This window comes from Ensifer sp. KUDG1 (assembly GCF_050434285.1).
In the GTDB taxonomy this organism is placed as follows: domain Bacteria; phylum Pseudomonadota; class Alphaproteobacteria; order Rhizobiales; family Rhizobiaceae; genus Ensifer.
The window spans coordinates 170,546-223,345 of record NZ_JBNDIG010000012.1; the positions used below are offsets into that span (position 1 = coordinate 170,546).

The following is a 52,800-nucleotide window of genomic DNA, read 5'->3' on the forward strand; positions in this document are numbered from 1 at the left end:
AGCTGACCGAAGCAACCATGCAGCACCGCGCCGCGAAACTCACGCTGAAGCTAGTCTCGGAGCCTGGCGGCGAAGCGATCGCCAACACCGCCTGGACGATCCTTACCTCTGCCGGCGACACGGTGAGCGAAGCCAATGGCGCCTTCCCGACGCAGGTTCTGCTCGAAGGCAGCTATTCCGCCGTCGCCCGCTACAAGGACAAGATCTACGAGCGCGACTTCACGGTGAAGGCCGGCGTCAACATGGACGTGGAAGTGCTGCTCAGCAGCGGCGGCAACAATGCGAATACCAATACGAGCGTCGTGTCGGAAGCCCAGGACTAAGCCTCAACGTTACGGAAAGCAATTGACCTAACGTCAGCTTGCCCGCCGCATGAACCGCCGACGTGGCGGCGCCATGGAAAAGACCGCCTCATAGATGCGCGCCAAAAGGTCCTTGCGATCGCCACAGGCACCGAGATCCTCGGGCGTGAGCACGCCGCCGATGCGCGCCGCGATCGTCGTTCCCGACAGACGCCGGAACTCGCGGATTAACAGCGACAGCCTCAGCGTCAGCGAAATCTTGCTCGCCAGATGGAAGAACGGGCCGTTCTGACCTTCGAAGTAGATCGGGATGACGCTCGCCCGCGCGGCCTGGATCAGTTTTGCAGGAAAAATCTTCCACGGCAGGTCCTCGGCACGGCCAAAACCCTTCGGCGCAGTCGCCACGCCGCCGGCCGGGAAGATGACGATGGTCACGCCTTCCTTGAGCAGTCGCAGCGCTTCGTGGCGTGTCGCCATGTTGACCGCCAGTGCCTCCTTCGTCTCTTCGAACGATACCGGCAGCGAGTAAGGCGCCATTTCCGGCACCTTCAGCAGTTCGTTGTTGATGAGGACGCGGAAGGGACGGCCGAGCTGTTCGGCAAGCGCCAGCACGGCGATACCGTCGCCGATGCCGAAAGGATGGTTGGCGATGATGACGATCGGCGTATCGGGCAGGCTTCGCGGCGGCCACTCGCCCTTCGTCTGCAGCGTCACGTCGATCAGCTGCAGCATCTCTCCGAAGACGCGCTCGCTCTTGCCCACGATGTCGGACCGCCAGCGCGTATAAAGCTTGGCATAGCGGTTGCGGCCCGACAGGCCTTCCATGGAGCGAATGAACCAGCGCTTCAAGCGCCGGTCGTTTTCATTGGCGTAGGACAGCTCTTTGAACTGCACGGAAATCTCCGATGGATACGATCTTATCCGGATATTCCGCTAATATGACAGTTTGCTGACAAAGCAAGTGCTCGGGGTATCAACCCCGAGCTTTCTTTTCTGCCTTGCGCTTGAGATCCGGCGCCATGGCTTCGAGCGAAAGCGATGCGATCGCTTCGTCGAGCGACATCGCGGTCTGGGCCTGCGAGCCCAGACGGCGGATGTTGACCGAGCGCTCCTCGGCTTCGCGCTTGCCGCAGACCACGATGACCGGAACCTTCGTGACCGAGTGTTCGCGGACCTTGTAGTTGATCTTCTCGTTGCGGAAGTCGGTCTCGACAGTGAGGCCAGCATCGCGTAGCAGTTCGGCAACCTCACGACCGTAGTCGTCGGCTTCAGACGTGATCGTCGCGACGACGACTTGCAGCGGCGAAACCCACAGCGGCATGTGGCCGGCGAAGTTCTCGATCAGGATGCCGAGGAAGCGTTCCATCGAGCCGCAGATGGCGCGGTGGATCATCACCGGCTGGCGCTTCTCCGATTCCTTGTCGATATAGAACGCGCCGAAACGTTCCGGCAGGTTGAAGTCGACCTGGGTCGTGCCGCACTGCCATTCGCGACCGATCGCGTCCTTCAGCGTGTATTCGAACTTCGGACCATAGAAAGCGCCCTCGCCCGGCAGGATGCCGGTCTTGATGCGACCTTCCGACTGCGCCTCAATGGTCTTCAACACGTCCATCATCACGCTTTCGGCGCGATCCCAGAGTTCGTCGGAGCCGACACGCTTGTCCGGACGGGTGGAGAGCTTGACCACGACTTCCTTGAAGCCGAAGTCCTCGTACACCGACAGGATCAGGTCGTTGATGCGCAGGCATTCTTCGGCCATCTGCTCGTCGGTGCAGAAGACGTGCGCGTCGTCCTGGGTGAAGCCGCGCACGCGCATCAGTCCGTGCAGGGCGCCCGAAGGCTCGTAGCGATGAACGTTGCCGAATTCGGCGAGACGAACCGGCAGTTCGCGATAGGACTTCAGGCCATGTTTGAAGATCTGGATATGGCCCGGGCAGTTCATCGGCTTCAGCGCAAAGATGCGCTCGTCGTCGGTCTCGTCACCGGCAACCGTCACCTTGAACATGTTGTCGCGGTACCAGCCCCAGTGACCCGAGGTTTCCCAGAGCGACTTGTCGAGCACCTGCGGCGCGTTGACTTCCTGGTAGGTGTTGGCGAGCCGCCGGCGCATATAGGCAACCAGCGTCTGGAACATGCGCCAGCCCTTGCCGTGCCAGAAGACGACGCCCGGACCTTCTTCCTGGAAATGGAACAGGTCCATTTCGCGGCCGAGGCGACGGTGGTCGCGCTTTTCGGCTTCGGCAAGCACGTGCAGGTACTGGTCGAGCTCTTCCTGGGTGTGCCAGGCCGTGCCGTAAATGCGGGTCAGCATCGCGTTGTTGCTGTCGCCGCGCCAATAGGCGCCGGCCACCTTCATCAGCTTGAAGGCCGTACCGATCTGGCCGGTCGAGGCCAGGTGCGGGCCGCGGCAAAGGTCGAACCAATCGCCCTGATAGTAGATCTTGAGGTCCTGCCCCTCGGGGATCGCGTCGACGAGCTCGACCTTGTAGGCCTCGCCCTTCTCGGCAAAGACCTGGCGGGCCTTTTCGCGGGACCAGACTTCCTTGGTGAAGGGCTTGTTGCGCGCGATGATCTCCTTCATCCGCTTTTCGATCAGCGGCAGGTCGTCGGGCGTGAAAGGCTCGTTCTTGGCGAAGTCGTAGTAGAAGCCGTTGTCGATGACCGGACCGATGGTCACCTGCGTTCCCGGCCACAGCTCCTGCACGGCCTCAGCCATCACGTGCGCTGCATCGTGGCGGATGAGCTCGAGCGAGCGCTTGTCGTCGCGCACGACGATCTCGATACGGCCTGACGTTACCGGATCGGAAAGATCGCGCAGCTCGCCATCGAGCGCAATCGCGACAGCCTTCTTGGCAAGCGACTTCGAAATCGCCTCGGCCACGTCGCGGCCAGTCGATCCCGCGGGATATTCGCGGACCGAGCCATCAGGAAATGTAAGGGAAACAGGATTCGACATAATGATCTCCTATCCAGTCCCGCCAACGAATGCGGGTGGTATAGTTGGCCGGCGGCGCCGGTGAATTGACGATACAGCGTCGCATCCGTCAGACGCGCAGGGATCGCTGTAGTGCTTTGGATTGCTGCGTGTTTTTCCCCAGATCGCAGAACGATCCGCGGAAACACGCCGTAGCCTGATAAAGGGTTTTCGAAAGTGAGTAAAGGCGAGGCTGCGGCGGACGCTAGCTGCGCAGCATCTCGGAAAGCCCCTTCACCGTGTTCCAGTTGCGGAACGTCCCGATGCCCAGTCGCTTGGTGGTCATGGCGCCGAGCAGCTTCGATTCGCTCGCCTTGCCGGGGAAATGCACCCAGAGATCGCCGTCGACGATCGCCAGTCGCTCGCCGGCGGTGCAGTAGCGCCGAAGTCCTTCGAGCGCCGTTTCCGTAAGGGGATCGCGCATCACCCGAACATGGACCTGCGTCGCGTCCGCCTCACCCTCCTGACGGAAGGGATTGGACGCGGCAAGCGTCTGCCAATCGGCGCCGGAGCGGACAAGAATGTCGACATGCCGGCCAAACGTCTCGGCAAAGGCCGTCTCAAGCGGCATTTCGAGGTCCCGAGTGGACGTTTGTCCGGTCTGAAACACAAGATTGCCCGTTGCGACCAGGGTCCGCGGCGCTTGATAGCCGAGCGTTTCCGCCATCTTCTTGAGATCAGCCATGACGACCCGACGGCCGGGCCCGAGAACAATACTGTAAAGCAAGGCGACGTAGCTGTTCATCATTCCCCTGTCAGGCGCGCCAGAAATCCGCAGCGCCCGCCGGCAGACGGGCGAGCACCCGGTCGAGTTTCGCCTCGTCGATGTTGCGACGCAAGGCGCCAGCGACATCGGCAATGGCGCTGTCCGGGGAAACATTGTGATCCGGGCGCAGCGCCTGCACCTCCCGGGTCATGGCGATGCGGCCGGAAAACGGGAGCCTCGGCTCTTCAAGGTCCCACTCGGCAACGAAGATCGCGCGGATGACCGGCGGCAGGATGTCGGCAAACAGAATGGCGTCCTCGATGTCGAGCCGCCGCCGAAACGCCTGCAGCACCGCCTCCACCATCGTATAGGCCTGGTTCGTCGTCTGCAGTCCGGCCGAGTCGCGGGCATCGAGAATGAAGCGCTCGAAGTCCGCGGAGGCCTGACGGTACTCCATCGGCATGGTCATGGCGGTCATCCAACCTTCGGCCGCGGCCGCCAGAAGCGCCACGGCGCGTACCAAACGAGGCGCGGCTCAAGCCGCTCGGGCACCGGATCGAAACCATGCGTTCCGCCCGGCCCGCAGCGCGCCACGCGAAACAGCGTCATCCAGCCTCCAGCCCAGAAGCCATGGCGGGCAATCGCCTCGTAACCGTATTCCGAACAGGTCGGCAGGTGCCGGCAGGAATTGCCGATGAAGCTCGAAAGGGTCAACTGATAGACGCGGATCAGCGCCATGCCCAAGAGCCGCCCGGGGGTCTTGCGAAAAGGCCCCGACCAGTTTCGGCCACGGGCCGCTGGCACTGCCTTCTCCTGTGCAGCGTGCCGGCAATTCGGTTCGCCGCACATCTCAGACGGCCGCGAGCAGTCGCCTGGCCTCGATCTGCTCGATGGCATCGACGACGGCATCGAAGGTCAGCATGGTCGACGCGTGGCGCGCCTTGTAGTCCTTCACCGGACGCAGGAAGCGCATATCCTCGAAGCGGCCCGAAGGCCCCTCGCCGTCTGCCTTCAACATGGCCAGCATGTCTTCGCGCGCCTGGCGGATCTCCTCCGCGCCGGCGCCGACGACATGGCGCGCCATGATCGAAGAGGACGCCTGGCCGAGCGCACAGGCTTTCACGTCATGGGCAAAATCGGTGACGACGTCACCATCCATCTTCAGCCAGATATGCACCTTGGAACCGCACAGCTTGGAATGCGCCGTCGCGTCCGCATCGGCATCGCCGAGTGTCCCGATCCGGGGAATATTGCCGGCAAATTCGAGAATTCGGCTGTTGTAGATGTCATCCATCATTTGACGCGATCCGACTGATTTTTCGCGGCTTTGAGTGATCGACGCATGATTTTCTCCGGTAGACGGGAAAAAAGCACGACGCGACACGCTCCGCCTCTTTCATCTCTGTGGCACCATACTATATGCTATGTCGTGTTGGGGCGACAGTTCCGCAAGAGGAACAATGTCGCCTGTTGTTTGGGAAACCGTGCCGGAAGGTCCAGTGCACTGCTAAGCCAGGACCGGAAAGCCCCGGAGCCCGCCAACGGAACCCAAGCCTGCAGGGTTAGGCGAATGGCCAGTGGCGAGTTGTCCGAAAGATAAAACGTCAAGCAATCCCGTATTGCTCAAAGAGGCCATTATGGATGCCATAGTGAAGAATTTTCCTGTGCTCGACGATGCGAGCGGCCGTCCGACCCAGAAGGAAGCGGAGGACGCCGTACGCGTTCTCTTGCGCTGGGCCGGCGAAGACCCGCAGCGCGAAGGACTTTTGGATACGCCTGCGCGCGTCGCCAAGTCCTACCGCGAGCTTTTCAGCGGTTATGAACTTGCTGCCGAAGACGTGCTCGGCCGCACCTTCGAGGAAGTTGCCGGCTACGACGACATGGTGCTCGTCAAGGACATCCCGTTCTATTCGCATTGCGAACACCACATGGTGCCGATCATCGGCAAGGCGCATGTCGCCTACCTGCCGAACGGGCGCGTGCTCGGCCTGTCGAAGATCGCCCGCGTGGTCGATATCTACGGCCGCCGCCTGCAGACGCAGGAATCGATGACCGCGCAGATCGCCAAGGCGATCGACGAGTCGCTCGCCCCGCGCGGCGTTGCCGTGATGATCGAAGCCGAGCATATGTGCATGGCGATGCGCGGCGTGCAGAAGCAAGGCTCGACAACGCTGACGACCACATTTACGGGTACGTTCCAGACGGAGCCGGCCGAGCAGGTGCGGTTCATGACGATGATCAGGGGCTTCAAGTAAGGCTCCGACAGACGGAGCCTTTCCATGACGCTCACCTTCGACGCTCCCTCCTCCAACAAGGCCGAACTGGAAACCGGTCCGGCCTTCACCCCGCGTTTTGATGAAAAGGGGCTGATCACCGCTGTCGTCACCGACGCCAGGGATGGAGAGCTGCTCATGGTCGCCCACATGAATGCCGAGGCTCTCGCGCTGACGATCGAGACCGGGGTGGCGCACTACTACAGTCGCTCGCGCAAAAGCCTCTGGAAGAAGGGCGAAAGCTCCGGAAACCTGCAGACGGTCAAGGAAATCCGCACCGATTGCGACCAGGATGCGATCTGGCTGAAGGTTTCCGTCGCCGGCCACGACGCGACCTGCCACACCGGGCGCCGTTCCTGCTTCTACCGAACCGTCGGCATCGAAGACGGAAAGGCCACGGTCAAAATCACCGACGACCACAGGCATTTCGACCCCGCCGAGATCTACGATAAAAATTAAGCATCGCGCATCTATTTGGCGCGGCTACATGCTATATTTATCTTTTGGAAACCAACCGGGCGCCTAATCCTTAAGCATGGATGCGGCGCAATCGGAACGATCTCGTTCCAGACTGTATTGCAAACTGTATCCAATGTTTATCGATCGCGCCGCAATCGTCGGTGGGATCGATGATATACCTTAAGAATGGTGCCAGTCTTTCAGCGATGAAGCAGGACAAGGCCGGCACCGGCGCCGGCTTGGCGGAGCCTCCCCAGGACGCGCGCACGAAATTGCGTCTCTCCAGGATCAATCCCGACCCCTGGGAAGTTTAGTCAGTGATGAATTGCCACAGCGACCTTCGCGCATTCTCATCGACGTGTCGCGCTGCGGAGTATTCGGCGGTGTTGGAGGTGCCGGATGTTGAATTGGACGTTTACGCGTAGCAACCAGATTACGGATCTGTCCGGACCGGACGGAACATCGATTTCGACAACGCCGCCTGAACCGGCGCCACCTCCGCAAAAACCGAAGATCGCAATCGCGCTTGGCGGCGGTGCCGCGCGCGGCTGGGCCCATATCGGCGTGCTGCGCGCCCTCGACGAAGAAGGCATCGAAGTCGGCATGATCGCCGGCACCTCGATCGGCGCGCTCGTCGGCGGTTGCTACCTTGCCGGCAAGCTCGACGAACTCGAAACCTTCGCCCGTTCCCTCACCGTGCGCCGGATCGCCGGGCTGCTCGATTTCGCCATCGGCGGCGGCGGTCTATTCGGCGGCCTGCGGCTGACCAAGCGCATGCAGGAACATCTCGAGGGTCTCAGCATCGAGAGCCTCGACAGGCCATTCATTGCGGTTGCGACAGAGGTGCACAGCGGCCACGAGGTGTGGCTCGAAAAAGGATCGCTGATCACCGCCATCCGGGCTTCCTACGCCCTGCCCGGCATCTTCGAGCCGATCAAGGCGAACGGACGCACGCTGATTGATGGCGCGCTCGTCAATCCGGTTCCGGTTTCGGTGTGCCGCGCCCATGAGCAGCAACTCGTCGTCGCGGTGAACCTCAACTACGATCTCTATGGTCGCTCGGCCGTCGTCAAACACAGCGCCGGCGCCGAATCCCTGGATGCGCCCGCCAAGGAAGCGCCGCACCAGTCGCGCCTGGGCATGACCAGCGTCATGGTCCAGGCCTTCAACATCATTCAGGACCGGATTTCCCGCGCCCGGCTTGCCGGCGACCCGCCAGATCTGGCGCTGCACCCGAAACTCAACGACATCGGTCTTTCGGAGTTCCATCGCGCGGGCGAAGCCATCGATCGCGGCTACCACGAGGCAAAGGCCAGGCTGGTTGAAATTCGCCGCATGCAGGAAGTGCTCGTTCGCTGACGGCTCGTTTGCGGCGTGAAAGGCCTAAGACGGGCGGCGGACCTTGCCGGTCGCCCATAGGTCATGATGAACACAAGGGTGCCTCGCGGCCCCCAGGGGATTAAGAGGGCGGCGGAATGCCGCCCTTTCCCGTCAGCCAGCGATATAGGCCTTGATCTGTTCGGTCTCGTGCTCGATGGCGCGGATGTGATGCTTGATCACGTCACCGATCGAGACGATGCCGGCGAGTTGGCCGTTTCTTTCGACCGGCAGGTGGCGGGCCCTGAGCTTGCTCATCATTTCCATCAGGGTCTGCACGGACATATCCTCGGTGCAGCAGTAGACATTCTGCCACATGACCGCTGCTACCGGTCTTTCGAGACAGGTCGAGCCCTGCTTGGCAATCGCCGCGACGATGTCGCGCTCGGTGAGGATGCCTGCGATCTGATCGTCCGCGTCGAGGATGACGACCGCACCGATATGATTGTCACGCAAAAGGATGGCAGCCTGTTGGACTGTCATCTGAGGGCCGACCGTTACGACATTCCGGCCCTTTTCATCGAGTATGGCTTTTACTGACATGCGCACATCTCCCGTTGCGACAACACCGGGTCGGCAGGGGAAAGGTCCAGCCATCTCACGTGCGGTACGGTCGGGCGATGGAACCTGTACCCTGGCCGCTTGCGAAAGCCGTCGCGCGTGCTCCTCAGACGCGGATGGCATTCGATACCCGGCCTACACGGGCCGCCCTGTCTTTCGATCACGGGCGACCGTAACAAATGGTGCGCCAGCGCCTTGGGGAAATCAAGCGCTCACAAGCGCCGTCCGCCGATCTTTCGCTCCGTCAGTCGCGCGGATCGAAAAGGCTGAACAGCAGAAAGCCGAAGAGGAAGCCGCCGATATGCGCTTCCCAGGCGACGCTGCCCGCCGCGCCCGGGGTAAACATGCCAAGGCCGATCAGGAAGTTGGTCAGAAACCAGATGCCGGCGAAGACCACGACCGAGCGGTTGGCCAGCGCCTCACCGACGTCGAGCCGGCGATTGAGATGGGCAAACTGCCGGCTGATGCGTCCGCTCGGCGAGAAGACGAAGCGTGCGGCAGCGCCCATGAATCCGGACACCACGCCAGAAGCGCCGACGACGACAATCATTTCCCCCCAGTGAAAGACCGTATGCAGCGCGACGGCGGCCGCCGCCGAAAGGCACCAGAACACGGCGAGGCGCCCCATGCCGATCCGCCGCACCACCGGCGCACCGAAGGCAACCATCCAGAAGATGTTGAAGATCAGATGTTCCCAGCTTCCGTGCAGGAAGGAGTAGGTGACGGGGCTCCACAGCCACGCAAGCCCCTGCTCCGCCAGAGGGTGATCGTAACGCGCCGGGAGAAACGCGAAATTGAAGATGATCTCCTGATCGATCGCCGGCGGCAGCACGTAGGTTCGCAGAACATGGATTGCGATCAGAATCAGCAGGATGAAAGTCAGCCCCGCCGGCAGATTAAAGGCCGGCTCGCGCGCCGGGCTCGCGGCGCTCTCGCGCTCTGCTTCCGGTGGCGTCGCCGTCTGATCTCGTTCCATGGTTGCTGCTCTCTCCTCTCAATGCGGTCCACACATTCCTGCTCGATCGCGGCGATGGCATGGCATCGCCGGAATTAGGACTGGAATTGGGGCGACCAGCCATAAGCAAACAAAAAAAGACCGTCCAGCAAAAACTGAACGGTCGCCAAGCTCAGATCCGAGCTCCAGTTCAAGTGCCGAAGACAACGCTTCGTAAAGTGATGTCCTCCCCTGCCAGTTGCGGCGGCCCACTGCAACGGAAACCGTTTGTTAACCTTAATTTCCGGCTGGCACGGTTTTCGCTCCTTAATCCTCAGAACCGCAATGCACGGCCGAAGATGTCCCGAACCGGGACACACCGGGCCGCAGGAATGGAATGAACGAAGCGATGCGCAGCAATACGACGACGGAGCTTTTCCGATACTGGAACACCATTCGCGGGAAGCGCGAGCTTCCGCGCCGCGACGAGCTTGAACCCTCGGATATCAGAATGCTGCTGCCGAACCTGTTCATTCTCGAGCGCGACCGCAATGCCGGCATCTCGTTTCGCCTGGCGGGAACCCAGGTGTGCGCCCTCTTCGGCCAGGAGCTGCGCGGGCGGCAATTCGGTATGCTGTGGCTCGGAAGCCAGGCGGCGAAAACGCACCGCATCACCGGCCAGGTCATGACGCACCGTGTGCCGCTGGTGCTTTCGGCCAAGGGCCGCACCGCCGACGCGCGGGAGGTCGACATCGAAACCCTGCTCTTGCCGCTGGCCTCTAGCGAAGGAGAAAGCGACCGGGTCCTTGGCGCCCTCTCACCGCTTTCTCGCCCGTATTGGTTGCATGCAACCGCGATCGAGTGTCTCGACGCGACGGGCATGAAGGTTCTCGACCCCGACCGCACCGCCGTCTTTCGCGAAGAGGAAGCCCAGCAACCGAGCGGTACCGTTGCAAAATCGCCGGTCGCGAGCGCATTTTCGAGCGAATTCCGCCAGTTCGGGCATCTCCGCATTCTCGAAGGCGGCCGCCGAGACTGATCCGGAGCGCTGTGCCGAGATGACGCCCTGGACCAACCGGAGGACGAACCTTCTATTAACTTGAAAAGGCTAATCTCCGCCAGCCAAGCTATGTCGCCACAGAGTCATCATGTTCTCGTTTCAGCACGCACAGAATACCGCTCCGAAACCGCACCACGAAGGTGCGTTCCAGCGCGTTTCCGTGAATCTGGCGGGGCGGCTGATGCTTGCCAATCATGACGAGTTCGAGTGCACGGCCATCGACATGTCGCCCGGCGACGTCCTGCTTTCCTCGCCGGCCCAGCCGCGCGCCGGCGAACGCATCATCGCCTATGTCGATCACGTCGGGCGCCTCGAAGGGACCGTGTCGCGCATCGCCGACGGCGCTTTCGTCATCCAGCTCAACGCGACCGAGCGCAAGCGCGAGAAGCTCGCGGCCCAGCTCACCTGGATCGCCAACAAGCACGAGCTCGGCCTGCCGGAAGACCGCCGCCACGATCGCCTTGCGCCGCGCAAGACGGTGACCGAGTTGACGCTCGACACCGGCGAGAAGTTCCCGTGCCGCATCATCGACCTTTCGCTGTCCGGTGCCGCCGTCGACATCGAGAACCGTCCGCCGATCGGCACCGCCATTCTCCTCGGCAACATGAAGGGTCGGATCGTCCGTCACTTCCAGGAAGGCTGCGCCATCGAGTTCTCGGGTATCCAGTCCCGTGAAGCGCTGACCGAATTCCTCTAACCGCGCGCCTGCGCCGTTCGTCGCCCGATCGCCTTGCATGGGGCAAGGCGCATAGCCCGACCGTCCCGCCATCCATGCACCCGGCCTGAAGCCGTGTTCGTGCTTCTCTTGTGCAGCAACGCCCCCGCTCCTGCATCAACGCGCTCCGCCCGACCGCGCCCGAGCGAACGCGCCAGAAGCGCACGCACTTAGCCCTACGTCCCCGAGCCCGCACGCGCAGGATGAGCGGCGACAACCGGAGCGGTTTTCGCAGGCAGCGACACGCCGCACCTGCGCCTGGGTCATTTCGAGACAGGTGCGGCGCAACACGCAAACGCATTCGCCGTCTGCAAATATTTTTTCCGGTAGAATTCCAGCGAAAACGCATATTTCAAGTCAAAAGTCTCCGGAAGAGCCGTGGGCTGACACGGAAAATCCGCGTTTCCCGCCGCGCCCGCACCGCGACTTTTGCAAAACCCGACGGCCTTCCCCTCATAAAACCAAGTAAATACAGATGGTTGATTACTTAACAAATTACATCTCCATCTACGAAGGAAGCTGAAATAGATAAAATTTGATTCAAATTCGATTCAAATACAAATAAAATTCTATTCTTGTTTTATTCTTATACGACTTTCATTTGTACTTGTTTTTAGCTCGCAAGTTCGCGAGCGATAAAACCGTCTGTGCCATTGTCGAACCATAACGGGGAGACAATCATGCTCAAGACAATCACCAAGCTGATCGCGATTGCGGTCCTTTTCACCGGCGGCCTTTTCGGCACGGCCCAGGCTCTTACGGCCAACATGGTCGTGACCGGCTCCACCAACCCGCCGATCGGCCACTACGAGTTCTGCAAGATCTATGCGTCGGAGTGCACCTCCAACGGCAAGGATCGCGGCCCGATGGTGCTGACCCGCGAAGGCTGGCAGAAAATTCTCGAGATCAACTACGACGTCAACCAGGCGATCACCCCAATGACCGACATGGAAATCCATGGCGTCGAAGAGAAGTGGTCCTATCCGGAAACCGTCGGCGATTGTGAAGACTATGTCCTCCTGAAGCGCCGCAAGCTGATCGAAAGCGGCTTCTCCGCATCCGACCTTTTGATCACCGTCGTGCTGCAGCCGAATGGCGACGGCCATGCCGTCCTTACCGTTCGCACCGACCGCGGTGACTTCATCCTCGACAACATGCGCAACAAGGTGCTGCTGTGGTCGGATACCGAATACACCTACCTCAAGCGCCAATCGACCGAACATTCCGGCCGCTGGGTCAAGCTTCAGGACGGCCGCACCGTCGCCGTCGGTAGCGTTCGCACACAGTAAGATCCGAAACACAGGCGGGCCGCCACCCGGCGGATGCCTCCCAACGGGTCTCGGTCAGTCACTTTCCCCGTCCAGACCGAGCCTCGGCCGGTTCCGTGTCCCTCGGAACCGGCCGTTTTTTATGCGGCCTCACCTCCCCGGGTAATTGCAGGCACAGGGCATTCATCGAAAGTTAACCGTCTTCGACCAGCGTCGGGCAAGCGGCCTCCGCCACAGTTCGGCCTGCCACGAGCCAAGGGGTCGACACTCGACTTGGGCGCGGCCAACGCGACGGGACGGCCACGATGAGCAATTCTCCAAACGGGATAGACGAACCGGAACTCCGGCCACTTCTCTCCACCCGTTTCGTCTATCGGGTGACGGCGATCGTCGTTATGCTCGCGGCCCTGACGGCGGCAATCGCCTTCGCGGGACGATGGTTCGGCGAAAACCTTGCTCTCGCCGGCCACACTGCGAGCCGCGAGACCTACGATATTTTCATCGGACAGGATCACCTGCGGCTGCCGGCGAACATGATCCGCTTCGAGGCGCAACGTGCCACTTCAATCGTCGGGCGTGTCGACGTCTACCTGGCATGGCCGGGCCTCGAAGGTTACAGCGACGAAAACCGCGACCTCTTCAACGACGTCGACGCACCTGAAAATCTGATCTTCCTGCAGATTTCGCAAAGCACCATGTCCCGCGACATGTCGGGCCGGCTGGAGCCGATCTACACGCAAGTCTTCGACGGCGCTCCGTCCCCCGGGCCGAACGGACTACAGTTGCACGCGACCAAAGCTGCCTCCAGCTATGCGGGCGAAGTCTTCTATACTGCGGAGCGGACAGGCCAGGCGCCCTACGTGGTGCGCTGCCTGAAATCCGACGCACAAACCATATCGACGAGCGCCGACTGCCAGCGCGACATTCATGCCGGCAAGGACCTCGTGGTGCTCTACCGCTTTGCCAATAAACTGTTGCCGCGGTGGAAGGAGATCGACGACGCGATAACGGCTTTCATCAAAAGCCGAATCGTGCCCTGATTTCGTCCAACTGATGTGGTCGAGGCAGTCGCCGCGCCATTGCGCTATACCGGAATTGTCTTTGTACGAATGCGTCCGATTCCGGAAACCAATCATTCATCATAAACCGATTGGTAACGCTATGCCGATACTGTCTCGAGAACGGTCGTTCCCGGAGGCGGCGTCCGGACAACCCCATGACATGAGAATAAAGAGCAGCGTAGTGTCCCAAACCGGTTTTTTTGATCTCGCGAAGCGCCCGTTCGGCGCTCTTTCAAAGATGGTAAAGCGGGTCGTCCTGGCAGGCACCATTGCCTCGGTCGCCTTTGTGTTGCCCGGCTTTGCGGCGTCGACCTACGCCAATCCCAAATATTCGGGCATCGTCGTCGATGCCAAGACCGGCAAGATCCTCTATGGCGAGGATGCCGACGAACTGCGCTATCCGGCGTCTCTCACCAAGATGATGACGCTCTACCTCACCTTCGAGGCACTCGAAGCCGGCCGGATCAGCAAGTCCACGCAGATTCCCTTCTCGAAGAACGCGTCCGCGGAACCGCCGTCGAAGCTCGGCGTGCGCGCCGGCCAGTCGATTACCGTCGAACAGGCGATCCTTTCGCTCGTCACCCGGTCGGCCAACGATGCCTCCACGGCGCTTGGCGAGTATCTCGGCGGCTCGGAGCAGCGCTTCGCCCGCATGATGACGAACAAGGCGCGCGCGCTCGGCATGACACGCACGACCTACCGCAACGCCAACGGCCTGCCCAATCCGGAACAGCGCACGACCGCACGTGACCAGGCTCGCCTCGGTCTCGCGCTTCGCCAGCATTTCCCGCAGTATTACGACTATTTCTCCACCCGCAGCTTCCGCTTCGGCAAGCAGACCATCGGCAACCACAACCGCCTGCTCGGCAATGTGCGCGGCGTCGACGGCATCAAGACCGGCTACACCCGCGCCTCCGGCTTCAATCTCGTGACCTCGGCCCAGATTGACGGTCGCAGCATCGTCGCCGTCGTCATGGGCGGCACCTCGGGCGCGAGCCGCGATGCACAGATGCGCCGCCTGGTCGCGAAGTACATGCCGGACGCGTCGCGTCGCGGCAACGGCAACCTGATTGCCGAGACGAAGCCGACTCCGGTTCCGGCAGAAGAGACCCAGGTTGCAGCCGCAGCGCCCGATGCCGAGACGCCGGTCGTCGCGGCCGTCGCCACGGGCCACGACCTGCCCAACACCGGTCCCGTTCCGGACTTCCGCTACAATGGTGAAAGCGCCAGCAGCGTGCAGATGGCCTATGCCGGGAACAAGCGCGCATCGGACAACCCTGTCCTTTCCCCGAAGATCGTTCCCAACACGCTTGACGCGCAGAGCCTGAAGCTTCGCCAGCCTGCAACCGCAGCCATGGTCGACACGCAGATCACCCATTCCGTGCCGAAGAAGGCAGAGGCTGCCGCCAAGGCAGAGCCCGCCGAAGTCGCAAAGGCCGAGCCGATGCCGGCGCAGCCGCAGGGCTGGGTGATCCAGATCGGTGCCACGCCGGACAAGGACCAGGCCATGACGCTGCTCGGCAACGCCAAGGACAAGGGCGGCAAGGCACTTCGCAACGCGCAGCCGTTCACCGTTGCCTTCGGCCAGGTGTACCGCGCCCGCTTCGGCGGCTTCGACGACCAGAATTCCGCAGTCAACGCCTGCAAGGCCTTGAAGAAGAAAGGCATCTCCTGCTGGGCCAGCCAGCAGTAACGACGAAATTTGGCGGCCGGATGTGTTTGTTTTTCGGCCGCCTTCCTCGGATTTGTACAGCGTAACGAGGTTAAACATGGCAATGAACGAGAACGTTCCGGGTGTCACCCCGCTGCCGGGGCGACGGGCTAAACCGTCGCGCATCAATCTGCACCCCCTGCACGAGGCGGCCATGCGCATCGCCGATCTCGGCCTCAATCGATCGAAGGCCAAGACACGCGATCTCGTCGGCATGCTCTTGACGCACGGGGCGCGTGCCTGGCGTTCGACGCAGCCACGCGCCGGTATCCACCTTCACGTGACGGCGCCGAACCGGCGCCATCCGCTGAAGATGCGGATCACCTGAACATCCACAGTTCGAAAGGCGGCTACGGCCGCCTTTTTGCTTTATGGCTGGATGATGGTGCGGCCTGGGTGAAGCCGCTTCGCCCACGGTAAAGTGCGCAAGCGGGCACTACTTACAAGGAACACGCTGGTTGCCGCACGATCGCAAAGGGCTCAGCAAAATACCCGCGGCACAGGAATTCTAGAGAAGTCCGAGTTCCGCCAGTTCGCGCCGCAATTCGAGCGGCATCTCGGAACCGCCGCCCGAGAGCGATGCCAGGTCGCGCGGGGCGTCCTTGTCGGTCAGGTAACGCCAGCCCTGGAACGCACGGCGCGGCTGCAGTTCCGTCTCGACCACTTCCGGACCCAGCAGCAGATTGCAGCGGCCGATGCCTTCACCGTCCGTAAAGGTCTCGATGCCGATGAGCGGCTGGCGCGCCTGCACGCTGCCCTTGATCACCCAGTAGAGCGAGCCGCCTTCCAGCAACTCCTCCACGCGCTTGGGCACCATGCGCGTCGTGTGGAACGAGTGCGGCTCCAGGCCAGCGGCCATGGCGGCCATCGCCTTGCGCGAAACCCATTCGCGCAGGTCCTCGATCGATTCCGCTCCAACGCAGAGCTTTATGAGATGTAGAGACATGGCTTTTTTGAACACCCGTCCGGCCGTTGCGGTCAAGCGGCCAGACATCGTTCATCCACAATCACCGCAACACGTCCGGTCGATGCACCGACGCTCGGGCTTCATGAGGCCTGCAAGCTTGCAGGACTCAACACTCGACGACGTTGACCGCTAGACCGCCGGTCGAGGTTTCCTTGTACTTCTCGTTCATGTCGACGCCCGTCTGCCGCATCGTCTCGATGCAGGCGTCGAGCGGCACGAAATGCTTGCCGTCACCCTTGAGCGCCAGGGAGGCGGCCGTTACCGCCTTGACCGCGCCAAGCGCATTGCGTTCGATGCAGGGCACCTGCACGAGGCCCGCCACGGGATCGCAGGTCATGCCGAGGTGATGCTCGAGCGCGATCTCGGCGGCATTTTCGATCTGCTCCGGAGTCCCGCCCATGACGGCGGCAAGGCCGGCCGCCGCCATCGCGGACGCCGAGCCCACCTCGCCCTGACAGCCGACCTCGGCGCCGGAAATCGAGGCATTGTGCTTGATGATGCCGCCGATCGCGGCAGCCGTCAGCAGATAGTCGCGAATGCCTTCCTGGTCGGCATCGTCATGGAAATGCATGTAATAGCGGATCGTCGCCGGCACCACGCCCGCGGCACCGTTGGTCGGCGAGGTGACGACGCGGCCGCCGGCAGCGTTCTCCTCGTTGACCGCCATCGCGTAAACGCTCAGCCAGTCGTTGGCGAGCAGTGGATTGGCCTTGTTGGAACGCCACTCTTGCTGCAGCTTGTCGTGGATCGAGCGGGCGCGGCGGCGAACCTTCAGGCCGCCGGGCATGATGCCGTCCTGGCTCAAGCCCCTGTCGATGCAGTTGCTCATCGCGCCCCAGATGCGGTCGAGCCCGGCGTTCAGTTCGTCCGGCGACATCGTCGCCTCTTCGTTCGCCCGCTTCATCTGCGCGATCGTCAGGCCGGAGCGCGCAGACATATCCAGCATTTGCTGTGCCGAGGAGAACGGAAACGGCACCTTGACGCCCGTCGCCTTGTTCTTCGAGGCGCGCATGGCCTCCAGTTCCGTGTCGGTCACGACGAAGCCGCCCCCGATCGAATAGTAGATCCGCTTCAACAGCAGCCGGCCGTCACGGTCGAAGGCGGAAAACGACATGCCGTTGGCATGGCCGGGCAGCGGCACCTTCTTGTCGAAGATCAGATCGGTCTTCGGCTGGAACTCGTAGGAAGGATGGCCCGGCGGCGTAATGCGGCCCGTGCGTTCGACTTCGTCGATCAGGGCATCCATGCGATCCGGATCGACGAGATCCGGGCGCTCGCCGACCAGACCGAGGATCACCGCCCTGCCCGTTCCATGGCCGATGCCGGTATGGGCGAGCGAACCGTGCAGACTCACCTTGATGGCGGCGACGGTGGCGTGGGACGGACGCGGCCAATCATCGGAAAGGATGAGATCGAGAAAGCGATTGGCGGCCGACATCGGCCCCATCGTATGCGAGCTCGAAGGCCCGATACCAATCTTGAACACGTCGAAGACGGAAAGAAACATAAGCTGCCTGCCCCGGAGACTGACCCGCGACGCACGGGCATGATCGCCCGCCGCCGCATTCACGATTGCCTCGATACCACGCTTCATGGTCCATGCGAACCGGCGCCGTATCCTCATATTCACTGAACGATTTTATCCTCAGATCGGTGCCGATTTAAGGACATTCACCAGCAGATATAGGAACGAAGCCTAAGCGATCCCATGGCCGGCGCTCAGGCGGTCAACCGACATTCGATCGCATCCATGCGACATCGTCGCCCGCGTATGTTGCGGCAAGCCGTAGCCCGGAATCAAAAACGGCGCGGCTCTTGGGAAGCCGCGCCGTCAATCAGTGGACTTGTCTAGAAACTAGATATCAAAGGCCGCCGAAAAGATAAGCAAGAACAAGAACGCCAGCGAAACCAGCTACGGCGCGAGCAGTCACGCCCCAGCAAGACTTCTGAATTGTATTGTCCATGATGTCTCCGAAACACTCTCAACGGCCGCGGGCAGCACAGTAGGCGCCCGCGTCTGGGGCCATGCATATTGAAGAAAGCGTAAATGCGCAATGGGGGAATGTGGCGGAAAAGTGTCCCGCTTCGGCGCTCCTCCACACGATCCTGGTGAAAACCCCTCAATTCCCCGGCAGAGGCGAAGAGAAATTCCGCCGCATTTTCATCACAGTAGTTGACGCGTCGCCGATTCAGACGCCGCCCCGGCCACCTTGCAATTTCCAAAAGCCATGCCAAAAACACGTGTATGACCTTCGAAGATTACATAGCACTTGTCGTGTTTATCCTGCTTTGGGCGGGTTTCAGCTGGGCGACCGATGGCACCCGCGGCTTCAAGCGCGTGAGTCTCACCCGTCTCATGAACGAGCATCGCGGCCGCTGGATCCGCAATTCTCTCAACCGCGACCTGAAGATGATCGACACGCAGATCATCGCGGGCCTGCAGGCCGGCACCGCCTTCTTCGCCTCGACCACCATCTTCGCGCTTGGCGGCTGCTTCGCGCTGCTCGGCGCGACCGAACAGGCGCAGATGATCTTTGCCGACATGCCCTATGTCTTCCATGGCGGGCGCACGGCCTTCGAACTGAAGGTCGGCGGCCTTACCTGCCTGTTCGGCTACTCCTTCTTCAAGTTCGGCTGGTCCTACCGGCTGTTCAACTATTGCTCGATCCTGATGGGCGGCATCCCGATGACCGCCGACATGCAGCGGGATCGGCACGCGGCGGAAAAGGCAGCCGAGCGGGCGATCCGCATGAACGTGCTCGCCGCCAAGCATTTCAACGCCGGTCTCCGGGCGATCTTCCTGTCGATCGGCTATCTCGGCTGGTTCATCAGTCCCTATGTGTTCGTGGCGCTCACCGTCTTCGTCATCTTCGTCTTGACCCGCAGACAGTTCTTCTCGGAAGCGCGGTCGGCGCTCCTCCAGGACGCAACACCCTGACGATCCGCGCGCCCGGCGCGCCGAACGGCGGCGACTTGCAGCCACAACGTTCCATCAGCAATCAAGGACGCGTGCCTGGCGCAAGCCAGGCCTGCCACTCTTCCTCACGCCAACAGGATGGCGAATGCCCATGTCCGATATTCATGTGACCGCACCGGCAGCAGAGACCCCCGCAAAACCGACAGGCAGGCGGCTCGCCTTCATCGATGTCGCGCGCGGTGTGGCGCTGCTTGCCATGGCGACCTATCACTTCGTCTGGGACCTCGAGTTCTTCGGCTATGTCGCGGCAGGCACCGCCGGCACCGGCGGCTGGAAGATCTTTGCGCGGCTGATTGCCAGCAGCTTCCTGTTTCTTGCCGGCTACAGCCTCGTGCTCGGGCAATGGCCGACGATCCGCATCGATGCGTTCCTGCGCCGTTTCGCCAAGATTGCCGGCGCCGCAGCACTGATCACGATTGCCACGTATTTCGCCTTCCCGGACACGTTCATCTTCTTCGGCATCCTGCATGCGATCGCCGCGGCAAGCCTGGTCGGCCTGATTTTCCTCAGGCTTCCTGCCGTCGTTTCCTTCGCCGCAGCCGCCGCCGCCATCGCAGCCCCGTTCTATCTGCGATCGCCGATCTTCGATGCCCCCTGGCTCTGGTGGGTCGGCCTGTCGGAAACGCTACCGCGCTCCAACGACTACGTGCCGCTGTTGCCGTGGCTCGGGCCGTTCCTGCTCGGCCTAGGTACCGCCAAGCTCTTCCACGCGCGGCTAGTGTCCGCGCTCGCAAGCCGGCCTTCCACAGATGGCAAGGGGCGGCTGTGGATGACGGCCCTCGTCTTCGGCAGCCGTCACAGTCTGGCCATATACCTCATTCACCAGCCCGTGCTCATCGGACTGGTCTATCTCTTCTCGCTGATCTCTCCGCCGACACTGCCGGATCCCAAGGAAGCCTATCGCAGCAATTGCGTTGCGGCCTGCAACCAGGGCAATCCGGCTGTGCCGTGCGACAGCTTCTGCGGCTGCACGCTCGACCGTCTGGTGGAACAGAACCTGTTCGACAGTCTGAACAGGGGAGAGATCAACGTCAGCACCGATGAACGCATTGCGCGAATCGCACAGCAATGCACAATGAACGTGCAATCAGGGGACTAGGACATGAATGCCTATCGTGCCAAGCCGCTGAACTTCCCATGGCCGGCCCTGCTCTATGGGGTCGCCACTCTTGCGGCGCTCATCCTGGCGCGACATTTTCCCATTCCCGTCGCCCATGGCCACGGTTGGTTTCCCTGGATCAGCGGCGGCATCCTGATGGTCGTCGCCGTCTGGCTCGATCTCTGGGCGGTCAAGACGCTGCTCGACCGCCACACCGCCGTCCTTCCCTCTCGGTCGGCAACCTGCCTCGTCACCTACGGGCCGTTCCGCTTCACCCGCAACCCGATTTATCTCGGCTACACCTTGATGATGATCGGCTTTGGTCTGGCGACGCTCAATCCCTGGTTCTTCATCACGGCGATCACAGCGGTCATGCTGACGACGCTTTTTGCCATCCGCAACGAGGAGCGACACCTGCTGTCGCGCTTCGGTTTCGAGTTCGAGCGTTACTGCCGGCATACCAGCCGCTGGATCTGAGCCCAGGCGCGGCTGCGCGCAGCAAAAAGCGCAGCGCGAACGCTACCCTTCAAAATATCCAGAGATAAACCAGCGAACCTTAGGTGCCGACGCCGATTTCGGCCAGACGCGTCAGGCATGCCTCCTCGACATTGTCGAGTTCCGTCAGCGTATCGTCGATGTCCTTGCGCTTCTGGCGCAGCTCTTCGCGCTTTTCCTCGACGCGCGACATCAGCAGCTGAAGCTGGCCGAGTTCGCCAGGCGGGTCCTTGTAGACCTGAATGATTTCACGGATCTCGGCGATGGTGAAGCCGATGCGTCGTCCGCGCAGGATCTCCTGGATGAGCCGCCGGTCAGCCGGCCGGAACAGGCGCGTGCGGCCACGGCGCTCCGGATGGATGAGGCCCTCGTCCTCATAGAAGCGCAGCGTTCGGGTGGAAATGCCGAATTCCCGCGTCAATTCGGTGATGCTATAGTATTTATTCACGCTGCCATTCCATGTGTTCCTGCACATGCACTATCGTTGACCTTGACGTAAAAGTCAAACAACACGCCGCGTTACGTAACGTGGAACCACCAGGTGGCGATGCCGAGAAAGCTGAAGAAGCCGGTAATATCGGTAATGGCCGTCACGAAGACGGCGGAAGAGACCGCCGGGTCGGCGCCGAAGCGATCGAGGCAGAGCGGCACGAGGATGCCGCCAAGGGCGGCAGCCATCATGTTGATCAGCATCGCAGTCGCAATGATGCCGCCGATGTTCGGGTCCTGAAACCAGAGACCGGCAAGAAGGCCGATCAGCGTGCCGAAGATCATGCCGTTGAGCAGCCCGACACCCGCTTCACGCCGGATGATGCGCGGGGCGTTGTGAATGTCGAGACCCCGGGTTGCGAGCGCGCGCACCGTGACAGTCATCGTCTGCGATCCGGCATTACCGCCCATGCCCGCAACGATCGGCATCAGGATGGCGAGCGCCACGATCTGCTGGATCGTCGCGTCGAAGAGGCCGATGACCGAAGCGGAGATGCAGGCGGTCATCGAATTGATGAACAGCCACGGCACGCGCGAGCGCGATGCCTCCCCGACGGAGTCCGAAAGTTCTTCGTCGCCGACGCCGCTCAGGCGCAGCAAGTCTTCTTCGGCTTCTTCCTGAATGACGTCGACGACGTCGTCGATGGTGAGCACGCCGACGAGCCGGCCGTTGTCGTCGACCACGGCCGCCGAAAGAAGGTCGTATTGCTCGAACAGCTGGGCCGCCTCTTCCTGGTCCATCTCGGCCGGAATGGCATGGCTGGTGTCGTGCATGATCGCATCGACCTTAACCGACCGCTTGGTTCTGAGGATACGGTCAAGGTCCATCGCGCCGAGCAGCTTGAAGGTCGGATCGATCACGAAGATCTGCGTGAAACTCTCGGGCAGGTCCTCGTCTTCGCGCATGTAGTCGATCGTCTGACCGACGGTCCAGAACGGCGGCACCGCCACGAACTCGGTCTGCATGCGCCGACCGGCCGTGCTTTCGGGATAATCCAACGAGCGGCGGAGGCGAACCCGCTCGGTAAATGGCAGCTTCGCCAGGATCTCGTCCTGGTCTTCCTGGTCCAGGTCTTCCAGAATGTAGACCGCATCGTCCGAATCCATCTCGCCGATGGCCTCGGCGATCTGTTCGTTCGGCATGTGCTCGACGATGTCGAGACGGATGGCCTCGTCGACCTCCGTCAGTGCCGAAAGGTCGAACTCCTTGCCGAGCAGCGAAACCAGTGCAAGGCGCTGATCGGGCTGGATGGCCTCGAGCAGGTCGCCCATTTCCGACGAGTGCAGGCCGGCGACATGCTGGCGCAGGTAGATCGTATCGCGATCGGCGATTGCCGCGCCGACATGCATGAGAAAATCGGAGCGGATAGAACCGTCGTCGGCATAAATGTCCGAGCCGTCAAAGGCCTTGACGTCTTCCGAGCCGCGGTCTTCGTCGCCAGTATTGCTCATGCGCGCCCTCGAAACGATTTGCTGCTTCCCGGCCGCCCACCTCGCAAGCCGGAAAGAATGCGTCCACTGACGGTTGCCTGGACCTCACCCGCCGCCACGGACGGGAATTTGGGCCTTACAGCCTGCTAGCGCAAAGCCCTGCCGAGGTCCACAGCACAGATACCACCCGGCGAGCCGCAACAACAGATTTATTCAAGCTGTTGCAAATACATGAAAAACCGGCTGCATCTCGACACAGTCGACATCGCCCGCGCGATCGGCTAGCACTTCAGTCGAGATATCGGCAGCGCAATACGCATTTGGCGTCGCCAAGGAAGATCTGATGGCCATTCGCCCCATTGTCCGCTTTCCCAATCCGCTGCTGGCGCGGAAGGCGGAGACGATCACCCGGTTCGACCCGGCGCTCGAGGCGCTGGCCGCGGACCTTCTCGACACGATGCGAGCCGCCCCCGGCGTCGGCATCACCGCGCCGCATATCGGCATCCTGGAGCGCGTGACGGTGATCGAGCTCGATCGCGACAGCGGCGCCAGGATCTTCGTCAATCCGGAAATCATCTGGCACAGCGACGAGAAGGCAACCCACACCGAAGGCAGCGTATCGATGCCGGGCATCCTGGAGGAAGTCGAGCGCCCGAACGCCGTTCGCGTCCGCTACCAGACGCTTGCCGACGAGACGATCGAGGAGGAGGCCAACGGTTTCATGGCCATCTGCCTGCAGCACGAAATCGACCAGCTCGACGGCATCTTCTGGACACAACGGCTCTCGCGCCTGAAGCGCGATCGCGCCATCAAGAAGTTCGAAAAGCTGACCAGGGAGCAGGCGCGCGGTTAGCGCACCGGTTCCCTGCCCGCAACATCAAATCATAGTCACCAAGGACCGAACCATGAAACCGACCTATCTCGCCGTCATCGGCCTCCTCGTGCTTGCCGGCTGCAACAGCGCCCAGCAAAATCTCGAGCCCCTGCCCCAGAGCCTGACCTATGGCGAAAACGCTGCCAACAGAAAGACACAAGCCTCACCCGGCGCCATGGTGCAGAACCGCTTCATGTATGAGGGCCAGATGGTCTACGAGACCTATGAAGTCCAGCCCGACCGCACCTACAAGCTCGTCCGACGCCGCATGGACCAGAGCGGACCTGCCGGCAACAACTGATACGAATGAGCGGCGCACGGGCGCAGCGACCTCTGCCGCCCGTCGCCGCTATCAACTTCGAGCCGCGTAAACCGCCGTTTCGAATTCGAGATAGCTCCCGAACGAAGCTGGATCGGCAAAGGGCAGTATCTGTGTTGCCCACAGGCCGCCGAGACCGTTTTTCCGGTCTATCCAGTAATAGAGGTTTGCAAGCCCCGCCCAGGCCAATGCGCCGGCGGGCCGCCCGGTCGGCGCTGCTTCATCGTTGATCATGAAGCTTATCCCCCAGGACTTCGGCATCCCGGGGAAAAATTCGGCGTCGTGCGACAGGCTTTTGATCACCCCTGGAAGCTTCTTGACTTTCTTTTCTCCGAGACCGTTCCTTTCCGCCATTTCGACGGTTTCGGCCTTCAGCACGCGACCGCCGGGAGACATCCCGGCGTTGAGCCACATGCGGATAAATTTGGCGTAGTCGACAGCCGTCGAATAGAGACCGTGCCCGCCCATCTGGACCTCCGGATCTTGCGGGAGCCTGAAATCAGGCCGCGGCGACAAGCGTCCGGCATCGTCCCTTTGATGTAGCGTGACCACACGGGAGATCATGGACGGCGTCAAGGCAAAGCCGGTGTCCTCCATGCCAAGCGGTTCGAGGATGCGCTCCGTCATCACGGCGCCAAGCTGCTTGCCGGTGATGCCCTCAACGACCTGCCCGGCCCAGTCCAGGCTGCTCCCATATTCCCAGTCGTCGCCGGGATCGAAAAGCAAAGGGGTCCGGATGGATGCATGGGATGCGGTGATCACGCTCGGCTGCCCATGCTGACGTGCCAACCGGGCATAGGTCTCGTTGAAAAAGTCATAGCCAAAGCCCGCCGTGTGCAGGAGCAGCATGCGCGTGGTGATGTCTCGTTTGGGCGGGCGGAGTTTCGGATTCCCCGCGGGATCAAACCCCTCGATCACCTGTAGCGTACCGATTTCGGGCGCGTACTGCCTGGCGGGAGCGTCGAGATCAAGGTTGCCCTCCTCGACCAATTGCAGGCAGGCCATCGCCGTGATCGCCTTCGTCATCGAGAAGATCGCAAAGACGCTGTCGGCCGTCATATCCGTCGCGCCAGCCAAAGAGCGCGTTCCGGCCGCGCCCTCGTAAAAATTGCCCTGTCGATCCGTCGCGATCGCGACAACGCCTGGCACGCCATCGGCGGAACGAACCGCGGCATTGAGGATTGCATCGGCACGAGTCTTGAGATCGCCGGACAAAGGAACCTCCCGCATAGCCAAGGCTTCGACAGGCGCGGCAGGCGTGCCACTTTTCACGTCGAACCGCCGTGGAAACCCTAGCACCAAAGGGCGACCCAAGCCATTTTCTGTCGGCCATGGAAATAGAGAGCTGTCGGCTACTCAGCGCGAGACCAGTGAGATTCCGATTACCGCACGGCATCACGATTCCGGCGACCGGAGCACGCCAGAACGGGGCAGCTAAACATGGATTTGAAACAAAAAACCCGGCCGAAGCCGGGTATTTGGTGCGGTCGAGAAGACTCGAACTTCCACGGGTTGCCCCACAGCGACCTCAACGCTGCGCGTCTACCAATTCCGCCACGACCGCATCGTGGTAGGGCCGACTTGCGCCGGCGCGGCTGCATGTAGCAAAAGCCCCTTGAGTGCACAAGGGATGGCTGTGGACAAATTGAAAGATGGCGACGGACCGTCCGAAGCATTCACGATGGGACGCAAAGAGACCGCGTTCGGCGGGTGTATTTTAGCCCCGCGAACGGCCACGACGGGATCGCCGGCGGTTCTTTTGGTGTGCGCGCAAGATGAGCGACGGCCGACACACCCCTATTCCAATGCTTGATGTGGACTGGAAGGCAAAGGGATGCACCGGTTGCGCCCAGGCAGAAATCCCAATTTGGCTAACACCAGGATTAAAAACAAAAAACCCGGCCGAAGCCGGGTTTTTTTGGTGCGGTCGAGAAGACTCGAACTTCCACGGGTTGCCCCACAGCGACCTCAACGCTGCGCGTCTACCAATTCCGCCACGACCGCATCGTGGTAGGGCCGACTTGCGTCGACGGGGCTGCATGTAGCAAAAGCCCCTTGGGGGCACAAGAGGATCACGACAGAAATTTGACGGGAAACGAAACTATTTCAACAGCCCGCCCGAGGAGCCCCGGAAACGCTGGACTCTTGCCGCGCGCCATCCCATGTACAGGCTCTAAAAAACAGGAATGCCGAGCGAATGCAGCGCGAAAATCTGAGCCAGGACATGTTTGCCCCTCCGGAATCACCCCCGGTTCGCTGGCGGATTGCCTCCGAACTGGTCGATTATCCGCAGGCCGTCGAGTTGATGGAGCAGGAAGCCGCGGCGATTGCCGCCGGCACCAAGGATGAACTGGTCTGGCTGGTCGAGCACCCGCCGCTCTATACGGCCGGCACCAGCGCCGACGCCGCCGATCTCGTCATGCCCGACCGTTTTCCGGTCTTTGCCACCGGCCGGGGCGGCGAATACACCTATCATGGCCCGGGCCAGCGCGTCGTTTATGTCATGCTCGACCTCAAGCGCCGGAAGCAGGATGTCCGCGCCTTCGTCGCAGCACTCGAAAGCGTCGTCATCTCCACGCTCGATTCGATGAATGTCCGGGGCGAGCGGCGCGAAGACCGGGTCGGTGTCTGGGTGCGGCGCCCGGAAAAGCCCGCCCTGCCCGACGGCTCCATGTCGGAAGACAAGATCGCCGCGATCGGCATCCGCCTGCGCAAGTGGGTGAGTTTCCACGGCTTTGCGCTCAACGTCGATCCGGACCTCGACCATTTCGGCGGCATCGTGCCCTGCGGCATCCGCGGTTATGGTGTCACCAGCCTCGTCGACCTTGGCCTGCCGGTGATGATGCCGGACGTCGACATCCGCCTGCGCGAGGCGTTCGAGACCGTGTTCGGCCCGACGACGAACGACGCGGCCTGAGCCCACTCAGTTCGACGCCCGACGTCCCACCTGCCGCTCGCGCCAGATGATGAACAGGCCGGAGCCGACGATGATGGCGATGCCGAGCCATTTCGAGAGCGACGGGAAATCTCCGAAGATGAGATAACCGAGCGCCGTCGCCGTGACGATCTCGAAGTAGTGGAACGGCGCCAGCAGCGAGACGGGTGCTGCCCGGAACGCCTTGACGACCAGCAGGTGGCCGTAGCCTGAGAGCGCGCCGAGAATAACCACCAGCATCCAGCCAAGCGGCGACTTCGGTAGCGACGGCACGAAATCGGCGCTACCCATGCCGTTACCGATCAGGATCACCAGTGCCATCGTCAATGTGCCGCCGATGCCGGCAATCGTCTGCATCGTCAGCGGCGAGTCACCGGTGCCGACAGCCCGGTTGAGCAGCAGATAGCAGGCAAAGACGAATGCGCAGGCAACCGGCAACAGCGCGGTCAGGCCGAAAGCGGCAAAGCTCGGCTGGATGACGATCATTGCTCCGCCGAAACCGACGACGATGGCGAGCCAGCGCCGCCAACCCACTTTTTCCTTGAGGAACGCTGCCGAAAGGCAGGTCAGGATGAAGGGTTCGACGAAGTAGATGGCGAAGGTGTCGGCAAGCGGAATGTACTTCACCGATATGAAGAAGAACAAGGCCGCAGTCGCCAGCAGCACGCCGCGCAGCAGATTGGCGAAGGGCCGCTTTGCTCTCAACGCCTGCAGGCCGCCGGCGCCAAGCAGCAACGGTAGCGTCGCCACCAGTTGGAAGAAGAAGCGGTAGAAGGTCACTTGCCCCGGCGACATGCCCTCATAGACGGCCATGTACTTCGCAATCACGTCCATGCCCGGCAGGATGACCATCGCAAAGAGCATGATGGCGACGCCCTGCATCACCGTGTCGGTGTGTTCGGTGGTCGCGGTTCGGGCGTCTGTCATGGGGCATGCTCCTGTGGCCGCCGCAGATTAGAGCCTATGCCTTGGTTTTCAACGGCCGAAGATGCGACGGGAAAAGAACTATCCGCGCCCTAGCCGCAATTGACAGTGTTTTTGGCGCTTCGGGGTGGTCCCTCGCCGCCCAAATGCCTATAAGCTCACGACAATCTTCCGCCCCGGACCGCAAAGGTCGGCGCTCTGCCGCCTGAGGCCCGGGACCTTTGAACGTGACCGTGGCAAAGGAGATGTCCATGCGCTTGTCCACCGAAACGATGATTGCCCGCCTGCGCGACACCAGCGACGGCGATACGCTGGGAGGGCGCATCTGGAGGGCGCGCGACGCCGCCAATCTCAGCGCCAAGGAACTGGCCGACCAGCTCGGTGTGCGCACGGAGACGATCGCGGCCTGGGAACGGGATCGGGCCGAACCTCGCACCAACCGGCTGTTCATGCTCGCAGGCGTGCTGGGCGTCACCCCGGCCTGGCTGATCGCCGGGCTCGGCCGCGCACCGGATGCCGACGCAGACGACGAGAAGGACGGCCTGCGCGAGCAGCTCGCCCTCGTCAAGAAGCTGCACGAACAGACCGGCAAGGCGATCGCCGCACTTGAGATGGAACTCAATCGCGTTCAACAGAACATTCGATAACCCATTGCGATTCCACGTGGGGCCGCCGTTCTGGCGGCCCGAAGTCATTTCAGTCCAAGGAGAAAATAGATGGATGTACGCGCCGCCGTTGCCGTTCAGGCAGGCAAGCCGCTTGAGGTCATGACGGTTCAGCTCGAAGGCCCGCGGGCCGGCGAAGTCCTGATCGAGGTAAAGGCCACAGGCATCTGCCACACCGACGATTTCACCCTGTCGGGTGCGGACCCGGAAGGCCTGTTCCCGGCGATCCTCGGCCATGAAGGCGCCGGCATCGTCGTCGACGTCGGCCCGGGTGTCACCTCGGTGAAGAAGGGCGACCATGTCATTCCGCTTTATACGCCCGAGTGCCGCTCCTGCCCGTCGTGTCTGTCTCGCAAGACCAATCTGTGCACCGCGATCCGCTCGACGCAAGGGCAAGGCCTGATGCCGGACGGCACCTCGCGCTTCTCGATCGGCAAGGACAAGATTCACCACTACATGGGCTGCTCGACCTTCGCCAACTATACGGTTCTGCCGGAGATCGCGGTTGCCAAGGTCAACCCGGACGCGCCGTTCGACAAGATCTGCTACATTGGCTGCGGCGTGACGACCGGCATTGGCGCCGTCATTAACACCGCACAGGTGGAAATGGGTGCGACTGCGATCGTCTTCGGTCTCGGCGGCATCGGCCTCAACGTCATCCAGGGCCTACGTCTTGCCGGCGCCGACATGATCATCGGCGTCGACCTCAACAACGACAAGAAGGCCTGGGGCGAACGCTTCGGCATGACCCACTTCGTCAACCCGAAGGAAGTCGGCGACGACATCGTGCCTTACCTCGTCAACATGACCAAGCGTGGAGCCGACCAGATCGGCGGCGCTGACTACACCTTCGACTGCACCGGCAACACCAAGGTGATGCGCCAGGCGCTCGAAGCCTCGCATCGCGGCTGGGGCAAGTCGGTCGTCATCGGCGTTGCCGGCGCCGGTCAGGAAATCTCCACCCGTCCGTTCCAGCTGGTTACCGGCCGCACCTGGATGGGCACCGCCTTTGGTGGCGCACGCGGGCGCACCGATGTGCCGAAGATCGTCGACTGGTACATGGAAGGCAAGATCCAGATCGATCCGATGATCACCCACACCATGCCGCTCGAAGACATCAACAAGGGCTTCGAACTGATGCATTCGGGCGAGAGCATCCGCTCGGTCGTTCTCTACTAAGCTGTTATTTTGATTCAAAGAGGCGCCGGAGACGATTGATTTCCGGCGCCTTTTTCAGTCCCGTTGAGAAGTTGATTCAAGATGATCTATGTCGACGCAGACGCCTGCCCGGTGAAAACCGAAATCCTGAAAGTGGCCGAGCGCCACGGGATCGAGGTGACCTTGGTCGCCAATTCGGGCCTGCGCCCTTCGCGCGACCCGATGGTGCACAATGTCATTGTCTCGGCAGGTTTCGACGCGGCCGACAACTGGATCGCCGAACGGGCGCACGAGGGCGATATCGTCGTTACCGCCGATGTTCCGCTTGCCGTTCGCTGCGTTGCCGCCGGCGCGCTCGTCACCGGCCCCTCCGGCCGGGTCTTCGACAAGGGCAATATCGGCATGGCCTCTGCGATGCGCGATCTCGGACAGCACCTGCGCGAGACCGGCGAAAGCAAGGGCTACAACGCCGCCTTCACGCCGCGCGATCGTTCCGCTTTCCTCGAAACCCTTGACCGACTCGCGCGGCAGTCGAAAAAATGACCGCGCAACGGGCGGGATCATGGGGCCCGCCACCGCAGGGGCACTAGCATGGCAACGACGACGAAGCTTAGGCATTGGCCGTTTTACGCCGCCATTCTGTGCGCGCTCGCAAGCGTGCCCGTCCTCTGGTTCGTGGCGCAGCGTTTCGCCCTTGAAGGGGCTGCGATCACCTTCTTCTGCGTCTATCTCGTCATGTGCTGGCGGCGACTGCGAATGATGACCGGCCGGCATCTGAAGACCCATGCCCGAAACACCGACGAGCCCGAGGTCGTGATCCTGCTCGTGACGTTCGGGGCAGCAGCGAGTTCGCTCGTTTCCCTGTTTTTCGCGCTGAACGGCGAGAAGTCCGGCTCGGCGCTGGCGCTCGGCCTCGCCTTCGCCTCCGTCGTGCTCGGCTGGGCAACGATCCACATGATGGCGGCCATGCACTATGCCCATGCCTATTGGATCGCGAACCAGGACCAGCAGACGTCAGAGCCGGGCCGCGGCCTCGAATTTCCAGGCACGCCGGAGCCCGGCGGATACGATTTTCTCTATTTTTCCTTCGTCATCGGCATGACGGCGCAAACATCCGACGTCGCCATCACCACGACCGCCATGCGGCGCATCAACCTGATGCACGCCATCGTTTCGTTCTTCTTCAACACCGTGCTCGTCGCCGCCGCCGTCAACGCGGCCGTGCAGCTTGCCGGCTGAGCAACTTTATCCAAGGAGCATCCCATGAAAGTCCTTTCGCAAAACACCGCCTTCGGTGGCATGCAGGGCGTCTTTTCGCACGAGTCCGAGGCCTGCAAGGGCGAGATGACCTTCGCCGTCTTCGTGCCGCCGCAGGCGATCAGCGAACCGCGGCCGGTGCTCTGGTATCTCTCCGGCCTTACCTGCACGCATGCAAACGTCATGGAGAAAGGCGAATACCGGCGCATGGCCGCCGAGCTCGGGCTGATCGTCGTCTGCCCGGATACCAGCCCGCGCGGTACGGATGTTCCCGACGAACTGACGAACTGGCAGATGGGCAAGGGAGCAGGCTTCTATCTCGATGCCACCGAAACGCCCTGGGCCGAGCACTACCAGATGTACAGCTACATCACCGAGGAACTGCCCGCCTTCGTCAGCCAGCACTTCCGCATGGACATGAGCCGCCAGGGTATCTTCGGCCATTCGATGGGCGGTCACGGCGCCATGACCATCGCGCTCAAGAACCCGGACCGTTTCAAGAGCTGCTCGGCCTTCGCCCCGATCGTCGAACCTTCGACCGCCGACTGGTCGGTCGGCGCCTTCGAGAAGTATCTGGGCGCGGACCGCGCCGCCTGGCGCCAATATGACGCCTGCGCGCTCGTCAAGGACGGTGCGCGCTTCCCCGCCTTCCTGATCGATCAGGGTAAGGCGGACAGCTTCCTTGAAAACGGCCTGCGCCCCTGGCTGTTCGAGGAAGCGGTCAAGGGCACGGGCATCGATTTGACGCTGCGCATGCACGAACGCTACGACCATTCCTACTATTTCATCTCGACTTTCATGGACGATCATCTGCGCTGGCATGCCGAGCGGCTGGCCTGATCATCGAATGGCGCAATTCCGGGCGGAAGCCACTTTCGCCGAATTGCGCCGCCAATTTTGACCCGGAGCGACTGATGACCCAACTTCTCCTCGTTGGCGCCGGCGGCGCGATCGGCTCGATGCTGCGCTATCTCGTCGGTCTTTGGGCCGTCCACCGCTTGGGATCCGGTTTTCCCTGGGGCACGTTTGGGGTCAATATAACGGGCTCGTTTTTGATCGGCGTGCTGGCCGAAGTGATCATGCGCAAGTTCGGCGCCTCGCCGGACATGCGTGTCTTCCTCATCACCGGCGTCCTCGGCGGTTACACCACCTTTTCCGCCTTCTCGCTCGACGCGATCACGCTCTTCGAGCGCGGCGATGTCATGCTCTCGGCCGTCTATGTCATCGCCAGTGTCGCGCTTTCGATCCTCGCGGTCTTCAGCGGGCTGGCTCTGATGCGCGCAATAGTCTAAAGGCTCGTCTTACAGGCGCTGCGTATCCATGGGACACGCGGCGCATTGCTGCATTGTCCTTCAATCGTTGTCGCTTCGAGGCCATTGTCATGCAGCATCGAGAATATTGCGGCAGCCTTTGCGCGCCTGAAGCTTCTTCTTTTGCGTCATCCCAACGCAGGGGCTTCGGACCGACGCGCGACGCTGCGACCAAACAGAAGGCAGGTTCGCTCAAATGGCAGGCATAGAACACAGGCAGGTGGACGGTGACGAGGCGGGCATGCGCCTGGATCGCTGGTTCAAGGTGCATTTTCCGGGACTGGGCTTCGGCCCGCTGCAGAAGCTTTTGCGCTCCGGCCAGATCCGCGTCGACGGTGCCCGCGCCAAATCCGACACGCGGATCCAGCCCGGCCAGACGATCCGCATTCCGCCGCTCGGGGTCGATCCCAAGGAAGTCAAGACCGGGCCGATCGCCGGCCGCGACCTCAGGAACTCACCCGACGGCGAGTTGCTGTCGCGCATGGTTCTGCACGAAGACGCAAAGGTGATCGTGCTCAACAAGCCGGCCGGCCTTGCCGTTCAGGGTGGCTCGGGCGTCAACCGGCATATCGACAAGATGCTCGACGCCTGGACAAACCAGAAGGGCGAAAAGCCGCGTCTGGTCCACCGGCTCGACCGCGACACCTCAGGGGTTCTGGTGATTGCCCGCACGAGGGGTGCGGCACAGAAGCTGACCGCCGCCTTCCGCGAGCGCGACACCAAGAAGACCTATTGGGCGCTGGTCAAGGGCGTTCCGCGCAAGCGCGAGGACCGGATCTCGACCTGGCTCGTCAAGGAGCAGACGCCGGACGGCGACCGCATGCGCATCGCCAAGCATGGCGAAGACGGTGCCGACCACGCCATTTCCTACTACCGTATTCGCGAACAGGCAGCCCAAAACCTCGCCTGGCTGGAGATGGAGCCCTATACCGGCCGCACCCACCAGCTTCGCGTCCATGCGCTGCACATCGGACACCCGATCCTCGGCGACCCCAAGTATTTCGATGCCGACATCAACTGGAGCCTGCCCGGCGGCATGCAGAACCGGCTGCATCTGCACGCGCGCCATATCGATATTCCTCACCCGGACGGTGGCCGCCTGCGCGTGACCGCACCGCTGCCACCGCACATGGTCCAGAGCTGGAACCTGCTGGGCTTCGAAGAGAACGAGCCTGGCGAGGACGATTGATGAAACTGGCGCTTTTCGATTGTGACGGTACGCTGGTCGATAGCGGCGGCCTGATCCATGAAGTGATGGCGCGGACCTTCGAGGCATTCGACCTCGAGCGCCCGCCCCTCTCGGCGACCAAGAGCATCATCGGCCTGACCCTCGACATCGCCATTGCGCGCCTGCTCGGCCGCGAACATGTCGACGATCAGGCGCTGGCGATGACGGCACATTACAAATCGATCTTTGCCGGCGTTCGGGCCGAGGCAGGGTTCCAGGAGCTTCTGTTTCCTGGAATCGCCGACATGATGCAGACGCTGTCGTCGCGCGATGCGCTGTTGATCGGCGCGGTGACGGGCAAGTCGCGGCGCGGGCTGACGCACATTTCCGAGACGCACGGATTCGACCGGATCTTCTTCGTGTCGCGGACCGCCGACGATTGCCCCTCCAAGCCGCATCCGGCCATGGTGACGGAATGCTGCTTTGAAGCCGGCATCGATGCGAAGGATACGGTCGTCATCGGCGATGCGATCTATGACATGCAGATGGCCAAGGCCGCCGGCGCTGCCGCCATCGGCGTCGCCTGGGGCTATGCTTCCGTTCCCGACCTCATCGAGGCGGGCGCGGATTTCGTTGCCCGGACGCCGGCCGACATCATTGAATGGATGGAACACAATCATGCCTGATATTCGCGACGAACTCAGCGGTGCGATGAGCCACGAGGATCCGGTCCGCCGCGCACAAATCCAGATGCTGAAGCCGCTGCCGAAGCGCTTCTACAAGGACGTCAGCGTCGCAGCCGCGGAAGGCGATACGCACGCCGTGCTGCTCGACGGCCGCACCGTGCGCACGCCGGCAAAGCAGCCGCTTGCCGTGCCGACGCGCAAGCTCGCAGACATGCTCGCCGCCGAATGGGATGCGCAGGCTGAGGTCATCGATCCTGGCAAGATGCCGATCACGCGTATCGTCAACACCGCACTTGACGGCGTCGCCAAGGACCAGCGCTCGGTTTTCGACGATATCCTGCGTTTTGCCGGAACGGACATGCTCTGCTATCGCGCCGACAGCCCGGAAGGCCTGGTCGCGCGCCAGAACGAGATCTGGAACCCGGTGCTCGACTGGGCGCAGCAGACGCTCGGCGCCCGCTTCATCCTCGCCGAAGGCGTGATCCACCAGGAGCAGCCGGAAGAAGCGCTTTCCGCCTATGCGGAAGGGCTGCGCGCCTTCGCGACCCCGCTCGGCCTCACCTGCGTCCACACGGTGACGAGCCTCACCGGTTCTGCCTTGCTGGCACTCGCCTTCGCTTCCGGCCGTCTGACAGCCGAAGAAGCCTGGACGGCTGCGCATGTCGACGAGGACTGGCAGATCGAGCATTGGGGAACCGACGAGGAAGCCTTCCGCCGCCGCGAGAACCGCTGGCAGGAAATGCAGGCGGTCGCCGCGGTTCTTGACGCTCTGCGCTGACGAACCCGGATCAACGGAATACGAAACGGGCTGCGTGTCTCTCGACGCGCAGCCCGTTTCTTTTGTTCAAGATTTTAGCGCCAAGGCGCTTCCACTCGTACGCTAACGTAACGAGAGCGGAGAGCCGTTACATTAGGCGGCCAGCTTCAGGCCGGCGATACCACTGACGATGAGCGCGATGCAGCCGAGGCGAACGAAGGTTGCCGGCTCGGCAAACAGGAAGATGCCGAGGATCACAGTGCCGACGGTGCCGATGCCGGTCCAGACAGCGTAAGCCGTACCGAGCGGCAGGGTGCGCACGGCGAGACCGAGCAGCGCGATGCTGAGGATCATCGAGCCAACGGTCAGGATCGTCGGTGTGACCCGCGTAAAACCATCCGTGTATTTGAGACCAATTGCCCAGCCGATTTCGAGAATACCGGCAAGCAGAAGAAGGAACCAGGCCATATCAAACTCCTAAAGTTTGGAGCGAGGCCGTCCCCGCGGATGTTCGGTATCGCCTATGCGAACCGTGCAGCCGTCTGCAACGCGGGTTCTATCTCACACTCCAGTTACGCCGGCAAGGCGGTCATGGGCAAATCAGCCTTGCGTCCGCGGCAAAGCTAAACCATTTCACGCAGCCGTTGAAACCATGAAAACGCGTGGGGGCACCGAGGTTCTGCAGGTGGCGCTCTATGGAGCGTTGCGCTCCCTGCGGAGTTTCGACCACCATTCCAGCCGCTTACGGATCTCACGCTCGAAACCGCGTTCCGGCGGATCATAGAAGGTCCTGCGCCCCATCTTCTCGGGGAAATAGTCCTGGCCGGAAAAGGCGTCCGGCTCGTCATGGTCGTAGCGGTAGCCGTCGCCGTAGCCCTCGCCCTTCATCAGTTTCGTCGGAGCGTTGAGGATATGTTTCGGCGGCAGAAGCGAGCCGTTTTCCTTCGCCGCCCTCATCGCCGCCTTGTAGGCGGTGTAGACGCCGTTCGATTTCGGCGCGGTCGCGAGATAGACGCAAGCCTCGGCAAGCGCCAGTTCGCCCTCGGGTGACCCGAGATAGTCATAGGCATCCTTGGCGGCGTTGCAGATCACCAGCGCCTGCGGGTCGGCGAGGCCGATGTCCTCGACTGCCATGCGCACCAACCGCCGCCCGAGATAGAGCGGATCCTCGCCGGCATCGAACATGCGGCAGAGATAATAGAGTGCTGCATCCGGATCCGAGCCACGCACAGACTTGTGCAGGGCCGAAATCAGATTGTAGTGGCCGTCCTGGCCCTTGTCATAGACCGGTGCCCGGCGCTGGACGATGTTCTGCAGTGCTTCCGCGTCGAAGATCTCGTCGCGCCGCGCGGCGCGCCAGACTTCTTCGGCCAGCGTCAGCGCGGCGCGGCCGTCGCCGTCGGCCATGCGGATGAGGCTGGCGCGCGCATCCGCATCGAGCGGCAGTTTCTTGCCCTCGGTCTCTTCGGCCCGCGACAGCAGTTCCTCTATGCTGTCTTCGCCGTGCGGCTTGAACGTCAGCACCCGGGCGCGCGACAAAAGAGCAGCGTTGAGTTCGAAGGATGGGTTTTCCGTCGTTGCACCGACGAGGATCACGGTTCCGTCTTCCATGACGGGCAGGAAGCTGTCCTGCTGCGCCCGGTTGAAACGGTGGATCTCGTCGACGAAGAGCAGCGTCTGGCGACCGGACATGCGCCTTGCCCGCGCCGCCTCGAATACCTTCTTGAGATCGGCGACGCCGGAGAAGATCGCGGAGATCTGCTCGAAGGCGAGCCCCGCCTCCCCCGAAAGCAGCCGCGCCACAGTCGTCTTGCCCGTTCCGGGCGGTCCCCAGAAGATCATCGACCCGAGCGAACCCGACGCAATCATCCGCGACAGCACGCCGTCCTCACCAGTCAGGTGATCCTGACCGGTGACTTCGGCAAGCGTTCGCGGGCGAAGCCGGTCGGCAAGTGGCCTTGCCGACGCCATTTCCGGTGGCTCGTGGGCGGTGAACAGGTCGCTCATCGGAAGAACTGACGGATGAGTTGGCCGTCACGCTCGATCTCGACGCGCCAGAAGGAGGCATCGTCGGCCATGACCTGTTCCAGCGTCTTCGACGTGTCGATCACCGTGCCGTTCACCGACCGCACGATATCCTTCGGCTCGAGGCCGATGCGGGCGGCGGGCGAGCCGCGGTTGACCTGCATGACGACGACGCCCTGCAGCGAGGTCGACATGCGCAACTCGTCGGCAAGGCGCGGCGACAGGTTGGCGACGACTGCGCCGGCGAAGGGGTTGCGCCCTTCGATCAGCCGTTCGTCGCGCGGCGAGGTCTCCGGCGCCCGGTCGAGCTTGAGCGCTACTTCCCGCTGCTTGCCGTTTTCCGATACGGTGACCCGCGCCTCGTGGCCGATACCAACAGTCGTCAAGCGATAGCCGAGGGCATCGGGATGTTCGACCTCGATACCGTTGACGGCAGTGATCACCTGGCCGGGCTTGATCCCCGCCTGTTCGGCCGGGCCGCCCGCCACGACAGCGGTCACCAGCGCACCGCGGGCGCGGTTGAGGCCAAGGGCCTCGGCCACTTCCGAAGTGACCGGCTCGAAGCTCGCGCCGATGAACGGACGTACGAACGCGCCGTTGCCGCCTTCGGCCGACGCAACGAAAACCTTGACGAGATTGGCGGGGATGGCAAAGCCGACGCCGTTCGAGCCACCGCCCTTGGAAAAGATCGCCGTATTGATGCCGATAAGCTGGCCGTTCATGTCGATGAGGCCGCCGCCGGAATTGCCCGGGTTGATTGCCGCATCCGTCTGGATGAAGAAGCCGAAATCACCCGACGAGACCTGGTTGCGCGCAAGCGCCGAAACGATGCCGCTCGTCACCGTCTGGCCGACGCCGAAGGGGTTGCCGATCGCGAGCACGAGGTCACCGACCTCGACCGCATCGGAATCACCAAGCGGCACGATGTCGAAGGGACCGTCCGACTGGATCTTCAGAACCGCGAGGTCGAGCCGATCGTCCTTGAGCACGATCTTGCAAGGAAACTCGCGGCCGTCGGCCAGCGCCACCTTGATATCGTCGGCGCCCTCGATGACGTGGTTGTTGGTCACCACGATGCCGTTCTTGCCGACGATCACGCCGGAACCCAGCGAAGACTGCTTCTCCGAACGGTTCGGCATACGCTGGCCGAAGAACTCCTCGAAGAAGGGATCGCCGGAGAAAATCGACCGGCGCTCGACGACCCGTTCGGCATAGACGTTGACGACGGCATTCGCCGTCTGCTTGACGAGGGGGGCGAAAGAAAGCTGCATTTCGGTCCGCGACTGCGGAACGCTCTTGGCCTCCTGGGCCAATGCCGGACAGGCGAGAGAAACAGCGATGACGAGCGAAACAAGCGCTCTTCGACCTACGATCATGTAAAGCATTCTCCTATTCGTCGCGGCTACGTTCAGATAGGATTTCGCGGGAAAAAAGGCAAATGTTGGCGCAGGATACGCAAAGTCGCCGGCTTCACGCACTACGCACGAAAACGTGGTTCGCAACCCCTTTCACGGTGATCGAAAGTCTGCTGAGTTCATACAAGACAAGGCTCATAAATCACTTCGGAAAAGACCATGCCATCTTACCGTCCGCCGAGAATCGTTTCCTCCGAAATCACCCCGGAGGCCATCTTTTTCAACCGCCGCACCTTCCTCGGGGCTGCCGCCGGCGGCGTTCTGCTTGCGGGAAGCGGTACGGGGCTCGCGGCCGCACTCAGCGCGCCCAAGGGCAAATACACCGTCGACGAGGACCTGACGCCCGAGGCCGACGTCACCAGCTACAACAATTTCTATGAGTTCGGGACCGGCAAGGGCGACCCTGCGGCCAATTCGAACAGCTTCAAGCCGACGCCATGGACCGTGAAGGTCGATGGTCTCGTCGGCAAGCCGAAGGAATTCGGGCTCGAAGAGCTCTTGGCGTTGCCGATCGAAGAGCGCGTCTATCGCATGCGCTGTGTCGAAGCCTGGTCGATGGTGATCCCCTGGACCGGGTTTCAGCTCTCGGCGCTGCTCGACAAGGTCGAGCCGCTCGGCAGCGCCAAATATGTCTCGTTCGAGACCGTGGTGCGGCCGTCCGAAATGCCGGGTCAATCCGGTTTCTTCCAGCCGCTGCCCTGGCCCTATCGCGAGGGGTTGAGGCTCGACGAGGCCCGTCACCCGCTGACACTGTTGTCCGTCGGCGTCTACGGCAAGACGCTTCCCAACCAGAACGGCGCGCCGGTTCGGCTGGTCACTCCCTGGAAATACGGCTTCAAGGGGATCAAGTCGATCGTGCGCATTTCCCTGACGGAAACACAGCCGCCCTCAACCTGGAATCTCTCGGCGCCGAACGAGTATGGCTTCTTTGCCAACGTCAATCCGGCGGTCGATCATCCCCGCTGGAGCCAGGCAACGGAAAACCGCATCGGCGGTGGCGGCTTTTTCGGCTCCAACCGGCGCGACACCCTGCCCTTCAACGGCTATGCCGACGAGGTGGCCGGGCTTTATGCCGGCATGGATCTCAGAGCGAACTATTGATCATGGCCCGCCTGCCCACCCTTGCAAAGCGTTACCATTCAGCCTCGGTCTGGGCGCTCTACGGCCTCGGGCTGCTGCCGGCCGCCTACGCATTCTATCTCGGGGCTACCGGCCAACTGCCCGGAAACCCGGTCAAGGAATTCGAACACCTGCTCGGCCTCTGGGCGCTGCGTTTCCTCGTCGCGACGTTGGCGATCTCGTCGATCCGCGACCTCTTCGGCATCAACTGGCTGCGCTATCGGCGGGCCTTGGGACTGCTCGCGTTCTACTACGTGCTGATGCACTTCCTCGCCTACATGCTGCTCGATCAGCGGCTAAACTTTCCGAGCATACTGGCCGATATCGCCCGCCGCCCCTTCATCACCATCGGCATGGCCGCGCTCGTCATGCTGATCCCGCTGGCGCTCACGTCCAACAACTGGTCGATCCGCAGGCTCGGTGCGCGGTGGAACAAACTTCACCGCCTGGCCTACGTGATCGCCGCCGCCGGCGCCCTGCATTTCTCGATGTCGGTGAAGGTCGTCGGCCCGGAACAGCTGCTTTATCTCGGGCTCGTTGCGCTGTTGCTCGTCTGGCGGCTCGTGCGCAAACCCTATCTGCGGCGCAAGCGCCAGGCCGCCAACGCGCCGGCGAGGACCGCTGCCGAGAGCGCCTGAGGGGTTCTTCGTCCCGCCCTGAACAACGCCCCCCGATCGCATGTCAACGAAACGGCGCCTGAGCGGGCGCGCTGTCAGGCGTGCGCTCAAACGACGGGCCCAACGAAAAATACGCCAAAGAAAAAGCGGCCGGGTGACGAACACCCGGCCGCTTCAATTTTCTGCCTTCGATAGGCTTAGGCTGCTTCGGCAGCTTCAGCTTCTGCAGCAACGCGGGCGAGATCCTTCGCGCCCTTTGCCGAGACGTCGCGGTCAACGAATTCGATGACGGCGAGCGCGGCGTTGTCGCCGTGACGGAAGCCAGCCTTCATGATGCGCAGGTAGCCGCCGTTGCGGGTGGCGTAACGCGATGCGATCGTGTCGAACAGCTTGGCAACGACAGCGGCGTCGCGGATCTGCGAGATCGCCTGGCGGCGAGCGTGCAGGTCACCGCGCTTGCCGAGCGTGACGAGCTTCTCGACGATCGGGCGGATTTCCTTAGCCTTCGGCAGGGTCGTAACGATCTGCTCGTGTTCGATCAGCGAAGCTGCCATGTTGGCAAACATCGCCTTGCGGTGGCTGGCGGTTCTATTCAGCTTGCGGCCGGCTTTACCGTGGCGCATGGCTATTCTCCTTCACTTGCAGGCATTCGCCCGCAGTCTAATGGTTAGTATTGGTCTTCGTAACGCTTGGCGAGATCTTCGATGTTCTCCGGCGGCCAGGACGGCACTTCCATGCCGAGGTGCAGGCCCATGGAAGCGAGAACTTCCTTGATTTCGTTCAGCGACTTGCGACCAAAATTCGGCGTGCGGAGCATTTCTGCTTCGGTCTTCTGAATGAGGTCGCCGATGTAGACGATGTTGTCGTTCTTCAGGCAGTTGGCCGAACGGACCGAAAGTTCCAGTTCGTCGACCTTCTTGAGAAGCGCCGGGTTGAAGGCGAGTTCGGTAACTGCCTCTTCCTCTGCTTCCTTCTGCGGCTCGTCGAAATTGACGAAGACCGACAGCTGGTCCTGAAGGATGCGGGCCGCGAATGCGATCGCATCTTCACCGGTGACGGAGCCGTCCGTCTCGATGGACATCGTCAGCTTGTCGTAGTCAAGAACCTGGCCTTCGCGGGTGTTTTCCACCTTGTAGGACACTTTCTTGACCGGCGAGTACAGGCTGTCGACCGGGATCAGGCCGATCGGAGCATCTTCCGAACGGTTGCGATCTGCCGGAACGTAGCCCTTGCCGTTGTTGACGGTGAACTCCATGCGGATCTCGGCGCCCTCGTCGAGGGTGCAGATCACATGGTTCGGGTTGAGGATTTCGATATCGCCAACCGTCTGGATGTCACCGGCGGTTACAACGCCCGGACCCTGCTTGCGCACAACCATGCGCTTTGCGTCGTCGCCATCCATCTTGATGGCGATTTCCTTGATGTTGAGCACGATGTCCGTCACATCTTCCCGGACGCCCGGGATAGAGGAGAACTCGTGCAGGACGCCGTCGATCTGCACTGCGGTGACAGCAGCACCGCGCAGAGACGACAGCAGCACGCGACGAAGCGCGTTGCCGAGCGTCAGACCGAAGCCGCGTTCAAGCGGTTCCGCAACCAGCGTTGCCTTGGTGCGGCCGGAGGAGACGAACTCCACCTTGTTCGGCTTGATCAGTTCCTGCCAATTCTTCTGGATCATGTTTTCTGCCTTCCGTTCGTTGCCACCATCCAATCGTGACAACCGAGCCCCGAAGACCGGGAGCGCGCGTCTGCGCCCTCACCGGCATGTTGAATGCATATGATCAGACGCGGCGCTTCTTGCGCGGGCGGCAGCCGTTGTGCGGGATCGGGGTCACATCGCGGATCGAGGTGATCATGAAGCCCGCAGCCTGCAGCGCGCGAAGAGCGGATTCACGGCCAGAACCCGGACCGCAAACTTCAACTTCCAGCGACTTCATGCCGTGTTCCTGAGCCTTCTTGGCGCAGTCTTCAGCGGCGATCTGTGCGGCAAACGGGGTCGACTTACGCGAGCCCTTGAAACCCTTGGCACCGGCAGACGACCAGGCAATCGCGTTGCCCTGTGCGTCGGTGATGGTGATCATGGTGTTGTTGAACGACGAATTGACGTGCGCAACGCCAGACGTGATGTTCTTGCGTTCGCGACGGCGAACGCGGGTGGCTTCCTTGGCCATAGGATCCCTTTCTTAGATCTCTGCACCGCCGTAATTCCAGCGGCTCCACCGGGAAAAGGATTTGACGTCCCCTGCCCTGCATCTTCACTTCCCGCAGAACGAAGTATCGCCCTGCGAACATATCGCCCGGCCGGATCGGCCGAACAAAGGTCAGGCGAACGCCCTTCCAAACTGCAAAAGGAGGCCGGTGCTTGACACCAGCCTCCCAATCTCCCTTTTCGGGAAATTACTTCTTCTTACCGGCAATCGCCTTCGCCGGACCCTTGCGGGTGCGAGCGTTGGTGTGGGTGCGCTGACCGCGAACCGGAAGGCCACGACGGTGACGCAGGCCGCGGTAGCAGCCGAGGTCCATCAGGCGCTTGATGTTCATCGAGGTCTCGCGACGCAGGTCACCCTCGACCTGGTAGTCGCGGTCGATCGTTTCGCGGATCTGCAGGACTTCAGCGTCCGTCAGCTGATGCACGCGACGATCAGCCGGGATACCGACCTTCTCGATGATTTCCTGTGCGAATTTCGGGCCGATCCCGTGAATGTAGGTCAGCGCAATAACTACGCGCTTTGCCGTCGGGATGTTGACGCCAGCGATACGTGCCACGTCTATTCTCCTTGCGTTCCAGTTGCCATCCGGCAATAGGTGCTTCGTTACGCGACCTCGAAGAGCCGCACGTTGATTGAGGTTCGAGACACGTCAAAAACGACCGTACCCGGACTTCATTTTCTTTGAAGACCGCGCCGACCGCTCTCATGTCGCGAGTTGGCGCTGTCTTTGGCGGAATCGGCCGGAAAAGTCAACTCCCCGGCAGTTCCTTTTCGGCAAAGACCAGTGTCTAAGCCAGAATCTTCTCGATCTCGGCGGTGACGGTGTTCACTTCCGCCATGCCATCGACCGTTCTGAGCTGCCCCGTTCCGGAGTAGTGCTCGGAGAGCGGCGCCGTCTTTTCGCGGTACTCGGTCAACCGGCGCTTGAAGGCTTCCGGATTGTCGTCCGAACGAACGGTGCCGCCAGCTGCGATGGTTTCCGCTACGCGATTCTCCATCCGCTTTACAAGGGCTGCCTCGTCGACCTTGAGCTCGATTACAGCATCGAGCTTCAGGCCCTTGCCCTCGAGCATCTTGCCGAGCGCGATCGCCTGCGGAACCGTGCGCGGGTAACCGTCAAGGATGAACCCCTTCGCACAGTCCGGCTGGTCGATGCGATCCGACACGATTTCGTTGACGATCTCATCGGATACCAGCTGACCGGCATCCATGACCGCCTTGGCACGCTTGCCGACTTCGGTCGCCTGGGCGACGGCCGCCCGCAGCATATCTCCTGTGGAAAGCTGCGGAATGCCGTATCTCTCCGTCAGAAGCTTGGCCTGTGTCCCCTTGCCAGCGCCCGGCGGTCCCAAAAAAATCAGTCTCATCGTCCCCTCTTTCCTCCGCGCAGCTTCGACTTCTTGATCAGCCCCTCATATTGCTGTGCGATGAGGTGGCCCTGGATCTGTGCTACCGTATCAAGGGTGACGCTGACAACAATCAAAAGCGACGTACCACCAAGGTAGAACGGCACGCCGGTCTGAGCGATCAGAACTTCCGGCAGAATGCAGACGAAGATCAGATAGGCCGCACCGATCACGGTGATGCGCGTCAGGACATAATCGATGTATTCCGCGGTCCGCTCGCCCGGACGAATGCCCGGGATGAAGCCGCCGTGCTTCTTCAGATTGTCGGCCGTGTCCTTCGGATTGAAGACGATCGCCGTGTAGAAGAAGGCGAAGAACGCGATCATCGCACCGTAGAGCACCATGTAGAGCGGCTTGCCGTGCGCGAGCGCGCCAACAACGGTGGTCGCCCAGCCCGGCAGCGTCGCGGTATTGGCAAAGCCTGCAAGCGTTGCCGGCAGAAGCAGCAGCGACGAGGCGAAGATCGCCGGGATAACGCCCGATGTGTTGAGCTTCAGCGGCAGGTGCGAGGTGTCGCCCTGGAACATGCGGTTGCCGACCTGGCGCTTCGGATACTGGATCAGAAGCCGCCGCTGGGCGCGCTCGACGAACACGATGAGCGCGATGACGCCGACGACCATGACGATGATCGCGAGGATCAGCGGGGTCGACAGTGCGCCGGTGCGGCCGAGTTCGAGCGTGCCGGCCAGAGCCGTCGGCAGATGGGCGACGATACCGGCGAAAATGATCAGCGAGATGCCGTTGCCGATGCCGCGCGAGGTGATCTGCTCACCGAGCCACATCAGGAACATGGTGCCGCCAAGCAGCGAAATGACGGTCGAAATACGGAAGAACCAACCCGGATCGTTGACGAGGCCGTTGCCGCTCTCGAGGCCGACCGCGATCGCGTAAGCCTGCGCCGTGCCGAGAAGCACCGTGCCGTAACGGGTGTACTGGTTGATGATCTTGCGGCCCTGCTCGCCTTCCTTCTTCAGCTGTTCCAGTGCCGGAACGACAGATGTCATCAGCTGAACGATGATCGACGCAGAGATATAGGGCATGATGCCGAGCGCGAAGATCGCCATGCGCTCAACTGCACCGCCCGAAAACATGTTGAAGAGGCCGAGGATGCCGCCGCTCTGGCCGCGGAATGCCTGGGCAAACGCTTCCGGGTTAAGACCGGGCAGCGGGATATAGGTGCCAAGACGGTAAACCAGAAGCGCACCAAGCGTGAACCAGAGCCGTTTCTTCAGATCTTCCGCCTTGGCGAAAGTCGAGAAATTCAGGTTCGAGGCGAGCTGTTCCGCTGCAGAAGCCATGCAATTCTCCGCGTACCAAATCTCGGAATCAGCGGGAACACCCGGTCCGTTCCGGAAGGACTAACTTTTCGTCTTGAAAACCGGACGCGAGGCGATTGTGTCTGCAATCGGATGCCTCACCGTGGTTTCCGCTATGTCCGCCGCGGCGAGCGATTCGCGCTTGCGGACGTGAGGCTCACATATGGGAGCAAAACCGCCCGGAGTGAAGCACCCCGGGCGGTTCATCAATAATATTATTCAGCAGCCGCTGCGAGCAGCTTGATCGAGCCGCCAGCCTTTTCGATCTTTTCGATCGCAGACTTGGAAGCGCCGGCAACTTCGAGCGAAACCTTCGCCTTCAGTTCGCCGTCGGCCAGAACGCGGACGCCGTCCTTTTCGCGACGGATGACGCCGGCAGCCTTGAGGGCAGCTGCGTCAACGGTCTTGGAAGCGTCGAGCTTCTTGGCGTCGATTGCCGTCTGGATACGGCCGAGCGACACGACAACAAACTCCGAAGCGAAGATGTTGTTGAAGCCGCGCTTCGGCAGACGACGGTAGATCGGCATCTGGCCGCCTTCGAAGCCGTTGATCGCAACGCCCGAACGAGCCTTCTGACCCTTCACACCGCGACCGGCGGTCTTGCCGGAGCCCGAGCCGATACCACGGCCAAGACGCTTACGGCTGTGGGTCGAGCCTTCGTTGTCCTTGATTTCATTCAGTTTCATGAGCTTATCCCCCTCACTTCTCGTCGACGACGCGAACGAGGTGCTGGACGGTACGGATCATGCCGCGGACAGACGGAGTGTCTTCCAGCGTGCGAACCCGGTGCATCTTGTTGAGGCCCAGGCCGATCAGCGTCTGACGCTGTACGGCCGGACGGCGAATGGGGCTACCGATCTGCTCGACGGTAACGGTCTTCGCTGCGACTTCTTTCTTAGCCATCTGTCAGCTCCCTTATTCTTCGGAAGCAGCGCCGGAGGCAACACGACGAGCCTGGAGCGTGGCGTACTTCATGCCGCGCTGAGCTGCGATGTCCTTCGGGTGCATCTGGTTCTTGAGGGCGTCGAACGTTGCGCGAACCATGTTGTAGGGGTTCGACGAACCGGTCGACTTGGCAACGACGTCATGAACGCCGAGCGTTTCGAAGACGGCGCGCATCGGGCCACCAGCGATGATACCGGTACCGGCCTTGGCCGAACGCAGCAGCACCTTACCGGCGCCATGACGGCCGTGAACGTCGTGATGCAGGGTACGACCACCACGCAGCGGGACGAAAATCAGGTCGCGCTTTGCGGCTTCGGTTGCCTTGCGGATGGCTTCCGGCACTTCGCGCGCCTTGCCATGACCGAAGCCAACGCGGCCCTTCTGGTCGCCAACGACGACGAGAGCGGCGAAACCGAAACGACGACCGCCCTTCACCACCTTGGCGACGCGGTTAATTGCTACGAGCTTATCGACAAATTCGCTGTCGCGCTCTTCGCGGTTCTGGCGATCTTCGCGAGAACCCTTTCTTTCCTGTGCCATTGTCCTTTTCCTTTTTCTTTTCCGGGTGCAATCGGCAGATTGACAAAAGTCGCCCCCGTCCGATGGATCGGATGCGACCGGAAACCTATGAGAGTGCCAGGCAGGCGCAACGCCCGCCTGGCAACCGATCAGAAGTTCAGACCACCTTCACGGGCAGCATCGGCCAAAGCCTTGATGCGGCCGTGATAGATGAAGGCGCCACGATCAAAGACAACGTCCTTGACGCCAGCCTTTACGGCGCGCTCAGCAATGAGCTTGCCGACGGCAGCAGCAGCTGCCGTGTCGGCGCCCGTCTTCAACGACGAACGCAGATCGGTATCGAGGGTGGAGGCAGACGCAAGCGTCTTGCCGGCCACATCGTCGATGACCTGTACGTAGATGTTCTTCGACGAGCGATGAACCGACAGGCGCGGACGGCCATTGGCGACCGCCTTGATTTGACGGCGCACGCGGTTGGCGCGACGCACAAGAGTATCTTTCCTGCTAGCCATTTCGCGTGATCCTTACTTCTTCTTGCCTTCTTTGCGGACAATCCGCTCTTCGGCATACTTGACGCCCTTGCCCTTGTAGGGCTCGGGGCCACGGTATTCGCGGATTTCCGCGGCAACCTGGCCGACCTGCTGCTTGTTGATGCCGGACACGATGATTTCGGTCGGCTTCGGAACAGCAATCGTGATGCCTTCCGGCGTCTGGTAGACGACGTCGTGGCTGAAGCCGAGCGCCAGCTGCAGGTTCTTGCCCTGCATCGACGCACGATAACCAACGCCGTTGATTTCGAGCTTGCGCTCGTAACCGTCCTTGACGCCCTTGAAGATGTTTTCGATCATCGTGCGGGACATGCCCCACTTCGAACGAGCATCCTTGCTCTGGCTGAGCGGCTGTACAACAACCGCATTTTCTTCGAGCTTTACCGAGACTTCGTCGTTTGCAACGAAGAACAGTTCGCCCTTCGGGCCCTTCGCCGTTACCTTCTGGCCATCAACGCTTGCCGTGACGCCTGCCGGAACCTGAACGGGCTTCTTACCGATACGAGACATTTTTATACCTGTCTGTTCGCTATGGAGAACTTGCTACCGTCTTCGATTAGAAGACGGAGCAAAGGATCTCGCCACCAACATTCTGTTCGCGTGCCTGATGATCGGCCATCACGCCCTTCGGGGTCGAAAGGATGGTGATGCCGAGGCCGTTCGCGACCTGCGGAATGGACTTAACCGAGACATAAACTCGGCGGCCCGGCTTGGAAACGCGGCCGATCTCACGGATCACGGAAGCGCCTTCGTAGTACTTCAGTTCGATGTTCAGCTCGGCCTTGCCGTTGCCGAATACGACTTCGGAGTACCCGCGGATGTAGCCTTCAGCCTGAAGAACATCCAGAACACGTGCACGGAGCTTCGAAGCCGGCGTGGAAACGCTCGACTTGCGGCGAGCCGCGCCGTTACGGATACGGGTGAGCATATCGCCCAGCGGATCAGTCATTGCCATGTGCCCGTCTCCTTACCAGCTCGACTTGACAATACCCGGCACCTTGCCGAGGTTGCCCAGTTCGCGAAGCGCAATACGCGACATACGAAGTTTACGATAGAAGGCGCGCGGACGGCCGGTAACTTCGCAACGGTTGCGGATGCGGGTCTTGGATCCATCGCGCGGCAGGCCTGCCAGCTTGATGGTTGCCTTGAACCGCTCTTCAATCGGCAGAGACTGGTTCATGATGGTCGCCTTCAGAGCGGCACGCTTTGCAGCCTGCGAGGCAACCAATTTGCGGCGGCGCTTGTTCTTTTCAACTGCGCTCGTTTTCGCCATTAAAGTTATCCTTCTTTACGCTTGTCGTTACGGATTACTGACGGAACGGGAAGTTGAACTCTGCGAGCAGAGCACGAGCTTCGTCGTCGTTAGTAGCCGTCGTGCAAACGATGATGTCCATGCCCCACATCTGATCAACCTTGTCGTAGTTGATCTCAGGGAACACAATGTGTTCCTTGACGCCCATGGCGAAGTTGCCACGTCCGTCAAAGGACTTCGGGTTGAGGCCACGGAAGTCGCGAACGCGCGGAAGAGCGATGTTCACGAGACGATCGAGGAACTCAAACATCCGAACGCCGCGCAGGGTAACCTTGGCACCAATCGGCATGCCTTCGCGAAGCTTGAAGCCTGCGATGGAGTTGCGAGCGCGGGTGATTACCGGCTTCTGGCCAGCAATCGCTGCGAGGTCGGCAGCAGCAACGGTCGGCTTCTTGGAGTCGCCCGTCGATTCGCCAACACCCATGTTGATGACGATCTTGTCGAGGCGCGGGATCTGCATTTCGTTGGCGTAGGAGAACTTCTCCTGCATAGCCGCACGAATGCGCTCGACATATTCCTTCTTGAGCCGCGGCTCGTAAGCGGACTTAGCCATCGATCACTACTCCCGAACGCTTGGCCACGCGGACCTTCTTGTCGCCATCGATCTTGAAACCGACGCGGGTCGGCTTGCCATCCTTCGGATCGGCAATCGCGATGTTCGAAAGATGGATCGAGGCTTCCTTGTTCATGATGCCGGCTTCCTGGCTCTGGGTCTGGCGCTGGTGACGCTTCACCATGTTTACGCCACGCACGACAGCCCGGTCTTCCTTCGGCATTACCTGTACGACTTCGCCGGTACGACCCTTGTCCTTACCGGTGAGAACGACGACTTTGTCGCCTTTACGGATCTTTTGCATCTCTTAACGCTCCCTTAGAGTACTTCTGGAGCCAGCGAGATGATCTTCATGTGGTTCTTGGCGCGAAGTTCGCGCGGAACCGGTCCGAAGATACGGGTGCCGATCGGCTCTTTCTTGTTATCGATAAGAACGGCTGCGTTGGTGTCAAAACGGATGACAGAGCCATCCGGACGGCGGATGTCCTTCGCAGTGCGAACGACAACAGCCTTCATGACATCACCCTTCTTTACGCGGCCGCGCGGAATGGCTTCCTTGATCGAAACGACAATGATGTCGCCGACCGACGCATACTTGCGCTTGGAGCCGCCCAGCACCTTGATGCACATGACACGACGTGCGCCGGAATTATCCGCCACGTCGAGGTTTGTTTGCATCTGAATCATGTCAGGTCGCCTTCTTGTTGTTACCAGGCCGGTTGGGTCGAAACCCCCTCGCCCGGCTTATAGTGCTCATCTCAAAGCAAAAGAACGCCCGGAATCGAGCGTTCCCCTGCTTCAATTGCGTGCTTCATACAGGTATTTTCCCAAGACGCAAGGGTCTTGGCGTCAAAACCTGCTGAAATCAAGCGTGGGCGGCGACTACCGTCCAGCGCTTATCCTTCGAGATCGGCGCGCATTCCTCGATGGAAACGACGTCACCAACCTTGTACTGGTTGTTTTCGTCATGCGCCTTGTACTTCTTCGAGCGACGGACGGTCTTCTGGAGGATCGGGTGCGCAAAGCGGCGCTCGACCCGTACGACGACGGTCTTGTCGTTCTTGTCGCTGACAACAGTGCCCTGCAGAATGCGTTTCGGCATATTTTCTGGTCCTTAGGCCTTGGCTTCTGCCGCCTTCTGGCGGGCAATGGTTTTGACGCGTGCGATGTCCTTGCGGACTTCGTTGATACGCGAAGACTTCTCGAGCTGGCCGGTTGCCTTCTGGAAGCGCAGGTTGAACTGCTCCTTCTTCAGCTTGGCGAGCTCTTCGTTGAGTTGATCGGCGCTCAGGGCGCGAACATCTACAGCTTTCATGAGTTCACTCCTTACTCTGCGATACGCTGCACGAAGCGCGTCTTGACAGAGAGCTTGGCAGCGCCAAGACGAAGTGCCTCACGGGCAAGTTCTTCGCTGACACCATCGATCTCAAACATCATTCGGCCGGGCTTGACCTTGCATGCCCAGTATTCGACCGAACCCTTACCCTTACCCATGCGGACTTCCGTCGGCTTGGCGGTAACCGGAACGTCAGGGAACACACGGATCCAGACGCGGCCGGCGCGCTTCATGTGACGCGTGATCGCGCGGCGGGCCGCTTCGATCTCGCGCGCATTCACGCGGTTGGGTTCCTGAGCCTTAAGGCCGAATTCACCGAAAGCGAGATCAGATCCGCCCTTGGCTACGCCCTTGATGCGGCCCTTGAACTGCTTGCGATACTTCGTACGCTTTGGCTGCAACATTTTTTTACTTCTCCGATATTGGCTGCCAAACGCGAATGTTACGCGTTTTCACGACGGCGGTCACGATCGCCACGGTCGCGATCACGGCCTGCCGGGCCCTGGTTGTCACTTTCGATCGCGCGACGCTCGGAAGCCATCGGATCGTGCTCAAGGATTTCGCCCTTGAAGATCCAGACCTTGATGCCGCAGATACCGAAAGCGGTTTCCGCTTCAGCCGTGCCGTAGTCGATGTCCGCACGCAGCGTGTGCAGCGGAACGCGACCTTCGCGGTACCATTCGGTACGAGCGATTTCGGCGCCACCGAGACGGCCGGCGCAGGTGATCTTGATGCCTTCGGCGCCAAGACGCATGGCCGACTGAACAGCGCGCTTCATCGCACGACGGAAAGCCACGCGGCGCTCGAGCTGCTGGGCAATCGACTGAGCAACGAGCGTTGCGTCGACTTCCGGCTTGCGCACTTCAACGATGTTGAGGTGCGTTTCAGAGCTGGTCATCTCGGAAAGCTTCTTGCGGAGCTTCTCGATGTCAGCGCCCTTCTTGCCGATGATCAGGCCCGGACGAGCAGAGTGGATCGTGACGCGGCACTTCTTGTGCGGACGCTCGATAACCACCTTGGCAATGCCGGCAGCCTTGAGTTCTTCCATCAGGTAAGCGCGGATCTTCAGGTCTTCGTGAAGAAGCTGGCCGTATTCGGCGTTGTCCGCGAACCAGCGGCTGTCCCAGGTCCGGTTGATACCGAGACGGAAGCCGATTGGATTAATCTTCTGACCCATTATGCGGCCTCCCCTTTGGCTTCCACTTCACGGACGACGATCGTCAAGTGCGAGAACGGCTTTTCGACACGCGATGCACGGCCGCGACCACGGGCGTGGAAGCGCTTCATGACAATCGACTTGCCAACGTAAGCTTCTGCAACGACGAGCGAATCGACGTCGAGATCGTGGTTGTTCTCTGCGTTTGCAATGGCAGATTCAAGGGTCTTCTTGACCGTCTCTGCAATGCGCTTGCGGGAGAATTCCAGTTCGGCCAGAGCGCGATCGACCTTCTTGCCGCGGATCATCGCGGCAACCAGGTTGAGCTTCTGGGGGCTGACGCGGATCGTGCGCGCAACTGCCTGCGCCTCATTATCCTTCAGCCGGCGTTCGGCTTTTGCCTTGCCCATTGTTACTTCCTCTTTGCCTTCTTGTCCGCACCGTGACCGTAGTAGGTCCGGGTCGGAGAGAATTCACCAAACTTGTGGCCGACCATGTCTTCGTTGACGCTGACCGGAACGTGCTTGCTGCCGTTGTAGACGCCGAAGGTGAGACCGACAAACTGCGGAAGGATCGTGGAGCGGCGGCTCCAGATCTTGATCACTTCGTTGCGACCGCCTTCGCGGACCTTCTCAGCCTTCTTGAGAAGATAACCGTCAACGAACGGACCTTTCCATACTGAACGAGTCATTCGAGACTTCCTCTCTTACTTCTTCTTCTGGTGGCGCGAGCGCATGATGAACTTGTCGGTCGACTTGTTCGAGCGCGTACGCTTACCCTTCGTGGGCTTGCCCCACGGGGTAACCGGGTGACGACCACCCGAGGTACGGCCTTCACCACCGCCGTGCGGGTGGTCAACCGGGTTCATGACGACGCCGCGAACGTGCGGCTTCTTGCCACGCCAACGCGAACGACCAGCCTTACCGTCATTGATGTTGCCGTGGTCGGGGTTCGACACGGCGCCGATCGATGCGAGGCAGGAACCATGCACCAGGCGCTGTTCGCCAGAGTTCAGGCGAAGGATCGCCATGCCCTGGTCGCGGCCAACGAGCTGTGCGTAGGTACCGGCGGAGCGGGCCATCTGGCCGCCCTTGCCCGGCTTCATTTCCACGTTGTGGATGATGGAGCCGACCGGGATGTACTGCAGCGGCATCGTGTTGCCGGGCTTCACGTCAACGGCCTTCTCCGAAGCGATGACCTTGTCGCCGGCAGCGAGGCGCTGCGGAGCGAGGATGTAGGCCTTTTCGCCGTCGGCGTAGTTGACGAGCGCGATGAACGCGGTGCGGTTCGGGTCGTATTCCAGACGCTCGACGGTGCCTTCGACGTCGAACTTGCGACGCTTGAAGTCTACCAGACGATAGGTGCGCTTGTGACCGCCGCCCTGAAAGCGAACGGTGATGCGACCGAGGTT

General features: G+C 61.5%; 67 protein-coding genes and 2 tRNA genes (2 of these 69 only partly in view). 27 read left to right on the forward strand and 42 right to left on the reverse strand.

Annotation, left to right across the window (positions count from 1 at the left end; all coding sequences use genetic code 11):
• On the forward strand, positions 1-323 hold the end of the coding sequence (locus M2267_RS26130; RefSeq protein ID WP_043616516.1) for a hypothetical protein. It extends 691 nt beyond the left edge of the window; 323 of the gene's 1,014 nt are visible here — the last part of the coding sequence; the start codon falls outside the window, past its left edge; it ends in the stop codon at positions 321-323.
• 33 nt (positions 324-356) lie between these two features.
• On the opposite strand, the gene M2267_RS26135 is transcribed toward M2267_RS26130, so the two are convergent.
• The 6 genes from M2267_RS26135 to M2267_RS26160 all read right to left on the reverse strand — a co-directional run bounded on the left by M2267_RS26135 (position 357) and on the right by M2267_RS26160 (position 5,279).
• Complete coding sequence (locus M2267_RS26135; protein WP_429118565.1) at positions 357-1,196, reverse strand: lysophospholipid acyltransferase family protein; 840 nt, start codon at positions 1,194-1,196, stop codon at positions 357-359.
• Between the two features lie 79 nt (positions 1,197-1,275).
• Positions 1,276-3,258 (reverse strand): threonine--tRNA ligase, encoded by a 1,983-nt coding sequence (thrS, locus tag M2267_RS26140; protein ID WP_429118567.1) that lies wholly within the window; start codon positions 3,256-3,258, stop codon positions 1,276-1,278.
• A gap of 223 nt (positions 3,259-3,481) precedes the next feature.
• Entirely contained in the window at positions 3,482-4,021 is a 540-nt protein-coding gene (locus M2267_RS26145) for a DUF1697 domain-containing protein (RefSeq protein ID WP_429118702.1), read from the reverse strand.
• Between the two features lie 10 nt (positions 4,022-4,031).
• The gene (locus M2267_RS26150; protein WP_429118569.1) at positions 4,032-4,460 is read right to left on the reverse strand and encodes a DUF2267 domain-containing protein; all 429 of its coding nucleotides are present in this window, start codon (positions 4,458-4,460) and stop codon (positions 4,032-4,034) included.
• Positions 4,457-4,831: a membrane protein insertion efficiency factor YidD gene (gene yidD / locus M2267_RS26155; RefSeq protein WP_429118572.1), complete on the reverse strand. Its 375-nt coding sequence runs from the start codon at positions 4,829-4,831 to the stop codon at positions 4,457-4,459. Before yidD ends, M2267_RS26150 begins: the two co-directional genes overlap by 4 nt.
• Position 4,832: 1 nt before the next feature.
• A complete protein-coding gene (locus tag M2267_RS26160) occupies positions 4,833-5,279 on the reverse strand; it encodes an iron-sulfur cluster assembly scaffold protein (protein ID WP_034795955.1) in 447 nt (148 codons plus the stop codon).
• A 340-nt stretch (positions 5,280-5,619) separates the two neighbouring features.
• Between M2267_RS26160 and folE the strand changes: the two genes are divergently transcribed.
• The 3 genes from folE (at position 5,620) to M2267_RS26175 (ending at position 8,073) form a co-directional block, all read left to right on the forward strand.
• Positions 5,620-6,237 carry a GTP cyclohydrolase I FolE gene (gene folE / locus M2267_RS26165; RefSeq protein WP_043616502.1) on the forward strand — a complete coding sequence of 206 codons (618 nt, stop codon included), beginning with the start codon at positions 5,620-5,622 and terminating at the stop codon, positions 6,235-6,237.
• Between the two features lie 24 nt (positions 6,238-6,261).
• Positions 6,262-6,714, forward strand: a complete 453-nt coding sequence (gene hisI / locus M2267_RS26170; RefSeq protein WP_043616499.1) for a phosphoribosyl-AMP cyclohydrolase — start codon at positions 6,262-6,264, stop codon at positions 6,712-6,714.
• Positions 6,715-7,113: 399 nt separating this feature from the next.
• Positions 7,114-8,073 (forward strand): patatin-like phospholipase family protein, encoded by a 960-nt coding sequence (locus M2267_RS26175; RefSeq protein ID WP_402316794.1) that lies wholly within the window; start codon positions 7,114-7,116, stop codon positions 8,071-8,073.
• Positions 8,074-8,205: 132 nt separating this feature from the next.
• Here the strand turns inward: M2267_RS26175 and M2267_RS26180 are convergent, their stop codons facing one another.
• Together M2267_RS26180 and M2267_RS26185 are read right to left on the reverse strand one after the other, a co-directional pair.
• Positions 8,206-8,634, reverse strand: coding sequence for a CBS domain-containing protein (locus M2267_RS26180; RefSeq protein WP_034795965.1), 429 nt, complete (start codon positions 8,632-8,634; stop codon positions 8,206-8,208).
• A 262-nt stretch (positions 8,635-8,896) separates the two neighbouring features.
• Entirely contained in the window at positions 8,897-9,628 is a 732-nt protein-coding gene (locus M2267_RS26185; protein ID WP_429118579.1) for a rhomboid family intramembrane serine protease, read from the reverse strand.
• A gap of 355 nt (positions 9,629-9,983) precedes the next feature.
• Between M2267_RS26185 and M2267_RS26190 the strand changes: the two genes are divergently transcribed.
• From M2267_RS26190 to M2267_RS26215, 6 genes are all read left to right on the forward strand, one after another.
• Positions 9,984-10,625, forward strand: coding sequence for a PAS domain-containing protein (locus tag M2267_RS26190; RefSeq protein ID WP_429118582.1), 642 nt, complete (start codon positions 9,984-9,986; stop codon positions 10,623-10,625).
• A 109-nt stretch (positions 10,626-10,734) separates the two neighbouring features.
• Positions 10,735-11,343, forward strand: a complete 609-nt coding sequence (locus M2267_RS26195) for a PilZ domain-containing protein (RefSeq protein WP_192445963.1) — start codon at positions 10,735-10,737, stop codon at positions 11,341-11,343.
• Between the two features lie 698 nt (positions 11,344-12,041).
• Entirely contained in the window at positions 12,042-12,650 is a 609-nt protein-coding gene (locus tag M2267_RS26200; protein WP_043624822.1) for a transglutaminase-like cysteine peptidase, read from the forward strand.
• A 284-nt stretch (positions 12,651-12,934) separates the two neighbouring features.
• Positions 12,935-13,669, forward strand: a complete 735-nt coding sequence (locus M2267_RS26205; protein ID WP_429118587.1) for a hypothetical protein — start codon at positions 12,935-12,937, stop codon at positions 13,667-13,669.
• Between the two features lie 181 nt (positions 13,670-13,850).
• Positions 13,851-15,383, forward strand: a complete 1,533-nt coding sequence (locus M2267_RS26210; RefSeq protein ID WP_429118590.1) for an SPOR domain-containing protein — start codon at positions 13,851-13,853, stop codon at positions 15,381-15,383.
• Positions 15,384-15,459: 76 nt separating this feature from the next.
• Positions 15,460-15,729, forward strand: coding sequence for a hypothetical protein (locus M2267_RS26215; protein WP_034795983.1), 270 nt, complete (start codon positions 15,460-15,462; stop codon positions 15,727-15,729).
• Positions 15,730-15,909: 180 nt separating this feature from the next.
• On the opposite strand, the gene M2267_RS26220 is transcribed toward M2267_RS26215, so the two are convergent.
• Positions 15,910-16,347, reverse strand: coding sequence for a DUF1489 family protein (locus M2267_RS26220; protein WP_402316781.1), 438 nt, complete (start codon positions 16,345-16,347; stop codon positions 15,910-15,912).
• Positions 16,348-16,474: 127 nt separating this feature from the next.
• Positions 16,475-17,875, reverse strand: a complete 1,401-nt coding sequence (locus M2267_RS26225) for an L-serine ammonia-lyase (RefSeq protein ID WP_429118594.1) — start codon at positions 17,873-17,875, stop codon at positions 16,475-16,477.
• Positions 17,876-18,613: 738 nt separating this feature from the next.
• Between M2267_RS26225 and M2267_RS26230 the strand changes: the two genes are divergently transcribed.
• The 3 genes from M2267_RS26230 to M2267_RS26240 all read left to right on the forward strand — a co-directional run bounded on the left by M2267_RS26230 (position 18,614) and on the right by M2267_RS26240 (position 20,921).
• Entirely contained in the window at positions 18,614-19,306 is a 693-nt protein-coding gene (locus M2267_RS26230) for a DUF599 domain-containing protein (protein WP_043624836.1), read from the forward strand.
• A gap of 130 nt (positions 19,307-19,436) precedes the next feature.
• Positions 19,437-20,444 (forward strand): heparan-alpha-glucosaminide N-acetyltransferase, encoded by a 1,008-nt coding sequence (locus tag M2267_RS26235; protein WP_429118597.1) that lies wholly within the window; start codon positions 19,437-19,439, stop codon positions 20,442-20,444.
• A gap of 3 nt (positions 20,445-20,447) precedes the next feature.
• The gene (locus M2267_RS26240) at positions 20,448-20,921 is read left to right on the forward strand and encodes a methyltransferase family protein (protein ID WP_429118600.1); all 474 of its coding nucleotides are present in this window, start codon (positions 20,448-20,450) and stop codon (positions 20,919-20,921) included.
• Positions 20,922-21,000: 79 nt separating this feature from the next.
• Here M2267_RS26240 and M2267_RS26245 read toward each other — a convergent pair whose 3' ends face one another.
• Both M2267_RS26245 and mgtE read right to left on the reverse strand, forming a co-directional pair.
• A complete protein-coding gene (locus M2267_RS26245) occupies positions 21,001-21,414 on the reverse strand; it encodes a MerR family transcriptional regulator (RefSeq protein ID WP_043624847.1) in 414 nt (137 codons plus the stop codon).
• Positions 21,415-21,458: 44 nt separating this feature from the next.
• Positions 21,459-22,880, reverse strand: coding sequence for a magnesium transporter (gene mgtE / locus M2267_RS26250; protein WP_043624851.1), 1,422 nt, complete (start codon positions 22,878-22,880; stop codon positions 21,459-21,461).
• A gap of 322 nt (positions 22,881-23,202) precedes the next feature.
• On the opposite strand from mgtE, the gene M2267_RS26255 reads away from it, so the two are divergent.
• Both M2267_RS26255 and M2267_RS26260 read left to right on the forward strand, forming a co-directional pair.
• The gene (locus M2267_RS26255) at positions 23,203-23,712 is read left to right on the forward strand and encodes a peptide deformylase (protein WP_429118603.1); all 510 of its coding nucleotides are present in this window, start codon (positions 23,203-23,205) and stop codon (positions 23,710-23,712) included.
• Between the two features lie 52 nt (positions 23,713-23,764).
• Positions 23,765-24,034 carry a hypothetical protein gene (locus M2267_RS26260; RefSeq protein WP_043624859.1) on the forward strand — a complete coding sequence of 90 codons (270 nt, stop codon included), beginning with the start codon at positions 23,765-23,767 and terminating at the stop codon, positions 24,032-24,034.
• A gap of 51 nt (positions 24,035-24,085) precedes the next feature.
• Here M2267_RS26260 and M2267_RS26265 read toward each other — a convergent pair whose 3' ends face one another.
• The 3 genes from M2267_RS26265 to M2267_RS26275 form a co-directional block, all read right to left on the reverse strand.
• Positions 24,086-25,267 carry a serine hydrolase domain-containing protein gene (locus M2267_RS26265; RefSeq protein WP_429118606.1) on the reverse strand — a complete coding sequence of 394 codons (1,182 nt, stop codon included), beginning with the start codon at positions 25,265-25,267 and terminating at the stop codon, positions 24,086-24,088.
• Positions 25,268-25,531: 264 nt separating this feature from the next.
• Positions 25,532-25,616: transfer RNA gene (locus M2267_RS26270), tRNA-Leu, on the reverse strand.
• Between the two features lie 355 nt (positions 25,617-25,971).
• Positions 25,972-26,056, reverse strand: a tRNA-Leu gene (locus tag M2267_RS26275).
• A 193-nt stretch (positions 26,057-26,249) separates the two neighbouring features.
• Here M2267_RS26275 and lipB point away from each other — a divergent pair.
• On the forward strand, positions 26,250-26,969 hold the full coding sequence (lipB, locus tag M2267_RS26280) for a lipoyl(octanoyl) transferase LipB (protein WP_429118608.1): 720 nt from the start codon (positions 26,250-26,252) through the stop codon (positions 26,967-26,969).
• Between the two features lie 6 nt (positions 26,970-26,975).
• Here lipB and M2267_RS26285 read toward each other — a convergent pair whose 3' ends face one another.
• The gene (locus M2267_RS26285) at positions 26,976-27,914 is read right to left on the reverse strand and encodes a DMT family transporter (RefSeq protein WP_429118611.1); all 939 of its coding nucleotides are present in this window, start codon (positions 27,912-27,914) and stop codon (positions 26,976-26,978) included.
• 248 nt (positions 27,915-28,162) lie between these two features.
• On the opposite strand from M2267_RS26285, the gene M2267_RS26290 reads away from it, so the two are divergent.
• The 9 genes from M2267_RS26290 to M2267_RS26330 all read left to right on the forward strand — a co-directional run bounded on the left by M2267_RS26290 (position 28,163) and on the right by M2267_RS26330 (position 34,933).
• Complete coding sequence (locus tag M2267_RS26290) at positions 28,163-28,558, forward strand: helix-turn-helix domain-containing protein (protein WP_043623403.1); 396 nt, start codon at positions 28,163-28,165, stop codon at positions 28,556-28,558.
• Positions 28,559-28,627: 69 nt separating this feature from the next.
• Positions 28,628-29,755, forward strand: coding sequence for an S-(hydroxymethyl)glutathione dehydrogenase/class III alcohol dehydrogenase (locus M2267_RS26295; protein WP_043623346.1), 1,128 nt, complete (start codon positions 28,628-28,630; stop codon positions 29,753-29,755).
• 81 nt (positions 29,756-29,836) lie between these two features.
• Positions 29,837-30,277, forward strand: a complete 441-nt coding sequence (locus M2267_RS26300) for a YaiI/YqxD family protein (RefSeq protein WP_043623348.1) — start codon at positions 29,837-29,839, stop codon at positions 30,275-30,277.
• 48 nt (positions 30,278-30,325) lie between these two features.
• Positions 30,326-30,973, forward strand: a complete 648-nt coding sequence (locus M2267_RS26305; RefSeq protein WP_429118613.1) for a DUF1345 domain-containing protein — start codon at positions 30,326-30,328, stop codon at positions 30,971-30,973.
• Positions 30,974-30,997: 24 nt separating this feature from the next.
• On the forward strand, positions 30,998-31,831 hold the full coding sequence (gene fghA, locus M2267_RS26310) for an S-formylglutathione hydrolase (protein ID WP_429118616.1): 834 nt from the start codon (positions 30,998-31,000) through the stop codon (positions 31,829-31,831).
• Between the two features lie 74 nt (positions 31,832-31,905).
• A complete protein-coding gene (gene crcB / locus M2267_RS26315; RefSeq protein ID WP_429118619.1) occupies positions 31,906-32,283 on the forward strand; it encodes a fluoride efflux transporter CrcB in 378 nt (125 codons plus the stop codon).
• 214 nt (positions 32,284-32,497) lie between these two features.
• Positions 32,498-33,490 (forward strand): RluA family pseudouridine synthase, encoded by a 993-nt coding sequence (locus M2267_RS26320; RefSeq protein WP_429118620.1) that lies wholly within the window; start codon positions 32,498-32,500, stop codon positions 33,488-33,490.
• Positions 33,490-34,155 carry an HAD-IA family hydrolase gene (locus M2267_RS26325; protein WP_429118623.1) on the forward strand — a complete coding sequence of 222 codons (666 nt, stop codon included), beginning with the start codon at positions 33,490-33,492 and terminating at the stop codon, positions 34,153-34,155. Before M2267_RS26320 ends, M2267_RS26325 begins: the two co-directional genes overlap by 1 nt.
• The gene (locus tag M2267_RS26330) at positions 34,148-34,933 is read left to right on the forward strand and encodes an ATP12 family chaperone protein (RefSeq protein ID WP_402316744.1); all 786 of its coding nucleotides are present in this window, start codon (positions 34,148-34,150) and stop codon (positions 34,931-34,933) included. The genes M2267_RS26325 and M2267_RS26330 overlap by 8 nt, the downstream gene beginning before the upstream one ends.
• Before the next feature lie 132 nt (positions 34,934-35,065).
• Here M2267_RS26330 and sugE read toward each other — a convergent pair whose 3' ends face one another.
• The 3 genes from sugE to M2267_RS26345 form a co-directional block, all read right to left on the reverse strand.
• Positions 35,066-35,380, reverse strand: coding sequence for a quaternary ammonium compound efflux SMR transporter SugE (gene sugE, locus M2267_RS26335; RefSeq protein ID WP_034795623.1), 315 nt, complete (start codon positions 35,378-35,380; stop codon positions 35,066-35,068).
• Between the two features lie 225 nt (positions 35,381-35,605).
• The gene (locus M2267_RS26340) at positions 35,606-36,919 is read right to left on the reverse strand and encodes a replication-associated recombination protein A (RefSeq protein ID WP_429118627.1); all 1,314 of its coding nucleotides are present in this window, start codon (positions 36,917-36,919) and stop codon (positions 35,606-35,608) included.
• Positions 36,916-38,313: a DegQ family serine endoprotease gene (locus M2267_RS26345; RefSeq protein WP_429118630.1), complete on the reverse strand. Its 1,398-nt coding sequence runs from the start codon at positions 38,311-38,313 to the stop codon at positions 36,916-36,918. Before M2267_RS26345 ends, M2267_RS26340 begins: the two co-directional genes overlap by 4 nt.
• Before the next feature lie 198 nt (positions 38,314-38,511).
• Here M2267_RS26345 and msrP point away from each other — a divergent pair, with 198 nt between their 5' ends.
• Positions 38,512-39,453, forward strand: a complete 942-nt coding sequence (gene msrP / locus M2267_RS26350) for a protein-methionine-sulfoxide reductase catalytic subunit MsrP (RefSeq protein ID WP_043623375.1) — start codon at positions 38,512-38,514, stop codon at positions 39,451-39,453.
• A gap of 2 nt (positions 39,454-39,455) precedes the next feature.
• Positions 39,456-40,109, forward strand: a complete 654-nt coding sequence (msrQ, locus tag M2267_RS26355; protein WP_429118633.1) for a protein-methionine-sulfoxide reductase heme-binding subunit MsrQ — start codon at positions 39,456-39,458, stop codon at positions 40,107-40,109.
• A 176-nt stretch (positions 40,110-40,285) separates the two neighbouring features.
• On the opposite strand, the gene rplQ is transcribed toward msrQ, so the two are convergent.
• From rplQ to rplB, 23 genes are all read right to left on the reverse strand, one after another.
• A complete protein-coding gene (gene rplQ, locus M2267_RS26360; protein ID WP_034795595.1) occupies positions 40,286-40,711 on the reverse strand; it encodes a 50S ribosomal protein L17 in 426 nt (141 codons plus the stop codon).
• Between the two features lie 44 nt (positions 40,712-40,755).
• Positions 40,756-41,766 carry a DNA-directed RNA polymerase subunit alpha gene (locus tag M2267_RS26365; protein ID WP_034795592.1) on the reverse strand — a complete coding sequence of 337 codons (1,011 nt, stop codon included), beginning with the start codon at positions 41,764-41,766 and terminating at the stop codon, positions 40,756-40,758.
• A gap of 103 nt (positions 41,767-41,869) precedes the next feature.
• Positions 41,870-42,259, reverse strand: a complete 390-nt coding sequence (rpsK, locus tag M2267_RS26370; protein ID WP_003536496.1) for a 30S ribosomal protein S11 — start codon at positions 42,257-42,259, stop codon at positions 41,870-41,872.
• A 226-nt stretch (positions 42,260-42,485) separates the two neighbouring features.
• Positions 42,486-42,854, reverse strand: coding sequence for a 30S ribosomal protein S13 (gene rpsM / locus M2267_RS26375; protein ID WP_034795586.1), 369 nt, complete (start codon positions 42,852-42,854; stop codon positions 42,486-42,488).
• 232 nt (positions 42,855-43,086) lie between these two features.
• Positions 43,087-43,665 (reverse strand): adenylate kinase, encoded by a 579-nt coding sequence (locus M2267_RS26380; protein WP_429118644.1) that lies wholly within the window; start codon positions 43,663-43,665, stop codon positions 43,087-43,089.
• Positions 43,662-45,002, reverse strand: coding sequence for a preprotein translocase subunit SecY (gene secY / locus M2267_RS26385; protein WP_043623382.1), 1,341 nt, complete (start codon positions 45,000-45,002; stop codon positions 43,662-43,664). Before secY ends, M2267_RS26380 begins: the two co-directional genes overlap by 4 nt.
• 233 nt (positions 45,003-45,235) lie before the next feature.
• A complete protein-coding gene (gene rplO / locus M2267_RS26390; protein WP_034795576.1) occupies positions 45,236-45,706 on the reverse strand; it encodes a 50S ribosomal protein L15 in 471 nt (156 codons plus the stop codon).
• Positions 45,707-45,719: 13 nt separating this feature from the next.
• Positions 45,720-45,923: a 50S ribosomal protein L30 gene (rpmD, locus tag M2267_RS26395; RefSeq protein ID WP_043623384.1), complete on the reverse strand. Its 204-nt coding sequence runs from the start codon at positions 45,921-45,923 to the stop codon at positions 45,720-45,722.
• 12 nt (positions 45,924-45,935) lie between these two features.
• On the reverse strand, positions 45,936-46,505 hold the full coding sequence (gene rpsE / locus M2267_RS26400; RefSeq protein WP_065776805.1) for a 30S ribosomal protein S5: 570 nt from the start codon (positions 46,503-46,505) through the stop codon (positions 45,936-45,938).
• Between the two features lie 128 nt (positions 46,506-46,633).
• Complete coding sequence (gene rplR / locus M2267_RS26405) at positions 46,634-46,996, reverse strand: 50S ribosomal protein L18 (RefSeq protein WP_043623388.1); 363 nt, start codon at positions 46,994-46,996, stop codon at positions 46,634-46,636.
• A 12-nt stretch (positions 46,997-47,008) separates the two neighbouring features.
• Entirely contained in the window at positions 47,009-47,542 is a 534-nt protein-coding gene (gene rplF / locus M2267_RS26410) for a 50S ribosomal protein L6 (protein ID WP_043623391.1), read from the reverse strand.
• 46 nt (positions 47,543-47,588) lie between these two features.
• Positions 47,589-47,987 (reverse strand): 30S ribosomal protein S8, encoded by a 399-nt coding sequence (rpsH, locus tag M2267_RS26415; protein ID WP_025426677.1) that lies wholly within the window; start codon positions 47,985-47,987, stop codon positions 47,589-47,591.
• Between the two features lie 12 nt (positions 47,988-47,999).
• Positions 48,000-48,305 carry a 30S ribosomal protein S14 gene (rpsN, locus tag M2267_RS26420; RefSeq protein ID WP_034795562.1) on the reverse strand — a complete coding sequence of 102 codons (306 nt, stop codon included), beginning with the start codon at positions 48,303-48,305 and terminating at the stop codon, positions 48,000-48,002.
• A 34-nt stretch (positions 48,306-48,339) separates the two neighbouring features.
• A complete protein-coding gene (rplE, locus tag M2267_RS26425; RefSeq protein ID WP_043623396.1) occupies positions 48,340-48,897 on the reverse strand; it encodes a 50S ribosomal protein L5 in 558 nt (185 codons plus the stop codon).
• Positions 48,890-49,201, reverse strand: coding sequence for a 50S ribosomal protein L24 (gene rplX / locus M2267_RS26430; protein ID WP_429118651.1), 312 nt, complete (start codon positions 49,199-49,201; stop codon positions 48,890-48,892). The genes rplE and rplX overlap by 8 nt, the downstream gene beginning before the upstream one ends.
• Positions 49,202-49,215: 14 nt before the next feature.
• Positions 49,216-49,584 (reverse strand): 50S ribosomal protein L14, encoded by a 369-nt coding sequence (gene rplN / locus M2267_RS26435; protein ID WP_034795548.1) that lies wholly within the window; start codon positions 49,582-49,584, stop codon positions 49,216-49,218.
• A 178-nt stretch (positions 49,585-49,762) separates the two neighbouring features.
• Positions 49,763-49,999, reverse strand: coding sequence for a 30S ribosomal protein S17 (gene rpsQ, locus M2267_RS26440; RefSeq protein WP_034795546.1), 237 nt, complete (start codon positions 49,997-49,999; stop codon positions 49,763-49,765).
• A gap of 12 nt (positions 50,000-50,011) precedes the next feature.
• Entirely contained in the window at positions 50,012-50,212 is a 201-nt protein-coding gene (rpmC, locus tag M2267_RS26445; protein ID WP_034795543.1) for a 50S ribosomal protein L29, read from the reverse strand.
• A gap of 11 nt (positions 50,213-50,223) precedes the next feature.
• Positions 50,224-50,637 (reverse strand): 50S ribosomal protein L16, encoded by a 414-nt coding sequence (gene rplP / locus M2267_RS26450; RefSeq protein WP_011975175.1) that lies wholly within the window; start codon positions 50,635-50,637, stop codon positions 50,224-50,226.
• A gap of 38 nt (positions 50,638-50,675) precedes the next feature.
• Positions 50,676-51,410, reverse strand: coding sequence for a 30S ribosomal protein S3 (gene rpsC / locus M2267_RS26455; RefSeq protein ID WP_034795537.1), 735 nt, complete (start codon positions 51,408-51,410; stop codon positions 50,676-50,678).
• Entirely contained in the window at positions 51,410-51,799 is a 390-nt protein-coding gene (gene rplV / locus M2267_RS26460; RefSeq protein WP_034795534.1) for a 50S ribosomal protein L22, read from the reverse strand. Before rplV ends, rpsC begins: the two co-directional genes overlap by 1 nt.
• Positions 51,800-51,801: 2 nt before the next feature.
• Positions 51,802-52,080: a 30S ribosomal protein S19 gene (gene rpsS / locus M2267_RS26465; protein ID WP_018239488.1), complete on the reverse strand. Its 279-nt coding sequence runs from the start codon at positions 52,078-52,080 to the stop codon at positions 51,802-51,804.
• A gap of 15 nt (positions 52,081-52,095) precedes the next feature.
• On the reverse strand, positions 52,096-52,800 hold the 3' portion of the coding sequence (gene rplB, locus M2267_RS26470) for a 50S ribosomal protein L2 (RefSeq protein ID WP_043623402.1). It continues 132 nt past the right edge of the window; the window shows 705 of its 837 coding nt (coding positions 133-837); the start codon falls outside the window, past its right edge; the stop codon is at positions 52,096-52,098.

Excerpts from the sequence above, each read along its gene's own strand:
- M2267_RS26175 (WP_402316794.1), top strand. The coding sequence starts at position 7,114 with ATGTTGAATTGGACGTTTACGCGTAGCAACCAGATTACGGATCTGTCC.
- rplE (WP_043623396.1), bottom strand. The coding sequence starts at position 48,897 with ATGGCTAAGTCCGCTTACGAGCCGCGGCTCAAGAAGGAATATGTCGAG.
- M2267_RS26380 (WP_429118644.1), bottom strand. The coding sequence starts at position 43,665 with ATGAGACTGATTTTTTTGGGACCGCCGGGCGCTGGCAAGGGGACACAG.
- rplN (WP_034795548.1), bottom strand. The coding sequence starts at position 49,584 with ATGATTCAGATGCAAACAAACCTCGACGTGGCGGATAATTCCGGCGCA.
- rpsN (WP_034795562.1), bottom strand. The coding sequence starts at position 48,305 with ATGGCGAAAACGAGCGCAGTTGAAAAGAACAAGCGCCGCCGCAAATTG.
- M2267_RS26365 (WP_034795592.1), bottom strand. The coding sequence starts at position 41,766 with ATGATCCAGAAGAATTGGCAGGAACTGATCAAGCCGAACAAGGTGGAG.
- rplX (WP_429118651.1), bottom strand. The coding sequence starts at position 49,201 with ATGCAAAAGATCCGTAAAGGCGACAAAGTCGTCGTTCTCACCGGTAAG.
- M2267_RS26290 (WP_043623403.1), top strand. The coding sequence starts at position 28,163 with ATGCGCTTGTCCACCGAAACGATGATTGCCCGCCTGCGCGACACCAGC.
- M2267_RS26325 (WP_429118623.1), top strand. The coding sequence starts at position 33,490 with ATGAAACTGGCGCTTTTCGATTGTGACGGTACGCTGGTCGATAGCGGC.
- M2267_RS26245 (WP_043624847.1), bottom strand. The coding sequence starts at position 21,414 with ATGTGCAGGAACACATGGAATGGCAGCGTGAATAAATACTATAGCATC.
- fghA (WP_429118616.1), top strand. The coding sequence starts at position 30,998 with ATGAAAGTCCTTTCGCAAAACACCGCCTTCGGTGGCATGCAGGGCGTC.
- rpsH (WP_025426677.1), bottom strand. The coding sequence starts at position 47,987 with ATGGCAATGACTGATCCGCTGGGCGATATGCTCACCCGTATCCGTAAC.
- M2267_RS26220 (WP_402316781.1), bottom strand. The coding sequence starts at position 16,347 with ATGTCTCTACATCTCATAAAGCTCTGCGTTGGAGCGGAATCGATCGAG.
- M2267_RS26305 (WP_429118613.1), top strand. The coding sequence starts at position 30,326 with ATGGCAACGACGACGAAGCTTAGGCATTGGCCGTTTTACGCCGCCATT.
- M2267_RS26255 (WP_429118603.1), top strand. The coding sequence starts at position 23,203 with ATGGCCATTCGCCCCATTGTCCGCTTTCCCAATCCGCTGCTGGCGCGG.
- rpsQ (WP_034795546.1), bottom strand. The coding sequence starts at position 49,999 with ATGCCGAAACGCATTCTGCAGGGCACTGTTGTCAGCGACAAGAACGAC.
- msrP (WP_043623375.1), top strand. The coding sequence starts at position 38,512 with ATGCCATCTTACCGTCCGCCGAGAATCGTTTCCTCCGAAATCACCCCG.
- rplR (WP_043623388.1), bottom strand. The coding sequence starts at position 46,996 with ATGGCTAGCAGGAAAGATACTCTTGTGCGTCGCGCCAACCGCGTGCGC.
- crcB (WP_429118619.1), top strand. The coding sequence starts at position 31,906 with ATGACCCAACTTCTCCTCGTTGGCGCCGGCGGCGCGATCGGCTCGATG.
- M2267_RS26145 (WP_429118702.1), bottom strand. The coding sequence starts at position 4,021 with ATGAACAGCTACGTCGCCTTGCTTTACAGTATTGTTCTCGGGCCCGGC.
- rplV (WP_034795534.1), bottom strand. The coding sequence starts at position 51,799 with ATGGGCAAGGCAAAAGCCGAACGCCGGCTGAAGGATAATGAGGCGCAG.
- M2267_RS26200 (WP_043624822.1), top strand. The coding sequence starts at position 12,042 with ATGCTCAAGACAATCACCAAGCTGATCGCGATTGCGGTCCTTTTCACC.
- rpsK (WP_003536496.1), bottom strand. The coding sequence starts at position 42,259 with ATGGCCAAGGAAGCCACCCGCGTTCGCCGTCGCGAACGCAAGAACATC.
- M2267_RS26205 (WP_429118587.1), top strand. The coding sequence starts at position 12,935 with ATGAGCAATTCTCCAAACGGGATAGACGAACCGGAACTCCGGCCACTT.
- rpsS (WP_018239488.1), bottom strand. The coding sequence starts at position 52,080 with ATGACTCGTTCAGTATGGAAAGGTCCGTTCGTTGACGGTTATCTTCTC.
- rplP (WP_011975175.1), bottom strand. The coding sequence starts at position 50,637 with ATGTTGCAGCCAAAGCGTACGAAGTATCGCAAGCAGTTCAAGGGCCGC.
- M2267_RS26230 (WP_043624836.1), top strand. The coding sequence starts at position 18,614 with ATGACCTTCGAAGATTACATAGCACTTGTCGTGTTTATCCTGCTTTGG.
- M2267_RS26345 (WP_429118630.1), bottom strand. The coding sequence starts at position 38,313 with ATGATCGTAGGTCGAAGAGCGCTTGTTTCGCTCGTCATCGCTGTTTCT.
- M2267_RS26195 (WP_192445963.1), top strand. The coding sequence starts at position 10,735 with ATGTTCTCGTTTCAGCACGCACAGAATACCGCTCCGAAACCGCACCAC.
- folE (WP_043616502.1), top strand. The coding sequence starts at position 5,620 with ATGGATGCCATAGTGAAGAATTTTCCTGTGCTCGACGATGCGAGCGGC.
- M2267_RS26235 (WP_429118597.1), top strand. The coding sequence starts at position 19,437 with ATGTCCGATATTCATGTGACCGCACCGGCAGCAGAGACCCCCGCAAAA.
- M2267_RS26210 (WP_429118590.1), top strand. The coding sequence starts at position 13,851 with ATGAGAATAAAGAGCAGCGTAGTGTCCCAAACCGGTTTTTTTGATCTC.
- secY (WP_043623382.1), bottom strand. The coding sequence starts at position 45,002 with ATGGCTTCTGCAGCGGAACAGCTCGCCTCGAACCTGAATTTCTCGACT.
- M2267_RS26190 (WP_429118582.1), top strand. The coding sequence starts at position 9,984 with ATGAACGAAGCGATGCGCAGCAATACGACGACGGAGCTTTTCCGATAC.
- hisI (WP_043616499.1), top strand. The coding sequence starts at position 6,262 with ATGACGCTCACCTTCGACGCTCCCTCCTCCAACAAGGCCGAACTGGAA.
- rplO (WP_034795576.1), bottom strand. The coding sequence starts at position 45,706 with ATGAAACTGAATGAAATCAAGGACAACGAAGGCTCGACCCACAGCCGT.
- M2267_RS26340 (WP_429118627.1), bottom strand. The coding sequence starts at position 36,919 with ATGAGCGACCTGTTCACCGCCCACGAGCCACCGGAAATGGCGTCGGCA.
- rplF (WP_043623391.1), bottom strand. The coding sequence starts at position 47,542 with ATGTCTCGTATCGGTAAGAAGCCCGTTCAGGTTCCGGCAGGCGTCACG.
- lipB (WP_429118608.1), top strand. The coding sequence starts at position 26,250 with ATGCAGCGCGAAAATCTGAGCCAGGACATGTTTGCCCCTCCGGAATCA.
- M2267_RS26180 (WP_034795965.1), bottom strand. The coding sequence starts at position 8,634 with ATGTCAGTAAAAGCCATACTCGATGAAAAGGGCCGGAATGTCGTAACG.
- M2267_RS26160 (WP_034795955.1), bottom strand. The coding sequence starts at position 5,279 with ATGATGGATGACATCTACAACAGCCGAATTCTCGAATTTGCCGGCAAT.
- M2267_RS26215 (WP_034795983.1), top strand. The coding sequence starts at position 15,460 with ATGGCAATGAACGAGAACGTTCCGGGTGTCACCCCGCTGCCGGGGCGA.
- M2267_RS26300 (WP_043623348.1), top strand. The coding sequence starts at position 29,837 with ATGATCTATGTCGACGCAGACGCCTGCCCGGTGAAAACCGAAATCCTG.
- sugE (WP_034795623.1), bottom strand. The coding sequence starts at position 35,380 with ATGGCCTGGTTCCTTCTTCTGCTTGCCGGTATTCTCGAAATCGGCTGG.
- M2267_RS26330 (WP_402316744.1), top strand. The coding sequence starts at position 34,148 with ATGCCTGATATTCGCGACGAACTCAGCGGTGCGATGAGCCACGAGGAT.
- rpmD (WP_043623384.1), bottom strand. The coding sequence starts at position 45,923 with ATGGCTAAGAAAGAAGTCGCAGCGAAGACCGTTACCGTCGAGCAGATC.
- rpmC (WP_034795543.1), bottom strand. The coding sequence starts at position 50,212 with ATGAAAGCTGTAGATGTTCGCGCCCTGAGCGCCGATCAACTCAACGAA.
- M2267_RS26260 (WP_043624859.1), top strand. The coding sequence starts at position 23,765 with ATGAAACCGACCTATCTCGCCGTCATCGGCCTCCTCGTGCTTGCCGGC.
- rplQ (WP_034795595.1), bottom strand. The coding sequence starts at position 40,711 with ATGCGCCACGGTAAAGCCGGCCGCAAGCTGAATAGAACCGCCAGCCAC.
- yidD (WP_429118572.1), bottom strand. The coding sequence starts at position 4,831 with ATGTGCGGCGAACCGAATTGCCGGCACGCTGCACAGGAGAAGGCAGTG.
- rpsC (WP_034795537.1), bottom strand. The coding sequence starts at position 51,410 with ATGGGTCAGAAGATTAATCCAATCGGCTTCCGTCTCGGTATCAACCGG.
- rpsE (WP_065776805.1), bottom strand. The coding sequence starts at position 46,505 with ATGGCACAGGAAAGAAAGGGTTCTCGCGAAGATCGCCAGAACCGCGAA.
- M2267_RS26295 (WP_043623346.1), top strand. The coding sequence starts at position 28,628 with ATGGATGTACGCGCCGCCGTTGCCGTTCAGGCAGGCAAGCCGCTTGAG.
- thrS (WP_429118567.1), bottom strand. The coding sequence starts at position 3,258 with ATGTCGAATCCTGTTTCCCTTACATTTCCTGATGGCTCGGTCCGCGAA.
- msrQ (WP_429118633.1), top strand. The coding sequence starts at position 39,456 with ATGGCCCGCCTGCCCACCCTTGCAAAGCGTTACCATTCAGCCTCGGTC.
- M2267_RS26225 (WP_429118594.1), bottom strand. The coding sequence starts at position 17,875 with ATGTTTCTTTCCGTCTTCGACGTGTTCAAGATTGGTATCGGGCCTTCG.
- M2267_RS26320 (WP_429118620.1), top strand. The coding sequence starts at position 32,498 with ATGGCAGGCATAGAACACAGGCAGGTGGACGGTGACGAGGCGGGCATG.
- M2267_RS26150 (WP_429118569.1), bottom strand. The coding sequence starts at position 4,460 with ATGACCGCCATGACCATGCCGATGGAGTACCGTCAGGCCTCCGCGGAC.
- M2267_RS26240 (WP_429118600.1), top strand. The coding sequence starts at position 20,448 with ATGAATGCCTATCGTGCCAAGCCGCTGAACTTCCCATGGCCGGCCCTG.
- M2267_RS26285 (WP_429118611.1), bottom strand. The coding sequence starts at position 27,914 with ATGACAGACGCCCGAACCGCGACCACCGAACACACCGACACGGTGATG.
- M2267_RS26185 (WP_429118579.1), bottom strand. The coding sequence starts at position 9,628 with ATGGAACGAGATCAGACGGCGACGCCACCGGAAGCAGAGCGCGAGAGC.
- mgtE (WP_043624851.1), bottom strand. The coding sequence starts at position 22,880 with ATGAGCAATACTGGCGACGAAGACCGCGGCTCGGAAGACGTCAAGGCC.